General features: G+C 57.1%; 45 protein-coding genes and 1 pseudogene (1 of these 46 running past the window's edge). 27 read left to right on the forward strand and 19 right to left on the reverse strand.

Annotated features, from left to right (window positions below; genetic code table 11):
• From H7A76_RS26610 to H7A76_RS26650, 9 genes are all read left to right on the forward strand, one after another.
• On the forward strand, positions 1-474 hold a 474-nt coding region (locus H7A76_RS26610; protein WP_260498012.1), incomplete at its 5' end, for an enoyl-CoA hydratase-related protein.
• A gap of 1 nt (position 475) precedes the next feature.
• Positions 476-1,225, forward strand: coding sequence for a polyketide synthase (locus H7A76_RS26615; protein ID WP_185699835.1), 750 nt, complete (start codon positions 476-478; stop codon positions 1,223-1,225).
• A 46-nt stretch (positions 1,226-1,271) separates the two neighbouring features.
• Positions 1,272-1,526: an acyl carrier protein gene (locus H7A76_RS26620; protein ID WP_185699836.1), complete on the forward strand. Its 255-nt coding sequence runs from the start codon at positions 1,272-1,274 to the stop codon at positions 1,524-1,526.
• Positions 1,527-1,596: 70 nt separating this feature from the next.
• Positions 1,597-2,700, forward strand: a complete 1,104-nt coding sequence (fabD, locus tag H7A76_RS26625; protein ID WP_185699837.1) for an ACP S-malonyltransferase — start codon at positions 1,597-1,599, stop codon at positions 2,698-2,700.
• 62 nt (positions 2,701-2,762) lie between these two features.
• The gene (locus H7A76_RS26630) at positions 2,763-3,992 is read left to right on the forward strand and encodes a beta-ketoacyl synthase N-terminal-like domain-containing protein (RefSeq protein ID WP_185699838.1); all 1,230 of its coding nucleotides are present in this window, start codon (positions 2,763-2,765) and stop codon (positions 3,990-3,992) included.
• Positions 3,993-4,014: 22 nt separating this feature from the next.
• Complete coding sequence (locus tag H7A76_RS26635; protein WP_185701270.1) at positions 4,015-5,277, forward strand: hydroxymethylglutaryl-CoA synthase family protein; 1,263 nt, start codon at positions 4,015-4,017, stop codon at positions 5,275-5,277.
• 265 nt (positions 5,278-5,542) lie between these two features.
• A complete protein-coding gene (locus H7A76_RS26640) occupies positions 5,543-6,457 on the forward strand; it encodes an alpha/beta hydrolase (RefSeq protein WP_185701271.1) in 915 nt (304 codons plus the stop codon).
• A 381-nt stretch (positions 6,458-6,838) separates the two neighbouring features.
• Positions 6,839-12,079: a type I polyketide synthase gene (locus tag H7A76_RS26645; protein ID WP_185701272.1), complete on the forward strand. Its 5,241-nt coding sequence runs from the start codon at positions 6,839-6,841 to the stop codon at positions 12,077-12,079.
• A gap of 88 nt (positions 12,080-12,167) precedes the next feature.
• Complete coding sequence (locus tag H7A76_RS26650) at positions 12,168-13,022, forward strand: class I SAM-dependent methyltransferase (protein ID WP_185701273.1); 855 nt, start codon at positions 12,168-12,170, stop codon at positions 13,020-13,022.
• Positions 13,023-14,788: 1,766 nt separating this feature from the next.
• Here H7A76_RS26650 and H7A76_RS26655 read toward each other — a convergent pair.
• Positions 14,789-15,055: pseudogene (locus H7A76_RS26655) on the reverse strand (winged helix-turn-helix transcriptional regulator); the annotation flags it as partial.
• Positions 15,056-15,419: 364 nt separating this feature from the next.
• Between H7A76_RS26655 and H7A76_RS26660 the strand changes: the two are divergent.
• The 3 genes from H7A76_RS26660 to pqqA all read left to right on the forward strand — a co-directional run bounded on the left by H7A76_RS26660 (position 15,420) and on the right by pqqA (position 18,214).
• Positions 15,420-15,626 (forward strand): hypothetical protein, encoded by a 207-nt coding sequence (locus H7A76_RS26660; RefSeq protein ID WP_185701274.1) that lies wholly within the window; start codon positions 15,420-15,422, stop codon positions 15,624-15,626.
• Positions 15,627-16,010: 384 nt separating this feature from the next.
• On the forward strand, positions 16,011-18,068 hold the full coding sequence (locus H7A76_RS26665; protein WP_185701275.1) for a PQQ-binding-like beta-propeller repeat protein: 2,058 nt from the start codon (positions 16,011-16,013) through the stop codon (positions 18,066-18,068).
• 74 nt (positions 18,069-18,142) lie between these two features.
• Complete coding sequence (gene pqqA / locus H7A76_RS26670) at positions 18,143-18,214, forward strand: pyrroloquinoline quinone precursor peptide PqqA (RefSeq protein ID WP_185701332.1); 72 nt, start codon at positions 18,143-18,145, stop codon at positions 18,212-18,214.
• Positions 18,215-18,796: 582 nt separating this feature from the next.
• On the opposite strand, the gene prpR is transcribed toward pqqA, so the two are convergent.
• Entirely contained in the window at positions 18,797-20,752 is a 1,956-nt protein-coding gene (gene prpR, locus H7A76_RS26675; RefSeq protein ID WP_185701276.1) for a propionate catabolism operon regulatory protein PrpR, read from the reverse strand.
• Between the two features lie 198 nt (positions 20,753-20,950).
• Here prpR and H7A76_RS26680 point away from each other — a divergent pair, with 198 nt between their 5' ends.
• The 5 genes from H7A76_RS26680 (at position 20,951) to H7A76_RS26700 (ending at position 26,163) form a co-directional block, all read left to right on the forward strand.
• A complete protein-coding gene (locus tag H7A76_RS26680) occupies positions 20,951-22,009 on the forward strand; it encodes a phosphotransferase family protein (RefSeq protein ID WP_185701277.1) in 1,059 nt (352 codons plus the stop codon).
• Positions 22,006-22,362, forward strand: coding sequence for a DUF6285 domain-containing protein (locus tag H7A76_RS26685; RefSeq protein WP_185701278.1), 357 nt, complete (start codon positions 22,006-22,008; stop codon positions 22,360-22,362). Before H7A76_RS26680 ends, H7A76_RS26685 begins: the two co-directional genes overlap by 4 nt.
• 54 nt (positions 22,363-22,416) lie before the next feature.
• Positions 22,417-23,589, forward strand: a complete 1,173-nt coding sequence (locus H7A76_RS26690; RefSeq protein WP_185701279.1) for an acyl-CoA dehydrogenase family protein — start codon at positions 22,417-22,419, stop codon at positions 23,587-23,589.
• Complete coding sequence (locus tag H7A76_RS26695; RefSeq protein ID WP_185701280.1) at positions 23,589-24,356, forward strand: SDR family NAD(P)-dependent oxidoreductase; 768 nt, start codon at positions 23,589-23,591, stop codon at positions 24,354-24,356. The genes H7A76_RS26690 and H7A76_RS26695 overlap by 1 nt, the downstream gene beginning before the upstream one ends.
• Before the next feature lie 157 nt (positions 24,357-24,513).
• Positions 24,514-26,163 carry an AMP-binding protein gene (locus tag H7A76_RS26700; protein WP_221775387.1) on the forward strand — a complete coding sequence of 550 codons (1,650 nt, stop codon included), beginning with the start codon at positions 24,514-24,516 and terminating at the stop codon, positions 26,161-26,163.
• Between the two features lie 1,528 nt (positions 26,164-27,691).
• Here the strand turns inward: H7A76_RS26700 and H7A76_RS26705 are convergent.
• The 7 genes from H7A76_RS26705 to H7A76_RS26735 form a co-directional block, all read right to left on the reverse strand.
• Positions 27,692-28,945: a diaminobutyrate--2-oxoglutarate transaminase gene (locus H7A76_RS26705; protein ID WP_185701281.1), complete on the reverse strand. Its 1,254-nt coding sequence runs from the start codon at positions 28,943-28,945 to the stop codon at positions 27,692-27,694.
• A 45-nt stretch (positions 28,946-28,990) separates the two neighbouring features.
• The gene (locus H7A76_RS26710) at positions 28,991-30,415 is read right to left on the reverse strand and encodes a gamma-aminobutyraldehyde dehydrogenase (protein ID WP_185701282.1); all 1,425 of its coding nucleotides are present in this window, start codon (positions 30,413-30,415) and stop codon (positions 28,991-28,993) included.
• A 75-nt stretch (positions 30,416-30,490) separates the two neighbouring features.
• On the reverse strand, positions 30,491-31,822 hold the full coding sequence (locus tag H7A76_RS26715) for an APC family permease (RefSeq protein WP_185701283.1): 1,332 nt from the start codon (positions 31,820-31,822) through the stop codon (positions 30,491-30,493).
• An 11-nt stretch (positions 31,823-31,833) separates the two neighbouring features.
• Entirely contained in the window at positions 31,834-32,991 is a 1,158-nt protein-coding gene (locus tag H7A76_RS26720; protein ID WP_185701284.1) for an iron-containing alcohol dehydrogenase, read from the reverse strand.
• Positions 32,992-33,212: 221 nt separating this feature from the next.
• Positions 33,213-34,088 carry an alpha/beta fold hydrolase gene (locus H7A76_RS26725; protein WP_185701285.1) on the reverse strand — a complete coding sequence of 292 codons (876 nt, stop codon included), beginning with the start codon at positions 34,086-34,088 and terminating at the stop codon, positions 33,213-33,215.
• Positions 34,085-35,611, reverse strand: a complete 1,527-nt coding sequence (locus H7A76_RS26730) for an NAD(P)/FAD-dependent oxidoreductase (RefSeq protein ID WP_185701286.1) — start codon at positions 35,609-35,611, stop codon at positions 34,085-34,087. Before H7A76_RS26730 ends, H7A76_RS26725 begins: the two co-directional genes overlap by 4 nt.
• A 304-nt stretch (positions 35,612-35,915) precedes the next feature.
• Positions 35,916-36,497, reverse strand: a complete 582-nt coding sequence (locus H7A76_RS26735) for a TetR/AcrR family transcriptional regulator (protein WP_185701287.1) — start codon at positions 36,495-36,497, stop codon at positions 35,916-35,918.
• A 311-nt stretch (positions 36,498-36,808) separates the two neighbouring features.
• Here H7A76_RS26735 and H7A76_RS26740 point away from each other — a divergent pair, with 311 nt between their 5' ends.
• From H7A76_RS26740 to H7A76_RS26780, 9 genes are all read left to right on the forward strand, one after another.
• Positions 36,809-37,696, forward strand: a complete 888-nt coding sequence (locus tag H7A76_RS26740; RefSeq protein ID WP_185701288.1) for a phytanoyl-CoA dioxygenase family protein — start codon at positions 36,809-36,811, stop codon at positions 37,694-37,696.
• 63 nt (positions 37,697-37,759) lie between these two features.
• On the forward strand, positions 37,760-39,124 hold the full coding sequence (locus tag H7A76_RS26745) for an FAD-binding oxidoreductase (RefSeq protein ID WP_185701289.1): 1,365 nt from the start codon (positions 37,760-37,762) through the stop codon (positions 39,122-39,124).
• An 88-nt stretch (positions 39,125-39,212) separates the two neighbouring features.
• Positions 39,213-39,860 carry a hypothetical protein gene (locus H7A76_RS26750; RefSeq protein ID WP_185701334.1) on the forward strand — a complete coding sequence of 216 codons (648 nt, stop codon included), beginning with the start codon at positions 39,213-39,215 and terminating at the stop codon, positions 39,858-39,860.
• A 479-nt stretch (positions 39,861-40,339) separates the two neighbouring features.
• A complete protein-coding gene (locus H7A76_RS26755) occupies positions 40,340-41,761 on the forward strand; it encodes a DUF1329 domain-containing protein (RefSeq protein ID WP_185701290.1) in 1,422 nt (473 codons plus the stop codon).
• Between the two features lie 24 nt (positions 41,762-41,785).
• The gene (locus H7A76_RS26760; protein WP_312026272.1) at positions 41,786-43,432 is read left to right on the forward strand and encodes a DUF1302 domain-containing protein; all 1,647 of its coding nucleotides are present in this window, start codon (positions 41,786-41,788) and stop codon (positions 43,430-43,432) included.
• An 8-nt stretch (positions 43,433-43,440) separates the two neighbouring features.
• On the forward strand, positions 43,441-45,855 hold the full coding sequence (locus tag H7A76_RS26765; RefSeq protein WP_185701291.1) for an efflux RND transporter permease subunit: 2,415 nt from the start codon (positions 43,441-43,443) through the stop codon (positions 45,853-45,855).
• Positions 45,856-45,864: 9 nt separating this feature from the next.
• The gene (locus tag H7A76_RS26770; RefSeq protein ID WP_185701292.1) at positions 45,865-46,827 is read left to right on the forward strand and encodes a WD40/YVTN/BNR-like repeat-containing protein; all 963 of its coding nucleotides are present in this window, start codon (positions 45,865-45,867) and stop codon (positions 46,825-46,827) included.
• Between the two features lie 165 nt (positions 46,828-46,992).
• A complete protein-coding gene (locus tag H7A76_RS26775; protein WP_260498089.1) occupies positions 46,993-48,189 on the forward strand; it encodes a CdaR family transcriptional regulator in 1,197 nt (398 codons plus the stop codon).
• A gap of 571 nt (positions 48,190-48,760) precedes the next feature.
• Positions 48,761-49,006 (forward strand): hypothetical protein, encoded by a 246-nt coding sequence (locus H7A76_RS26780; protein ID WP_185701294.1) that lies wholly within the window; start codon positions 48,761-48,763, stop codon positions 49,004-49,006.
• 116 nt (positions 49,007-49,122) lie between these two features.
• Here the strand turns inward: H7A76_RS26780 and H7A76_RS26785 are convergent, their stop codons facing one another.
• Together H7A76_RS26785 and H7A76_RS26790 are read right to left on the reverse strand one after the other, a co-directional pair.
• Entirely contained in the window at positions 49,123-49,473 is a 351-nt protein-coding gene (locus tag H7A76_RS26785; protein ID WP_185701295.1) for a type II toxin-antitoxin system RelE/ParE family toxin, read from the reverse strand.
• A complete protein-coding gene (locus H7A76_RS26790) occupies positions 49,470-49,748 on the reverse strand; it encodes a type II toxin-antitoxin system ParD family antitoxin (RefSeq protein ID WP_185701296.1) in 279 nt (92 codons plus the stop codon). The genes H7A76_RS26785 and H7A76_RS26790 overlap by 4 nt, the downstream gene beginning before the upstream one ends.
• Before the next feature lie 114 nt (positions 49,749-49,862).
• Here H7A76_RS26790 and H7A76_RS26795 point away from each other — a divergent pair, with 114 nt between their 5' ends.
• On the forward strand, positions 49,863-50,213 hold the full coding sequence (locus tag H7A76_RS26795) for a hypothetical protein (protein WP_185701297.1): 351 nt from the start codon (positions 49,863-49,865) through the stop codon (positions 50,211-50,213).
• A 42-nt stretch (positions 50,214-50,255) separates the two neighbouring features.
• Here H7A76_RS26795 and H7A76_RS26800 read toward each other — a convergent pair whose 3' ends face one another.
• The 8 genes from H7A76_RS26800 to H7A76_RS26835 form a co-directional block, all read right to left on the reverse strand.
• Positions 50,256-51,785, reverse strand: a complete 1,530-nt coding sequence (locus H7A76_RS26800) for a conjugal transfer protein TraG N-terminal domain-containing protein (RefSeq protein ID WP_185701298.1) — start codon at positions 51,783-51,785, stop codon at positions 50,256-50,258.
• Positions 51,782-52,141, reverse strand: coding sequence for a hypothetical protein (locus H7A76_RS26805; RefSeq protein WP_185701299.1), 360 nt, complete (start codon positions 52,139-52,141; stop codon positions 51,782-51,784). Before H7A76_RS26805 ends, H7A76_RS26800 begins: the two co-directional genes overlap by 4 nt.
• Before the next feature lie 3 nt (positions 52,142-52,144).
• Entirely contained in the window at positions 52,145-53,506 is a 1,362-nt protein-coding gene (locus H7A76_RS26810) for an integrating conjugative element protein (protein ID WP_185701300.1), read from the reverse strand.
• A 20-nt stretch (positions 53,507-53,526) separates the two neighbouring features.
• The gene (locus H7A76_RS26815; RefSeq protein WP_185701301.1) at positions 53,527-54,465 is read right to left on the reverse strand and encodes a TIGR03756 family integrating conjugative element protein; all 939 of its coding nucleotides are present in this window, start codon (positions 54,463-54,465) and stop codon (positions 53,527-53,529) included.
• Complete coding sequence (locus H7A76_RS26820) at positions 54,462-54,869, reverse strand: TIGR03757 family integrating conjugative element protein (RefSeq protein WP_185701302.1); 408 nt, start codon at positions 54,867-54,869, stop codon at positions 54,462-54,464. The genes H7A76_RS26815 and H7A76_RS26820 overlap by 4 nt, the downstream gene beginning before the upstream one ends.
• Positions 54,870-55,024: 155 nt before the next feature.
• Entirely contained in the window at positions 55,025-56,053 is a 1,029-nt protein-coding gene (locus H7A76_RS26825) for an LLM class oxidoreductase (protein WP_185701303.1), read from the reverse strand.
• A gap of 11 nt (positions 56,054-56,064) precedes the next feature.
• Complete coding sequence (locus H7A76_RS26830) at positions 56,065-56,688, reverse strand: glutathione S-transferase family protein (protein ID WP_185701304.1); 624 nt, start codon at positions 56,686-56,688, stop codon at positions 56,065-56,067.
• On the reverse strand, positions 56,685-57,671 hold the 3' portion of the coding sequence (locus H7A76_RS26835) for an MFS transporter (RefSeq protein ID WP_185701305.1). The gene runs 411 nt beyond the window's last position; 987 of the gene's 1,398 nt are visible here — the last part of the coding sequence; the start codon falls outside the window, past its right edge; it ends in the stop codon at positions 56,685-56,687. Before H7A76_RS26835 ends, H7A76_RS26830 begins: the two co-directional genes overlap by 4 nt.

A 57,671-nucleotide genomic window follows, 5' to 3' on the forward strand; every position in this document is an offset into this window, starting at 1 on the left:
GTGCTGTCCTACGTGCGCGGCAAGGTCAATGCCGGCGGCGTCGGGTTCGTTGCCGCCAGCGATATCGTGATCGCCGACCAGAGCGCCTCGTTCAGCCTTTCGGAGTTGCTGTTCGGGCTGATGCCGGCCTGCGTATTGCCGTTCCTGGAGCGTCGCATCGGCCCGCAGCGCGCCCACTACATGACATTGATGACCAGCGCGATAGGTGTCGACCAGGCCCTGGCTTGGGGCCTGGTGGATGCCTGCGCGGCCGATGGCGACAACCTGCTGCGTAAGCACCTGTTGCGCTTGCGGCGCCTGTCCCGGCCCGGGGTGGCGCGCTACAAGCAATTTCGTGGCGCGCTGTGCGGCGCGCCACGACTCGATCGCGACGCCGCGCTGGCGGCCAACCGGCAGGTGTTCAGCGATCCGCAGAACCTTTCGAACATCGTGCGTTACGTCGAGACGGGCGCGTTCCCGTGGGAGCAGGTGTGATATGAACGACGATCTGGTACAGCTCGAGCAGGTAACGCCAGCGATCGTGCAGGTCACCATGACCGATCGCATCCACAAGAACGGATTCTCCACTGGCTTGGCCCAGGCACTGATCCGCACCTTCGAGACGGTGCGTAGCAATCCGGCGTGGAAGGTGGTGGTCCTGACTGGCTACGACACCTACTTCTGCACCGGCGGCACCCAGCAAATGCTGCTCGAGCTGGCAGACGGGCGCGGCCAGTTCACCGACTACCCGATCTACGAATTGCCCTTGAACTGCGAGATCCCGGTAGTGGCAGCCATGCAGGGGCATGCGATTGGTGGCGGGCTGGTGTTCGGCCTGTTCGCCGACCTGGCGGTGCTCAGCCGCGAGAGCGTGTATGCGGCGAACTTCATGCGCTATGGCTTCACCCCGGGGTTCGGCGCGACCCTGGTGCTGCAGGAGAAGCTCGGCCTGGCGCTGGCCCAGGAACTGCTGATGACTGCCGAGAACTATCGCGGTGACGAGCTGGCTGGCCGCGGCATCCCGTTCCCGGTGCTGCCGCGGGCGAACGTGCTGGCCCATGCCCATGAACTGGCGGCGCAATTGGCCGAGAAACCCCGGCATTCATTGGTGACCCTCAAGGCGCACCTGACCTCTGGCCTGCGTGCGCAGCTGCCCGCGGTCACGGCCCGCGAGGTGCAGATGCACGCGCAAACCTTCCATCACCCCGAGGTGCGAGAGCGTATCAAGGCACTGTTCGGCAACTGATTGGCCGTTACCCGGTGCGTTATTCCTTCAACAGCGAGGCACAAGCATGACCAGAGAACAGGTATTCGAATTGATTGTCCGTCACGTCCGGCAAGTGATTCCCACCCTTGCCAGCCATGCGTTCACCCGCGGCGACCGCTTGCGTGACCTGGGGGCGAACTCGGTGGATCGCGCGGAAATCGTGATGCTGGTGCTGGAGTCGCTGTCCCTGAGCATTCCTCGGGTAGAGCTGTTCGGCCCGGGCAATATCGGCGAACTGGCGGACCTGATCCACGCCCGGCTCGAGGCGCGGGCGGTGTAGCACGGATGGACCGGGCAGCGGGGCGCCAAGTCCGGCGCGCCGCCAGGGGCAATGCACAACGGAGGTGTCAATGAAGGTGTTCATCTTTCCCGGCCAGGGTTCGCAGCAGCGAGGTATGGGTGGCCCGCTGTTCGATGAGTTCCCCGAGCTGACCGAAGCGGCCAGCGACCTACTCGGTTATTCGATCAAGGCCCTGTGCCTCGATGACCCGGATGGCCTGCTGGACCAGACCCGCTACACCCAGCCGGCGATCTATGTGGTCAACGCCCTGGCCTATTTCCAGCGGCTGCGCGATGGGGCCCAGGCGGATGGTTTCGCCGGCCACAGCCTGGGTGAATTCAACGCCCTGCTGGCGGCGCAGTGCTTCGATTTCGCAGAGGGCCTGCGCCTGGTCCAGCGCCGCGCCGAGCTGATGAGCCAGGTCAGTGGCGGGGACGGGGGCATGGCCGCGATCATGAACCTGCGGCGCCACACGCTGGTGGAGCTTTTGCAGGCGCAACAGGCCGATGGTGTCGACCTGGCGATTCACAACGCCCCCTTGCAGAGCGTGATCGCCGGGCCCAAGGCCGAGCTGGCGCGCCTGGAAAGCGCGGTCGAGGCAGCGGGCGGCATGCTGTATCCGCTCAATACCAGTGGCGCCTTCCACTCGCGCTACATGCAACCGATCGCCGATGCCTTTCGCGCGTATCTCCAAGGCCTGGAGCTGGCGCCGCCGAACAAGCCGGTAATCGCCAACGTTTCGGCCCAGCCGTATAGCCAGGAAGCGATCGCCGACCACCTGGTCCAGCAACTGACCCATCCAGTGCAATGGTGCGAGAGCATCCAATACCTGCTGGCCCAGGGCGAGGTGCAATTCGAAGAGGTCGGCCATGGCGAGGTGTTGACCAAGCTGGTGGAGAAGATCCGCGCTGGCAGCCGCCCGCCTGTGCCTGGCGTTGCGGTTTCGCCGGGGGGCGCAGCGCCTGGGCCTCGCGAAGCGGTGCTGCACAGCGCCATCGAGCAGGTCGCCCAGTGGAATGCCCGGCATCCCGCCGGCACTCGGGTGCGCTCGCTACGGGTCGACGGCGAGCTGCTGACTCGCAGCACCGCCTTGGTGTTGCTGGGCCACCGGGCGGCGGTCTACCTGCAAGGCCACAACGGCTATTTCGCCCTCGACGAGATCCAGGCGTTGTAGCCATCCATGCAGCCATGGGCCGGCCCGTTGCCTTCGCCCGAATCGACAATCCTGGTGCCAACATGCTTGCCACTCGACCACTACCCGTTGCGATCACCGGTGTCGGTATCGTTTCCGCCATTGGCCAGGGCCGGGAGGCCTTCACCCGCGCACTGCTGGCCGGCGACGCCGCTTTCGACGTGCTGCAACGCCCCGGGCGCCAGGGGCAAAGCCGTTTTCTCGGCGCCGAACTCGGCCCCCTGCAACTGCCGCAGGAGCGTGCGCCACGGCTGTTCCGGCAGTTGTCGCTGACGGCCGAGGCGGCCCTGGTGGCCTTGCATGAAGCCTGGCAGGACGCCCGCCTGGAGGACGTGGACCCGCAGCGCATAGGCCTGGTCGTCGGCGGCTGCAACCTGCAGCAACGTGAACTGGCCCAGCTCCATGAGCGCTACACCGGGCGCGAGGCCTTCGTGCGGCCGGGCCATGGCGTCGAGTTCATGGACAGCGACCTGTGCGGGTTGTGTACCCAGCAGTTCGGCATCCAGGGCATGGCCTGCACCGTGGGCGGGGCCTCGGCCAGCGGCCAGGTCGCGGTGATCCAGGCGCTACAGGCGGTGCAGTCGGGGCAGGTGGATGTGGCGATCGCGCTGGGCGCCCTGATGGACCTGTCGCATTGGGAGTGCCAGGCGTTGCGTTCGTTGGGGGCCATGGGCTCCGAGCGCTATGCCGATGCACCGATGCAGGCGGCTCGGCCGTTCGACCGCGACCGAGACGGTTTCATCTATGGCGAGTGTTGTGGCGCGGTGGTGGTGGAGCGCATGGCCGGCCCCACGCGCAGCACCGTCCGGCCCTATGCGCAATTGTCCGGCTGGGGCTGGACCATGGATGCCAACCGCAATCCCGACCCATCGCGCGAGGGCGAGATGCGCGCCATCGCTCAGGCTTTGGGGCGCGCGGGCCTGGCCCCGGGGCAGATCGACTATGTGAACCCCCACGGGACCGGCTCGCCCCTGGGCGATGTGGTGGAGCTGGCTGCCCTGCGCGACAGCGGCCTGGGCCACGTGCGCCTCAACACCAGCAAGTCGCTGCTCGGCCATGGGCTCACCGCCGCCGGCACCGTGGAGGTAATCGCCACGCTGGTGCAGATGCGCGAAGGGCGCCTGCACCCGAGCCGTAACCTGGACACGCCGATCGATCCGTCCTTCGACTGGGTCCGTGATGTGGCCAGACCGCACCCGATAGAGCACGCCCTGACCCTGAGCATGGGTTTTGGCGGCATCAACACTGCGTTGTGCCTGACGCGCCATGAGTGATGAACAGCCAAGGAGAAAGCCAATGTTATCCGTAGGAATAGAAGCGATGAACGTGTTCGGCGGTCGGGCCTGCCTGGACGTTGCCGAACTGGCCGCGCACCGCCAGCTGGATACGGCGCGCTTCAATAATCTGCTGATGAAGGAAAAGACCGTCGCGCTGTTGGACGAGGACCCGGTGACCTATGCGGTGAACGCAGCACGCCCTCTGGTGGAGGCGTTGTCGGCCGAAGAGAAGGTCCGGATCGAGTTGCTGATCACCTGCTCGGAGTCGGGGATCGATTTCGGCAAGTCGCTGAGCACCTACGTCCATCACCACCTGGGACTGGACCGCAACTGCCGATTGTTCGAACTCAAGCAGGCCTGCTATTCGGGCACCGCAGGCTTGCAGATGGCGGTGAACTTCATCCTGGCCCAGGTCTCGCCGGGGGCCAAGGCGCTGGTGATCTCCACCGACCTGGCCCGGCACATGACCGCCGATGGCGGCAGCGCACTCACCGAGGACTGGTCGTTCGCCGAGCCCAGCACCGGTGCCGGCGCCGTGGCGATGCTGATCAGCGACCAGCCGCGGGTCTTCGACATCGACGTTGGCGCCAACGGCTACTACGGCTATGAAGTGATGGACACTTGCCGGCCAACCCCGGATACCGAGGCCGGCGACTCCGACCTGTCGCTGCTGTCCTATCTGGACTGCTGCGAGAACGCATTCCTCGAGTACCAGAAGCGCGTCGGCGACGTCGACTATGTCGGCTCGTTTCGCTACCTGGCGTTCCATACACCCTTCGGTGGGATGATCAAGGGTGCACATCGCACCATGATGCGCAAGCAGGCCCAAGCTACGCCGGCGGATATCGAGGCCGATTTCCAGCGCCGGGTGACGCCGGGGCTCAGCTATTGCCAGCGGGTCGGCAACATCATGGGCGGTACCGTGCTGCTATCGCTGGCCAGCACCATCGCCAATGGCCGCTTCGAATCGCCGGGGCGCATCGGTTGCTTCTCCTATGGCTCGGGCTGCTGTTCGGAGTTCTACAGCGGCGTAGTGCGCCATCAAGGTCAGGTGCAACTGCGGGCCCAGGAGATCGAACGCCAGCTCGATAACCGTTACCGGCTGTCGATGAGCGAGTACGAAGGGCTGTTGCAGAGCAACACGCAGGTACGCTTCGGCACCCGCAACGTACGGATCGACGACGCTTCCAGCGTACGTCCGCAGTTGCCGCGTGCGGATCGACCACAGCTGGTTCTGCGGGAAATCAAGGAATTCCACCGCGATTACGAATGGCTCCATTAAGAATTTGGCCTGTCTCAGAGTCGCATCAACGGAGGTAGTGAACTAGAGTAAATTCATATGCCTAACTGGGTAGCATTTTCCATGAGTTAACTCGAGACTTTGTAAAGGAAGTCTCTATAGCTTTATCTGCTAATGCTATGAGTAGTTGGTGTTAGCTTGTTTAGTTGGTGGGAAGTGTGTGGGTGGTAGGCTGTTAATAAGTGCTTGCTGTTTGTATAAGGTTTTGAGGTGCAGTTGTTTGATTATATTTTTTGAGGTTTAAGTTATGCGAAATGTTCGAATTCAAACCCTAGACGGGCATGGTATTACAATCGCTGCAGACATTTATTTTCCTGACGGATTCGATCAGAATAAGCAGTATCCGGCTATCGTCGTTTCTCATCCCGGAGGTGGGGTAAAGGAACAAGTCTCGGGCTTGTATGCCCGAAAATTAGCCGTAGAAGGCTTTCTCACGATTGCTTTCGATGCTTCCTTTCAGGGAGAGAGTAATGGCATACCGCGACAACTCGAAAATCCCTATATTCGTACTGAAGACGTTAGCAGTGTTGTCGACTATCTGACCACTCTTCCATATGTAGACTCTGCACATGTTGGTGCAATGGGAATCTGTGCGGGTGCGGGTTATACCGCTAACGCGGCGATTAATGACCATCGTATTAAAGCTATTGGTATGGTAAGTGCCGTCAATATTGGCCAAATGCTCCGTAATGGATGGGAAAATACGGTCAAGGATTGTGATGCTCTTCCCTTCATTGAACATGGTTCCCAAGCCCGCACTTGTGATGCTCAAGGTGGCGAACTAGCCTCTCTGCCTCTAGCGCCTTTACGCGAGGAAGACGCCCCCAATGAAGAGTTACGGGAGGCTTGGGAGTATTACCACACATCGCGTTGTGAGCACCCTAATGCGCCGGGATTTATGACTACTCGTAGTCTGCCGCAAATTATAAGTTATGACGCCTATCACAAGGCTGAGGTCTTTTTGACTCAGCCGATACAGATTGTGGCGGGTACCCAGGCTGGTAGCAAATGGATGAGTGAGGACTTACTCCTTCGTGCGGCCAGCAAGGTTAAGCAGATACACTTGATCGAAGGTGCCAATCATATGTCTCTGTATGATAATCAATCTTATGTTAATGAGGCGGTTTCGGTACTTGCGGAGTTCTTTAAAAGTCGCTTGTAAGACCGTCTTTTGAATCGCAGCTCAGTATTTTTGTGATTGTTGTTATGCTTGAATATTGAGATCTAATATCGCACAGAACTAATGTTGGCTAAAACTCTTTGATTTTCAGAGGGTGGTTTCGTGAGGTTTTTTTAGTTTGGTTTAGTCTTTAATTTATATGGCTTATGGTTTGATTCTAGTCTCTTGGGTGTTTAAGATTGGTATAAAAGAGCTTTTTGTAATTTTCCTTGATATTTATCTGAGGGCTGTTATTTTTTTGGATTCGGCATGATATTGTTTTTTATGTGGTTTTTCACAGGTAGATATCTAACTTTCAGAGATTCTGTTCTGTAAATGTCAGGGTTAAGGCCCTAAAGTAATTGCTAATTTCAGGAGTACGTCATGGACGACGAACAGCGCCTTGCACAAGGTATTGGTCAGCATGCGGGCTTGCAGCCCATCGCGATTGTCGGAATGAGCTGTCGTTTCGCACCGCAACTTTCCAGCCTGGAGAGTTATTGGGACTTTCTGGTTCAAGGCCGCTGCGCGGTCGGTGACTTGCCCGGCGAACGCTGGGCCGATTATGAGAACAGCAGTCCCGAAGTCGCGGCGGCGCTGAAGAAAGCCACGCGCCGTGGATGCTTCATGGAGCGGATCGATCACTTCGATCCGGGATTCTTCGGTATTTCCGCCCGCGAGGCGCAGTCCCTGGACCCGCAGCAGCGGATGATCCTGGAACTGGCCTGGGAGGCGCTCGAGCACGCCGGTATCCCGCCATCGACGATCAAGGGCAGCGAGGCCGGGGTATTCGCCGCCGCCAATTCGTTCGACTACGGGCACCGGATGCTGGCCGACCTGAGTCATATCGAGCCCTGGGTGGTCAACGGTGGGATGTTGTTCGGCATCGCCAACCGGGTGTCCTACATCCTCGACCTTCACGGCCCCAGCCTGGTGGTCGACACCGCCTGTGCCGGCTCGCTCACGGCGCTGCACCTGGCCTGCCAGAGCCTGCGCGATGGCAGTACCGGGCTGGCCCTGGTGGCGGCGGTGAACCTGATGACCTTCCCCGGCATGAGCCTGGCGCTGGATGCCTCGGGTGCCACGGCGGCCGATGGTCGCTGCAAATCCTTCGATAGCGCTGCCGACGGTTATGGCCGCGGCGAAGGGGCGGGGGTGCTGGTCCTCAAGCGCCTGGACGATGCACTGCGTGACCAGGACCGGATACTGGCCCTGGTCCGGGGTTCGGGGGTGTTCCAGGACGGCCACAGCGCCGGGATGATGGCGCCCAACGGCGAGGCCCAGGAGCTGATGCTGCGCCAAGTCTATCGCCAGGCCGATATTCCCTGTGCCTCGGTGCAGTACGTGGAGGCCCATGGCACCGGCACCCGCCTGGGGGACAAGGCCGAGCTGACGGCGATCTCCCGGGTGTTCGGCAGCACGCGCAGCGGCGGCGAGAGATGCCTGGTGGGCTCGGTCAAGCCCAATATCGGCCACCTGGAAGCGGGCGCCGGCATCGCCGGCTTGATCAAGGCCGTGCTGGCGCTGAACCACGGACAGCTGCCGCGCAGCTTGTACGAGAACCTGACCGACGAAGTCGACTGGAGTACCTCGGGCATCGAGGTGGTCTCCAGCCTCAGGCCATGGCCGGACACCGGTTCGCCCAGGCGGGCGGGAGTCTCGTGTTTCGGCGTGGGCGGCACCATCGCCCACGCGATCATCGAGGCTGCGCCGGTGACGCTCCAGGCACGGCCGAGTGCCCGGCCGCTTTCCGGTGCGCGGCTGTTCCCGCTGTCCGGCCAGGCGCCGCAGAACCTGCGCCACAGTGCCGCGCGCCTTGCACACTGGGTGCAACAGCACCCCGAGGCCGCGCTGGAAGATATTGCCCATACCCTCGGGCAACGACGCGCGCACTTGCCTGCCAGGGGCGCATTGTTGGCGAGCAATTCCACGGAGTTGCTCGAGGCCTTGGGCCAGATGGCGGCTGGCAGCGATAGCGAGCGCTGTTTCAGCGGCTCGATGCTGGACGGGCGAGGGCCGGTGTGGGTGTTCTCCGGACATGGTGCGCAGTGGCAGGGCATGGGTCGGGAGCTGCTGGCGAGCCAGCCGGTATTCGCCGCTGAACTGGACAGCCTGGCCGAGGTGTTCAGCGCCGAGCTGGGGTACACGCCTCGCGAGGCGCTGGAGCAGGGCGCGTTCGATTCGGTGGAGCGTATCCAGGCCACGACCTTCGCCTTGCAGCTGGCCTTGGCGGCGCTTTGGCGCAGCCTGGGGCTCGAACCCCGGGCGGTGATCGGCTATTCCACCGGTGAGATCGCTGCGGCGGTGGTCGCCGGCGCCCTGGACAAGCCATCGGCCGCGCGTTTTGCCTGCCGCCGGGCGGCGCTTTACCAGCGTTTGTCTGGCCAAGGAGCGATGCTCATGGTCAACCTGCCATTCGCCGAGGCCGCCAGGCGCCTGGAGGGGCGCGCACAGGTGGTCGCGGCAATCGCCGCCAGCCCCTCGTCCACGGTGATTTCCGGTACGGCCGGCGAGGTCGAGCGGCTCGCCGGTGAGTGGGCCGAGGAGGGGTTGGTGCCGCGGCGCGTGGCGAGCGATGTGGCGTTCCACAGTCCACACATCGACCAGCTCCTGGAGGACATCCGCCAAGCCGCTGGCGAACTGCGCTGCCTGACGCCGCGCCTGCCCCTGTACAACTCGACCCTGGACGATCCCCGGGCCCTGGTACCTCGGGATGCGGATTTCTGGTGCGCGAACTCACGTAACCCGGTGCTTTTCGAGCAAGCGGCGACGGCCGCCCTGGAGGACGGCTTCGAGCTGTACCTCGAGGTGTCGAGCAAGCCCATCGTCGCCCACGCCCTGAAGGAGACCGCCGATGCAGGTGGGCGCGAGCATGTACTGGTGTGCCCGAGCCTCAGGGAGGGGCGCCCGGAGTACCCGGAACTGCTCGCCAGCCTCGCTCGTCTGTATTGCCACGGCGCCGACTTGCAATGGCCGGCTCCGGGAGTCTTGCTCGATCTGCCGAGCATGGGCTGGAACCACCAGCGCTACTGGACCACGGCCTTGCCGGTGCGGGCCAACCTGGGCAAGGGCCACGATCCGCTGCGGCATTCGTTGCTGGGCAGCCACCAGCTGGTACGCAGTGCGCCGCCCTGTGACATCTGGCGCACGCGGCTGGATTTCGAACTGCGTCCCTATCCGGGCAGCCATCCGATCTGCGGCGTGGAGATCTTGCCGGCGGCGGTCTTGCTGAACAGCTTCATGCAGGCCGGGACGCGGGACGGGCAACTGCCGACCCTGCGTGACGTGGTGCTGCGCACGCCCGTGGCAGTGGAAGGTACGCGGGATATCCAGATTGTCAGGCAGGGCCAGCAGATCCGCCTGTGCAGCCGTCTGGACGATGAGGCGGCGCAATCCGAGCAGGAGCGCGAGCTGGGCTGGTTGACCCATACCACCGCCAGCCTGGACTGGAACACCGAGCTGCAAGGCCCGGCGCCCGAAGTGGCGGCCTGGCAGACTCACTGCCGCGAGTCGCTGGAGTGGCCGCAGCTCGAGCCGATGTACCGGCGCCGGGGTATCGCCGACTACGGCTTCCGGTGGCATATCGGTTCGTTGCGGCGCGGGCCGGGCCGGCTGATGGCGACGATCCGGGCGCAGCTCGGTCCGACCCAGGCCAACAGCTGGGCGGTGGTGCTGGATGCCGCGCTGACCAGCCTGCCGCTGTTGTTGCCGGATGACGATCTGTTGCGCATGCCGGCGGCTATTGCCTCGCTGTGCGCGAGGCCTACGCCGCCGGAGATTTTTACCCTGTGCGCCGAACGGGCGCCGCGCACTGGCGAGCGCCAGCCCATCGACCTGCTGGTGCTCGATGAGCGGGGAGAGCTGGCCGCGCGCATCGAAGGCCTGGTGTTCATGACGGTGGACCGCCAGGATGAACTGGCCCGCGGCAGCAGTGCGACGGTGTTCGTCGAAGACTGGGAGACCTGTCGCTTCGAGCCCCCCACCGAGCCGCTGCCGCAGTTGCTGCTCCTGGGACCGGACGACGACGCCGCGCAGCGTTTGTCCCTGGGGTTGCGTCGGGCCGGGATCGAGCATGCCCGGGTGCGAGACGGCGCCGAATTGCGCTTGAATGGGCAGCCGACGCTGGTGCTGGTGCTCGGTAGCGCACCGGCAGACGATGAGGCGTTGCCGGATGCGGTCGAGGCCAATGCCTGGAGACTGCTGCAAGCTACGCAGCAGGTCCAGCGCCTGGCCCTGGAGCAGCCATCCCTGCGCCTGGGTTGCGTGACCTTCGGAGTCAAGGCCATGGCCAACCGGATCGCCCTGGCCCAGTCGCCGCTGTGGGGCGTGGCGCGGATCGTCGCCGGCGAACAGCCAGGCCTCTGGGCAGGCTTGATCGACATCGACCCGGCAGCCTTGAACAGCGACAGCACCTTCGGCCTGCTACGAGGCGCCCTGGGGCACAAGAGCGAGGATGTGCTGGCCATCGGTACCCAGGCCTGCCAGGTCCTGCGCTTGCAGGAGGCAGTCGCGCCAGGACCCAAGGGCAAGCCGCAATGCGTTCCGCATGCCAGCTACGCCATCACCGGCGGCTTCGGCGCCCTGGGCCTGCAGGCCGCCCAGTACCTGGTGAACCAGGGGGCACGGCGCCTGGTGCTGATCGGCCGCCAAGGCTTGCCGGCACGCAGCGCCTGGCCCGCGCTGCAGGATCCGCAACAGCGCTTGGTGATCGACGGCATCCGTGCGCTGGAGCGCCAGGGCGTGACGGTGCTGCCCCTGGCGCTGGACATCGCCGATACGGCGAAGGTGGCCGAGGCGTTGTCCGAGTCGGCCCTGGGCCTGCCGGCGATACGCGGTGTGGTGCACGCCGCTGGCGTCTTCAAGGGCGGCATGATCGAGCATCTGCAGCGCGCCAGCCTGTCCCAGGTGCTGCGGGCCAAGGTCACCGGGACCCTGGCCCTGGAGCGGGCATTTCCTCCCGGGAGCCTGGACTTCCTGGTGCTGTTCTCCTCCAGCGGGCAGCTGGCGCGTCCCTCGGGGCAGGCCGGTTATGCCGCGGCGAATGCCTTCATGGATGGCTTCGCCAGGTATCGGGCCGCGCAGGACGGTCAACGGACCCTGAGCATCGCCTGGATGGCCTGGGAGCAGTTGGGGATGTCCAGCCATATCGACGCGACCCTGCGCGAGTGCGCGGCCAATGGCCTGGGGGCTCTGAGTATCCCCACGGCACTGGCGTCCTGGCAGTTGGCCCAGGACTGTGGTGCACCCTATGCGGCGGTATTTCGTGTGCAGCGCTCGGCGGACCTCGGCCAGCCACTGCCGGTGTTGAGCCGGCTGCTGTGCGACGCCGCGCCAGAGGCGGCGCAAGCGACGTCACTCGATCCCTGGCGCGCGGTGCCCGACGAGCAGCTTGGGCAGTGGCTGACGCAAGACATCCAGGCGTTGATCGCGGCTGAACTGCGTTGCGCCCCCGAGGACATCGACCCCCAGCGGTCGCTGGTGGAGAAGGGCATGGATTCGCTGCTCAGCGTGGCACTGCGGATTCGCCTGAAGCAGCGCTACCGGATCGACCTGCCGGCCACGCTCATCTGGAACCACCCGACCGTGGAGGCCATTGCCCGCTACGTGCGCCAGGCACTGGCCTAGCCCGTAAGGCAAGCCGGCCCGGCGCCTGCCAGGCCAGGCAGCGTTGCCGCGACCGGTAGATTTCTCATGCAACCGACAGGAAACCGCCATGCAGAATACAACGGCCAGCTGGACCGCGATCTACACCTCCATCGCCCGTGCCGCCCACCAGGTACTGGACCAGCACCCCAAGGTGGTCGACGATCCGGTGGTGGTCGGCCTGGTCGAGGGCTCCAGTGCGGCGCAGATCCAGGCCCGGGCCGACGACTTCCAAGGGCCGGTGCAGTGCCTGGCCCGGGCGTTGTTCGTCATGCGCAATCGCTTGGCCGAAGACGAACTGCATCGAGCGGTAGCGGCTGGGGTGGGGCAGTACCTGATGCTTGGGGCGGGCTTGGATACTTTCGCCTATCGCCAGCCCGACTGGGCCCAGGGCATACGCCTGATCGAGGTCGACCATCCGGCCTCCCAGGCATGCAAGCGCGGTTACCTGCACGCGGCGCGCATCGGCATTCCACGCAACCTCAGCTTCTGTGCCATGGATTTCGAGCGCGTGACCCTGCGCCAGGGCCTGGAAACCGTCGGCTTCGATCCCCAGGTGCCGACCTTCCTGTCCTGGCTCGGCGTCACCCAGTACCTGGAGCGGGTGGCGATCCAGCGCACCCTGGAAGATGTGCTGGCGCTCCCGGCCGGTAGTGGCCTGGTGATGAGTTTCATCATCAAGGATCCAGGGCTCGATGGCCTGGACCAGGAGGCGGTGCAGGTGTTTTCCAGCCTGGCGGCCGCTCGCGGCGAACCCTGGATCAGCCGCTTCGACCCCGGGCAGTTGCAGCACTGGCTGCTGGAACTGGGGTTTGCCGAGGCGCTACTGGTCGCACCGGCCGAGCTGGAGCAACGTTACTTCGCCGGGCGCACGGACCGCCTGCGGGCACCGGTCTTCGAACAACTGGTGATCGCGCGGGTATAAGTGTCCACGAGGGGGCAGCGGGTGCTCTTTAAAGGACAGCTACAGTGAGTGTTCAGCAGCGCAGCTGCGTTTGCCGGTAGGTGGAAGCCTGGCGGAGTTGCTTCTGAGGGTGGTCTAGCCGGATTTCGGCTGAGCCAGGAAAGAATTTGCATTGGGCGCTCCATGAGGTTTCATGGCGCGGGTTTTCCTCTACAGGCGGAAGGGCAGCAACTGAAAACCATTTTTAGGGGAGGAGGGGTTTTTGAGGCATTGTGCTACTACGTCGAGAATATTCCCGGGCTGCGATAATTCTGGTTTGTGAGTTTTGACTTCTAGTTACTTTAGTTAAGGTGCTAGGTATACTTGGTAGGAAGGCAGTAAAATTATAAAATTTTCCATTGCTTGTGGTAAGATGGTTGGTAGTCTTAGTGTTAATTAAAGGATTGAACCAATTCTTGTGGGTAATGTTTTGTTCGTTGTTCAACTCTAATTTTTAGAGGCGCTTAAGTTTGATGATTAAATGTCGAATATATGTTTCTGTGTGCAGTTTTCTTGACTCGGTTTTATGTAAGAAGCGAAAAAAGATCTGCAGGCATTCTGGTCGATCTAATTGCTATTATATCTTCTAGGTTTTTTACCATTCCAAATGATCACCCCTGCGGCAGACATTCTTGTTGGGGATTTATAAAGTGGCGAAAACTCCTTCCATAAAGACGTCAAGCCGCTCGCTTTGAGTGCGCAAGGCAAGTGTTTTTAATAGTTCCAATGTACTTCGAAAAGCTGGCTTGATTTTCTTGCATGAATTTTCCATGTTGCTCAAGCTGATCCTGCATGTATTTCACTCCATAGCGATATCTGTGCTGGCTTAAATGTTATTAGCTGAGAGTGTTTTATATTTTCATGTCGTTCCGTTTTAAAAATAGTCTTCAGTTTTTATATTGTTGATTGATATGTTTGCAATATTGCCGAAATGTGAGTTGTGTGAAGCATTACGTTTAGTTGTTGACGCTATTCTGTTAACCATCAAATAGAGCTCTACGCTCTCTGCTAAAGCTTGAGTGTGATGTTTATGACGACATTTACAGTGATACCCAGGCCGACCGTAAGCACCTAATGCATACCAATCTTTGTTTGGCTTGCCTCCGCTGTTCTGATGTGGGTCGCTAAACGTAGCCAGAAGCTTTGGGGATTATAGAGTCTTTGCACCGATCCATTGGTTCCCAGTGATCTCCCCCAAAAAGGGAATTATAGATGTAAAATTTTGTAATGAAACAAATTTGTCTCTGGTGAACCTCATTAGCTTCTCTAAGCTTAGCCTCCGTTGCTCTCTTTCACGTTGCAGAAGGCTTAGGAAATGCGCAAACGAGGTGAGGTTTACTGGGAGTGGTCTGTTCCGGAATTGCATTGCCGCAACTACGATGAGCGATTACCCTGTGGTAGCCAAATCAATATCCAGGTGCGTACCTCAAAGCTCAGGATCACCCAGCTCTTTCTAGGCATCTATGGAAAAAATGGCGAGATGCTGGTTGAGGAGAGTTAACTTGACTGCGGCGGTCAGAGTATGACCATAGCGATGGCTTGGGCGCTTCAGCGTGCTCGGGATTGGAGGGCAGAAATATATCGAGCTTCATCTACTTCCCAGCGGCATAGTCTGTCGAGAAAAAGCCTCTTGTGTAGAGCGATTCGCTGATTCAGCTCATATACTCGGCTAGCGCGGACGAGAGTAGGACCTGCGGTTAAAAAGTGACGTTTTCGCTCGGATAGGTAAAGGGATGGTCGAAGGCCTGTTAGGCAATGTCTATTGGAGGGGCTCTATGCTTCTTATCAAAAGCTTGATTATTCACTTCAATCACGGGTAGCTGTTCTTCAGCCCAGCTCTTGAATGCTAGGACGATCAGCAACAAAGATTGCCCAAGCACAGTTAACTCGTACTCCACACGTGCTGGGCGTTCGTCGTGTACCTGCCGCTGTACTATTCCATCACGCTCCATTGCACGCAGCGTTTGCGTGAGCATCTTCTGTGAAATCCCCTCTAGGTGACGACGTAAATCTCCGAACCGGCGCGGCGAGGATTATAGTGCCACCATTGCAGGCACAGTCCATTTCTGTCCTATCCGCAGGAGCACAGCACGTGAAGGACAGACTTGGAGAAAAGCATCTGGGGATAATACAATTTTTTAACCATATGGTTACCAGTATGTACCTAGTTGCTAAACCATACCGCTTTGACAGAATGGCCGCGTGAGTTTTCCCCAAGGAGAAAGTTATGAGGGTCGGTTTTCTGGGGGGATTTCGGCGACCAACTTGCGCAGCGGCTACCCTCATCTGGCCATGATGTCCTGGTCGGCCTACGCAATGAGGCAAGCACCCCGCTCACAGCAAGTTATCGGGTTGGAGCACTCGCGGAGGCTGCCGGTCATGATTCTCTTTGGAGTCCCTATCTATGCCTTGGTAAATAGAAAGGGGCGTATGGAGAATCCTGCGGCGTATATGGCTGGCGGTGCAATTTGGAATTCAAATCATGATCAATCTGTTCATTTAATCAAAAGTGGTTTTCCAATGATGGGGGCGATTGGTGGATCTATCGCTGGAGGAGCTTTTTGGCTCATGGCAATAAGGAAATAATTTTATTCTTGGTCAGGTTAAACTGAAGTTTCTTTACGATATCAGCCTGTCCAACGTCGGCAATTTCGACCTGCCATTACCGCCCGAATAGAGCTGAGCTTCGGCACCTGCGACGATCTCAGCGGCTACAAACTAGCGCAATCCTCTGAATCCGTCCTAGCCGACTCGCTGTACACCAATCAATAAAGAAGATCATATCTACTTGATTTATAAGCTATAAAAATTCTTGTAGCGTGCTAGCGGCATTGCTGATTAAATGTGTAACCAGAAATGGTCGCTTGACTAGGTCGCTTGATCGTAATGCTGAAGGCTATCAGGCCGAGGGGAAGGTTGGCGACTAAACAATCTCCCTGGCCTGGGTGCCTGTATTGGTAGAGGACTGATATGAGAATAATAATCGTCGCATCACTGGCGGCATCGCTCGTGGGGTGCGGGCTGAGCGAGCAGCCGGCTGAGAAACCCAATACAGACTGGGAGTTTCTTGGAAACTCCAGCGAGATGCAGCATTCCTCTTCGCTGAAGACCATTAACAGGGAAACCGTCGGTTCACTGGGTCTTGCTTGGTGGGTGGACCTCCCGGTCAGTGACGGTCTGGTGGGCAACCCCTTGGTCAAGGAGGGTATTGTGTTTCAAGGGGCGCCCAACGGCCAAGTCATTGCCAACGATGTAAAGACCGGTCAGTTGATTTGGAATTTCAAAGATGAGAATTCGCAGCAAGGCTCATCGTTTGCAGGCTACTGGGGGCGTCGATTCAATCGTGGAGTGGCACTTAGTGGCACCAATGTCATCATCGCCTCGGGTGACTGTCGCCTGATCGCAGTCGACCAGCGTACGGGCAAGAAGGTGTGGGAAGCGACGTCGTGCGACTCCGCCGATATGTACGCGATTACCGCAGCACCGCGGGTGGGCAATGGCTTGGTGTTCACCGGCAATGCCTGCCTCGATACTGGAATGACCAGGGGCTATGTTGATGCCTTCGACGCCAAGAGCGGCGCCCATCGCTGGCGTTTCTACACGGTGCCTGACGATCCTTCGAAACCGCAATCGGCGCTGTATGAGAATGCGGCCAAGACCTGGGGTAAAGACTGGTATTCGAAGACCCACGGCTGCGGCAGCGCCTGGGACGCCATGACCTATGACCCACAGTTAAATCTGCTCTACATCGGGGTGGGGGGGCCTGCACCGTTCGATCCGTCGAAGCGTGGCGAACATGCGGGCGATGAGCTGTTCACCAACTCTATTGTGGCCCTGGATGCCAGCACGGGCGAGTACAAATGGCATTTCAAGCAAACTCCCCAGGATGCTTGGAACTATGACTCCAGCGTCGGCATCATGATTGCCAATATAACCGTGAATGGGCAGTCGAAAAGAGCGGTACTGAGCGTGCCGAAGAGTGGCTTCGCCTACGCTTTGGACGCGCAGACCGGCAAGTTCATTTCCGGGGGGGCCTATATGCCGATGGAATGGGCTTCAGGATTGGACGCCAATGGTCGCCCGGTGATGAAGCGGGAAGGGCAGTATTGGCTCAATGACGCCAAGCAGTACATGCAGTTGCCCAATGGTCTGGGCGCTCATGGCTGGGAAGCACTGGCCTTCAATCCGGACGACGAGACGGTGTTCATTCCCGCTATGTCTCAGCCGACGCTGGTCAAGGATGATCCTGATTCCGCGCTCGGAGGCCAGTCTTTCGAACCTATTCAGCGCTCTGCCGATGGCCAGTACGAAACCTACGGTGAAACCGTTGCCTGGGATGTACGTCACAATAGTGTTAAGTGGCGGTCGCGCTTGCCGATGCCTACCAACGGTGGTCTGCTGCATACGGCCGGTGGCTTGGTGTTCCAAGGCACCGGCGACGGGCGCTTGCAGGTGCTGGACGCGGCGACGGGCAAAACACTGTGGAGCCATGAGATTGGTGGCGCGGTGCGGGCTGCACCTTCTACCGTCATGGTTGACGGCGAGCAGTACGTTCTGATCGCGACCGGTACCGGCACTGCGGCAGCGACTGGGTCGTTGAATGCAGATTCGGCTTCCGCGCCGAAGGCCAGGACCACACCTCGGCTACTGGCGTTCAAGTTGGGCGGCGTCAAGGACTACCCACCGTTCGCACAAGTACAAAAGGTGCCTGCGCCGCTCACGCCCCGGCAGCCAGAAGCACTGACAGCTCTTGGTCGTAAACTATTCGAGGGCAGTGGTTGCATCGAGTGCCATGGTTTACGCGGTAATGCTGCCGGCGGCCGAGTGCCCAACCTCATCTACGCGCCACCGCCGAGCTACGACTTCTTCGAAGCCGTTGTGCGCCAGGGCGTACTTTCCAAGGCTGGCGGCGGCATGCCAGCTTTTGCGGATTTTACCGATGATCAACTCAAGGCCGTTTTTGCCTACCTGATCAACCAGGCTTGGGACGCTCATGAGGGTAAGGAGCCGGTAGCCGGCACTCAATGAACGAGCACGAGGTTTACGCGGCGGGCAAGAACGTACGCTGCTTTTTATCCATTAAACAATCGAGAGAGCACACTATGTGGTCCAAACCCAGCTTTACCGTCTTGCGCCTTGGCTTTGAAGTGACGATGTATTTTGCCAATCGTTGAGTGCTAAGGCGTTCGGCGCTTGCGGTGGTTCTGCCAGGGATCGAGCGGAACAGGGGCCGTGTCCCAGCTTGCGTTTGTTGCCGAGTTCCACGTGGGGAATGCACGCTGCACTCCAAAGTGTAGGATTTTCTGTTTTCAGCGGACTCCCTATCCCCTTTTGGGCTTCTGCAGGTAGCGCAGATGTCGTGTGAGCTCCATTGCGTCATGCAAGCCCCCTGCACGACCTCGACGACCTGATCCTCATTGGAGCGGTAGAACACTGTGAGCCTGGGCCTTGCTACTTGGCCTTCAATATTATCTTCAGAAAAACACGTGCAGGCTTCGCATGCCTGGCGAGATCGACGCTGTCTAATCTCTCGGTCTCCTCTCCTATGTGCGGGAGACTCTGGTGCGCGGGAACCTCTGCTAACTTTCACGTATGTGTACCGTAGTATGTCAATGACGTCCGTCCGAGCCTACTTTGAAACCTGTACCTAGTTTGAGGTACTGCTTGATTGCATGAGGTGTTTCCTTAAATTTTGGATTTTTCTGAAGTTCATATTAAGGATTTTACTTGCATCCAGGTCTCTAGTTTTGGCGAATTCAGTGATGAGCCTTGAGGCGTCTCCATAGTGTGGTTCTACTAATTCCCAGGCTACGCGCCGCTTCATCAAGGTTCCCGGCGCAGCTTTCTATAATCTTCTGTATATGATGAAGTTGCGCGGTTTTCCCAATCGTGTGCAGATCAGATTCATTTTTTGTCCGTTTCTTTATAGTGGCCGTCAACGAACATCCTTCAAATAACTCGGGAAGTAATCGTGCAAGATACTGTTCATCTACGCCTTCATCTTTTAGTAGTTCGCTGGCTGAGAGCATTGCTCGTTCGACTACATTCTCAAGTTCGCGGACATTACCCGGCCAAGTGTGGCTTTTGAGGTATGGAAGCAGCGCCCTTATCACTTGCGCTGCACCTGTAGGTTGGCCTTGGATAAGGAGGCGCTGGCTGATTGCATGGCAGATCAACTCGATGTCTTCTGGTCGCTCGCGTAGCGGTGTGGTTTGCAATCGGAGAATGTTTAGACGGTAGTACAGATCAGTACGAAATGTTCCTTCATGCATGGCGGTGCGCAGATCTTGGTGGGTGGCAGCGATGATACGCACATCGATGGCAATCGGTTCAGTGCTACCCAGGCGAAGAACTTCCCGCTCCTGTAATACTCGCAGCAATCGTGTTTGTAGCGACACCGGCATATCGCCGATTTCGTCGAGGAACAGGGTGCCGCGGTGTGCAGCCTCAAACAGGCCCGCTTTGCCGCCTTTACGTGAACCACTGAACGCGCCTTCCTCGTAGCCGAAAAGTTCGCTCTCAAGCAAAGTTTCAGGAAACGCTGCGCAATTTATGGCAACGAATGGTCCTTGTCGACGTGGGCTTTCGTTATGTATGCCCTGGGCTAGCAACTCCTTACCGGTCCCGCTCTCACCAGTAATTAGTATGGTTGAGTTGCTGGCGGCGAAGCGTTCGGCCTGTTGCAACATTTCGCGATTAGCTTTGCTATTGCCGCCTAACTGTTCGAGTCGGTAGCGCGCGGTGAAGGCTCCTGGGCGGCGACTGGCGCGTATGCGCTGGTCGGCCCTTTGAACAGCGGTGATGTCTTCACAGGTTAGCACCAGGCCGGTGCGCTCTCCGTTCTCTAGGATCGGCAATAGGTTGCTGACCACTGTCTGCATGCCCAGGCGAATTACCTGATTGTCCTCGCCCATGCCGTTCAGCAAGGCTTGTTGCGGATTCAACTCGGGACAGAGAGTTTGCAGGGGGCGTCCTAGTGCCGAGCTGGTCGGCAGCCCTAGCAGTTGCGCCAGGGCTGGGTTTATCGACTGCACCACGCCACTGTTGTCGATTGCTGCGACCCCCGTAGGGATATGTTGTAACACGGCATCGAGATGTTGGCGCTTGGCTATTTCGAGGCGTTGACTATCGAGGATCCCCAGGGCTTCTTCAAGCGCCTTGCGCACGGTACCTTCGCTTAACGATAGCACTCCATGTAACCCGGCCTGTTCAGCCAACTCCACCACCGTCGACGAACCTATGATAGTTCGACAACCTTTCCTCGCGGCGCGATCGACGGCCTGGCGTGCTTGTTCTAGCGAGGTGTAGGCAGCCTGATGTATCCGCACGGTGAGTAGTGCTGTCAAGTTTTGTAAGTCATGGTTGATGTGGCTGTAGCTGAGCACTGCCACTTGCGTCCCAGACTCTCCGGCTTGGCCTAAGGCGCGCAGCAGGTCACCGCCACCGACACGCATCGCCAGCACCGGCCGGGTTAAGTGTTTGCGTAGGTAGGCGGCCGTGGCTCCGGCGCAGACGAATACATCGACAGCATCCCGTTGCTCAAGCTCAAGGGCGGTCTGCAGCACTTCGGACACTGAGGTGTCGAGCACTTCAATATGAGTGTCGGGGTAATCCGCCGTGATTCCGTTCACTACCTGGGCGAGCCGGCTGCGTCGCTGGGGGCGTAGCAGGTGGCTGATCAGCACGACGACCTGAGAGTTGGTGGGGGGCATGTCGGGTCCTTTTCAATCTTGCAATGTTTCTATAGTGAGTGAATAGCTTGCAGAAGTGAAACAAAGACCGCATCACAAACTATCGTCGAAAACACGGCAGGCCAGTCAGAGCGGGGTGTGCAGAACAATAGTCGACAGTTGGCCTAAGCTTTGCTCTAGCCCTCCTGGCAACTCACCAGCGAAGGGTCAAACACCCCCATGAGCAGTTCCTCCATTATCCCCCTGGCCGGTGACCACACCGAGGCCAGCAACCACGACCATAGATTGGTCGATTTCATTCGCGAGCACGCATCTGCGGAACGGGTATCTATTACCACTCGTAAGCGTTTAAGCGGTGGTGCGATCCAGGAAAACTGGCGGCTTGAGTTGCTGATTGAGGGGGGGCCTTGGGCGGGGCCTCGTAGCTGGGTACTTCGGAGCGATGCACTATCCGCACTACCGGCTAGTCTTGGACGCGAGCAGGAATTTGCTGTGCTCCAGGTGGTTTATCAGGCCGGGGTGAAGGTTCCGCGGCCCCTCTGGCTCTGTCGCGACACGCAAGTATATGGGCGCGTGTTTTTCTTGATGGAGTATGTGCCGGGTATAGCGTCCGGGCGTCAGCTCAGCACTCAAGCTGGTCTGCATGGCCAGGCCGGTTTAGCGATGCAATTGGGTGTTAACCTGGCGCGCCTGCATCAGGTGCGCCCTCCCTGTGCTGCGTTGGATTTTCTGCCGTTACCTCAGCTTTCACCTGCCCTGACAACTATCGGAGTCTATCGCCGATACCTGGATACCCTCAATCAAGCATACCCGGCACTGGAGTGGGGCTTGCGGTGGTGTGAACTGCACGAACCACGTGGCTATCCGCTTTGCTTACTGCACCGCGACTATCGCACTGGTAACTATTTAGCCAGCGAACAGGGGCTTGAGGCTGTACTCGACTGGGAGTTCAGCGGTTGGGGAGATCCTTGCGAGGACCTGGGTTGGTTTACTGCCCAGTGTTGGCGTTTCACTCGACCTGACTTGGAGGCAGGGGGCATCGGTCGGATAGACGACTTTCTTCGTGGCTATTCCAAGGTATCCGCTCTGTCCATCGAACCCAGACAACTGCACTACTGGCAGGTCATGGCCACCTTGCGCTGGGCGGTGATCGCCTTGCAGCAAGGCCAGCGCCACCTGTCCGGCGAAGAACCTTCCCTGGAGTTGGCGTTGACAGCGCGCCTGCTTCCGGAACTGGAGCTCGATATTCTGAACATGACAGGAGCAGAGGCGTCATGAGCCAACCCAATGCCGCGCAACTGCTCGACATCGCTCGCCAGACTTTGCTGGAGCAGATATTGCCCGCGTTATCCGGCGAGCTGCGCTACCCGGCGCTGATGATCGCCAACGCCATAGCCATCGCCGCTCGCGAAAATCGCCTGCAAGGCGAGATGGTCATTCAGGAGCACGCCCGTCTCGGTGCTTTACTCGGTGCGTCGCCAGCGACCCTGGCCGAAACGCTACAACAACTGGCCCAGGCCATCCGCGAGGGCCGCCATGACACGCCGCAGGCTCGCCGCATCTTGGTCGAGGCTTTGCGTGAGACGACGCTTGCCCGCCTGATGATTAGCAACCCTAAGGTCGTGCCATGAACGCGGGTAGCCACCGCCCAATTTCCAAGACTAAAAACGCATAGAAGGCCACCAATGAACTTCACCCTGTCGGACGACCTGCTGACCTTGCAGGCAAAAACGCGAGACTTTATCGCCAACCACGTGATTCCTTTCGAGAAAGACCCGCGCCAGGGGAGTCACGGTCCCAGCGATGACTTGCGCCGGGACCTGCTGGAGAAGGCCCGCGTGAGCGGGCTTCTAACCCCCCATGCAAGCCCTGAGATGGGCGGCATGGGCCTCAGCCATGTAGCCAAGGCGATCGTCTTCGAAGAGGCGGGCTATTCGCCTTTGGGGCCGGTGGCAATGAATATCCACGCACCCGACGAAGGCAATATCCACTTGATGGACGCAGTCGCCACCGAGGCCCAAAAGGACCGATGGCTGCGCCCGCTGGTCCAGGGCCGGGCGCGCTCATGTTTCGCGATGACCGAACCTGCGCCAGGCTCGGGATCGGATCCGTCGATGTTGCGTACCACTGCTACCCGCGATGGTGACGACTACCTGATCAGCGGCCGCAAGTGGTTGATCACTGGCGCCGACGGTGCCGATTTCGCGATCATCATGGCACGCATGGAAGACGGTACGGCGACTATGTTCCTGACGGACATGCGGCGGGACGGTATCGTCTACGAACGGCAGTTGGACTCTCTGGACAGTTGCTTCACCGGTGGCCATGGGCAACTGCGTTTCGACAACCTGCGAATCCCCGCCTGCGATGTGCTGGGTGAGATTGGCAAGGGCTTCCGCTACGCCCAGGTGCGTCTGGCGCCGGCACGACTCACCCATTGCATGCGCTGGCTCGGCGCCGCGCGTCGTGCCCATGACATCGCCTGCGACTATGCGCGCACTCGCGATGCCTTCGGAAAATCGCTGGGCGAGCATCAGGGGGTTGGTTTCATGCTTGCCGATAATCAAATGGACCTACATGTAGTGCGGTTGGCGGTATGGCATTGCGCCTGGGTGCTCGATCAGGGGCTGCGCGGCAATGTCGAATCAAGCATGACCAAGGTGATCAGCTCCGAGGCCCTATGGCGGGTGGTCGATCGTTCCATGCAGGTGCTGGGTGGGCGGGGTGTGACTGGGGATACGGTGGTGGAGCGGATCTTCCGCGACATCCGCCCTTTCCGTATTTACGACGGTCCAAGCGAAGTGCACCGCATGAGTTTGGCGAAGAAACTCCTCGACCAAAACCAGGGAACACGCTGATGCAGCCGTATCTTGCCCAATTATTTGCCCTCGACGGCCGCCGTGCGCTGGTGACCGGTGCTTCCAGCGGTCTGGGCTGGCATTTTGCCCAGACCCTGGCGGCTGCGGGTGCAGAGGTGATAGTGACCGCTCGGCGCGACGCGCCTTTACAGGCGCTAGTCGCAAGCATCGAGGCAAGTGGCGGTCAGGCGCGAGCCTTCGCTCTCGATGTGACCAACCGCGACGATGTTTGCCGCGTGCTCGATAAGGTTGGCCCGCTGGATGTGCTGGTAAACAACGCCGGGGTGAGCGATAGCCAACCGGTGCTCGACTGCGAGGACGGCAGTTGGGACCGCGTGATCAATACCAATCTAAAGGGCGCCTGGACGATGGCCCAGGAAAGTGCTCGGCGCATGGTTGCAGCGAGGCAGGGCGGTAGTCTGATCAATGTCACTTCGATCTTAGCTAGTCGGGTGGCCGGTGCCGTCTGCCCTTATCTTGCAGCCAAGGCGGGGCTGGCGCATTTGACCCGGGCCATGGCCTTGGAGCTGTCACGCCATGATATTCGTGTGAATTCTTTGGCACCTGGGTATGTGGTGACCGATCTGAACGAGGCGTTTTTGGCTAGTGATGCGGGGCAGAGGTTGCGCGCGCGCATTCCGGCCCGGCGTTTCAGTCAGCCAGCAGATCTTGATGGTGCCCTGCTATTGCTCGCCAGTGATGCCGGTCGGGGTATGAATGGAAGCGAGATCGTGGTCGATAGTGGCCATTTGTGTAGCAGCTTATAGGCAATTTCTCCGGCCTTTGAAGCTCGTCGTCAGGCTCCAGTCCTTTCACGACAGCGCACTTTGTAAACCGGGTGATCGTTTGTTCAGCCCGTAAAGAGAACAATAAACAGGAGGTAGGTATGTGCGTGCAATCTTTGGGAACAAGGGGGAGCTGATAATGACCCTAAGTTTCGAACACGAATTGGCCCCCAATGCGGCAAACTATGTTCCGCTGTCGCCGCTATCGTTCCTTAAGCGCGCCGCACATGTGTATCCGCAACGCGACGCGGTGGTATACGGCGAGCGGCGTTACAGCTACCAGCAACTGCATCAGCGTAGTCGCGCGTTGGCCAGCGCCCTGGAGCGGGTCGGCGTACAGCCGGGCGAACAAGTGGCAATCCTAGCACCTAATGTTCCAGAGATGCTTGAGGCGCACTATGGCGTGCCTGGTGCCGGAGCTGTGTTGGTGTGTATTAATGTTCGACTGGAGGCGCGTAGCATTGCCTTTATACTGCGCCATTGCGCGGCCAAGGTGTTGCTATGCGATCGTGAATTCGGCGCGGTTGTCGGTCAGGCTCTCACGATGCTTGAAACGCCGCCACTTCTGGTCGGCATCAACGATACGCAGGCCGAATGCGCCGATCTAGCACATGATTTGGACTACGAAAGCTTTTTGGCTCAGGGCGACGCTAACCGTCCATTGAGTGCGCCACACAACGAATGGCAGTCGATCGCTATCAACTATACCTCTGGTACCACTGGTGACCCCAAGGGCGTTGTGTTGCATCATCGTGGTGCCTACCTCAATGCCTGCGCCGGGGCGCTGATGTTCCAGTTCGGGCCGCGCAGCGTCTATCTTTGGACCCTACCGATGTTCCACTGCAACGGATGGAGTCATACTTGGGCGGTAACTCTGTCCGGGGGGACTCATGTGTGTTTGCGTAAAGTCCAGCCCGAGGCAATCCATGCCGCCATTGCCGCGAATGCCGTGACCCACATGAGCGCCGCGCCCGTGGTGATGTCTATGCTTATCCATGCAGAGTCAGGGGACGCTCCCCCCCAGCCGGTCTCGGTGATCACCGGAGGCGCTGCGCCGCCTAGTGCAGTGATTGCCGCCATGGAGGCGCGTGGTTTCAGCATCACCCATGCCTACGGCATGACCGAAAGTTATGGTCCCAGTACCCTGTGTCTGTGGCAGCCTGGCGTCGACCAGTTGCCGTTGGAGACCCGGGCCCGCTTCATGAGCCGTCAGGGGGTAGCCCACCCTATGCTCGAGGAAGCTACGGTGCTGGACGTCGATACTGGTCGGCCGGTGCCTGCCGACGCAAGCAGCCTGGGCGAGCTGGTGCTACGGGGCAACACGGTAATGAAAGGTTATCTACACAACCCAGAGGCTACCCGCAGCGCGTTAGGCGATGGCTGGCTGCACACCGGCGACCTGGCTGTACTGCATCCCGATGGATATGTAGAGATCAAGGACCGGGCCAAAGACATCATTATTTCCGGCGGTGAGAATATAAGCTCGCTGGAAATTGAGGAGGTGCTTTATCAGCATCCCGAGGTAGTTGAAGCTGCTGTGGTGGCGCGACCTGATTTGCGGTGGGGCGAGACACCACATGCATTCGTCACTCTGTGTGCTGATTCCCAGGGCGGCATTACGGGTGACGACCTGATCCGCTGGTGTCGTGAGCGTCTGGCGCACTTTAAGGCGCCTCGGCATGTTTCATTGGTGGTACTGCCCAAGACCGCAACCGGCAAGATCCAAAAGTTCGTTTTGCGCAAGTGGGCTCGGCAGCAGGCGTTTGAATCTGCCGATCGCGTAGACTGATTGTGTTTCAGTGCCGCAGCATCAATTGCGATGCTGCGATCCACCAAAATAGCAGTGCCTGGTTATCCTCTTGTCGGACGCCGTTCTGCTTCATATACGTCTAAGTACAGGTGGTTCATATACCTGGCAGTGAAATGAAGTTCTGATCCGGATCTTCAAAGATCACGTCCTATATCACGGGTATCGCAATAACTGGATTCGATGAATTTGCTCTGGCACAAGGACTGGAACCACGTGAACTTTTGGGAGGTCTGCCGGCGCAATTGATGCGAATCTTCCTTACATGAAGCAAACGGGCGACTGGGATGACTGCGCAGTTGATGCAGAGTCTACCCGAGCACGTTTGGAGTTCGTGTGCCTAGCTCTTCATAAAATTACTTTAGAACCGTTGTATACCCGCGCTTACTGGATGTTGCGCTGAGTTCCTCCAACTTGGAGTTTGCCAGTCCACTGCTAGATACACGACTTGACGTGAAGGCGGCAGGAATCCCCCCCTTGGCTCGACAGTTTCAGGAGGAGTTGACGGATGTCACCCCTTAGGAGTTGCCATCGCTCGTCCAAAAGCTGATACGCAACCGAATGTCCCAATAGGGACGTCACGGTCGAGCAGATTGCCATGGGACTGAATTTCAGCCTACGTAGTCGGCGGCCCTATCTACTAATACTAGGAGCTCCAGGACAAGGCTCGCGAAGCAACGGCAACACCGCTTGATTCGTGTTGTACCCAGCTTGGAGCATTCTCTAGGGCGTTCGATAGATGGTTTAGCGTCAGTTCGCAACGGTGGAAATGTTCATGGCGGATAGCTGCGCTTGATCCTAAAACAAGGCGTTCAGCGTCGCCGCAGCCATGCGGATGCGAGCGCATTTTTCTGAGCCTTTCATTGCCGACTTCAGATGAACCCTTTGAATTAGCAGAAGGCTCAAAGTATCAAGCGTCAGCCGCGCTTACTGTGTTGAAGGCGCCGAATATAGGTTGCATAGCCGGTGTCTAGGAGCTAATGAAACTGAGCCTCGGTCTAATAACTTCGGAATATATTGGCTATGCCGGCAATGGGGTGTCCTGGGTGTGTTACTGCCCGATTGGCTGTAGAAGACCGAGGTACGTTCACCGCCGCTAAGATTAGGGCGATGGTGACGCTTGTTATAAGGAAGAGAAAAATACGCATGGGACCCTCCAATTTATTTTTGTAATTACATAGAGTCTGGTCTGTGGCGCTCTTATAAATTTTGATGAAGCGCGCACTTAAATTGTTCTATGTGTGACTGCTTGAATAGTTGCGTCTTTTTTATCGGTAGGGCATAACTTTCGATGCCCTCCGGCTGGCAGGTGATGAATTCTTCAGCTGCCAGTTTTCGGGTGTTGGGCCGGTTTGGCGTTCGGATGGGTGAGTAATGCCAAACCGTTCCTAACGAGTACAGCGATACCGCTCGTGGCCCAAATTCCTTTCGCAAGCTCTGGTCGCCTTCAGGCTGAACCGGTAACCACCCGCTCTGTACCGGCCACGAGGCACATAACAGAGCTCTACAACTACTGTCTGAGCGCTGCCGCTACGGATTCGCCGAACGCTTTCAGACCCTGTTCTAGCTGATCGGTCGGAGTATTCACCGGTGGCATCAACTTGATGATCTCGCCGTTCGGACCGCAGCGATCGACCAGCACGCCCGCCTGCAGCACACGCTGCTGGGCATCTTTGGCGAGCGCCACGTTACCGCGGCCAAAATCGATGCCGGCGATCATTCCGCGACAGCGCGCGGAGGCAACCCCTGGAATCTCGGCGAAGTCGACAGTTGCGCGTTCCATGGCTGAACAGTTGGTGGCGAGAAGCGTAAGAAATTGTTCGTCGCGCCAGTAGCCGAGCGCGATTTGCGCGGTCAGGAACGCCAACTGGTTGCCTCGGAATGTGCCGATATGATCACCCGGTTCCCAGACATCCAACCCGGCACCGATCAATACGATCGCCATCGGTAGGCCATACCCGCCAATGGATTTGGCGCAGGTAATCAGATCCGGTACCACCCCAGAGCGCTCGAAACCGAAGAAGTCTCCGGTGCGACCGCAGCCGGCCTGGATTTCGTCGCAAATGAGCAGTACTCCATGTGTGCGAGTCCACTGACGTAAGCGCTGTAACCACTGGTTGGAGGCGGGGTAGACGCCTGCCTGGATCTGCACCGATTCGACGATCACCGCTGCTGGCAACTCCGATCCGCTGCCCTGATCGTTAGCTAGGCGCTCCAGGAAGCCAATGCTGTCGAACTCACCGTAGGGGCTGTCTTCGTAGGGTACGAACACCACGTCGGTGGACAGGCCAGGACTGCGGCGAGTTCGGTTGCCGGTAACGGCCAGCGCACCGGCCGTCATTCCGTGGTATGCACCATAGAACGACACGACCTTGGTACGCCCTGTAGCCTTGCGCGCCAGCTTCAATGCCGCCTCAACGGCATCGGCCCCGGTTGGGCCGGTGAACTGGACCTTATAGTCCCATCCGCGTGGCTTGAACAGATCCTGCTCGAGCGACTCCAGGAAGTGGCGCTTGGTGGTGGTATGTAGATCCAACGCATGGGTCACGCCGTTGGCTGATAGATATGCGATCAATGCGTCGCGCATGCGCGGTTCGTTATGGCCATAGTTTAGAGCGCCGGCGCCAGCGAAGAAGTCAAGGTACTCGCGGCCATCCTCGCCGCGGATCTTGCTGCCTTGGGCAGTGTTAAACACTAAAGGTAGGTCGCGGCAATACATCCGCACGTTGGACTCGAGTCTCTCAAACGTCTCGATGTTGTTCATGCATAACCTCTTGAAATAATCGGAGTACAAGTTTGTTGTGAGCGCTCAGTGCTTGAACATCACGTGGCGCACCACGGTGTAGTCTTCCAGGCCGTACATGGACAGGTCTTTGCCGTATCCAGACAGCTTCACACCGCCGTGGGGCATCTCACTCACCAACATGAAGTGTGTATTGACCCAAGTGCAGCCGTATTGCAGCCGCGCGGCTAGGCGATGGGCGCGCCCCACATCGGCTGTCCACACCGAAGAGGCCAGGCCGTAGTCAGACCCATTGGCCAACTCCAGCGCTTGGGCTTCATCCTCAAATGACGAAACCGTCACCACCGGGCCGAAGATTTCCCGGCAGACCACCTCGTCGTCCTGTTTGGCGCCGGCCAGGACTGTCGGCTCGAAGAAGAATCCGTCACCTGCGGCGCGCTTGCCACCAGTGACGACCTCAATGTGGGAAACTTCCCTGGCACGCTTCACGAAACCCTCGACACGCGCTAGATGCTCTTCGGTGATCAGCGGTCCCATTTCGGTCAAAGGGTCATCCTGCAGTCCGAGTTTGATACTGGCTACTGTTTCACCCAGCTTGCGTACGAATTCTGCGTAGACCGACTTCTGCACATATAGACGGCACGCGGCGGTACAGTCCTGTCCCGCGTTATAGAAGCCAAAAGCGCGGATACCTTCGACGGCAGCATCGATATCTGCATCGTCGAAAATCAGTACGGGTGCCTTGCCCCCCAATTCCATATGCATGCGTTTCACGCTGTCTGCAGTGCTTTCGATGATCCGGCTGCCGGTGTGCACGGAGCCGGTTAACGACACCATTCGGACCTTGGCGTGGTTGGTCAGCGGCTCACCCACTGAGGCCCCCCGCCCATGGACGATATTGACCACGCCGGCAGGGAAGATCTCGGCAAGCAGCTCACCCAGTTTCAAGGTCGTCATCGGGGTGTGTTCCGAGGGTTTGAGGACCACGGTGTTGCCGCCGGCGAGGGCTGGGCCGAGCTTCCACGCTGCCATCAGCAAGGGGTAGTTCCACGGAGCAATGGAGGCGACTACACCTACCGCATCGCGGCGAATCATTGAGGTATGTCCCGGGAGGTACTCGCCAGCTGCTGAGCCTTGTAGGCAGCGCACGGCACCGGCGAAGAAGCGGAATACGTCCGACACGGCTGGAAGTTCGTCTTGCAGAACGGCGGTGTAAGGCTTGCCGCAGTTATCCGACTCCAGTCGCGCGAACACCGATGCCTGAGCATCGATACTGTCGGCGAGCTTGAGAAGCAGTGCCGCGCGATCCTTAGGTGGTGTTTGCGACCAGGCGTCAAAGGCTGCAGAAGCGCTTTGCACCGCCGTATCGACTTGAGCGCGACTGGCTTCGGTGGTTTGCACCAGCACGTTGCCTAATGATGGGTTGTACACAGCCAGGTTCTCGCCTTCGCCGGTCACGAGGGCACCATTGATAAGCAGCTTTGTTTGCATGTCGATTCTCGTCATTTAACGGCACGGCCAAAGGCCTGCCTTGTGATTGTTTTCAGAGCATTCGATTGGAAGGCGCTATACCAGCGCCTCAGATACTGGACTGCGGAAGAAGCAGGTCCGGCAGGCTAGATACAAGATCCCCAGGCCGAGCCAGCAGCTGCCCATGATCAGGGCTTGTTTATCCAAGCTGATCAGCATCCATCCGGCAGTGACCAGGCCGATTAGCGGAAACAGCACACCGCTCAACAATCCGGCCTCGTCCTTGACACGTACATCAAAGGTGAGTCGTAACGCGCAAAGGTTGACGGCGGTGAAGGCGAGAAATGCCCCGAAATTGACCAGAGACGTCGCGGTGGAGATCGTCATGCCAAAACCAACTGTGCCAAAAAGACCGCAAAGTAGGATGTTGAATGCGGGAGTTTTGAAGCGAGGATGCAGGACGCCGAACAACTTGCGTGGCAGTTGGTTGTCCCGGCCTAAGGCGTACAACAGCCGACCCACGCTAGCTTGGAACGACATCCCTGCTGCGAAGTGAGCAACAATTATCCCCGCCAGAACCACGGCGAAGAACAGATCACCGCCAATCATGCGGGCAATTTCGAAGGCGGCTCCGTCCACGAGTTCAAAAGTTGGGGAGGGGTGTGCCAGGTACATGAGGTACGAAGAGCCAACGTAGACCAAGCCGCCGAGCAACGCGACTAGCAGAATCGCGCGCGGTAGTGTTCGGCCAGGATCACGGGTTTCCTCACTCAGCGTAGACAGCGCGTCAAAGCCCAGGAACGAGTAGGCAGCAATGGCGGCACCGGCCATGCTTGTGGTGAATGGCACGTCCTCGTTGAAAAACGGCTTGGACGACAACAGTCCGCCAGGGCCGTTGGCCGCCATGATGTAATGCGCACACAGACTAAGGAACACGGCGATGATCGCGATTTGCGCGACCATCAATAGGACGTTGAAGCGGTTGGCGACCTGGATGCCGAGTACATTTAGCAGCGAGGTGGTTACGATAAAACCGGTGATCCATAACCAGTGGGGGACCTCTGGAAAGGCCATGTTGAGATAGCTGGCGCCCAGGAGCCAGATCAGCATAGGAATGAAGAAGTAATCCAGCAGGGCCGCCCAGCCCACCATAAAGCCGAGATTCGCGCTCAGCAGCTTGCGGGTGTAGGTGTAGGCCGAACCGGCCGCCGGAAACACCTTTACCAGTCGCCCGTAGCTCAACGCCGTGAACACCACTCCGATCGCCGCGATTAGGTAGGCCATCGCCGTGGTATTGCCGCTGGCCTGCGTAATAACGCCATAAGTGCCGAAAACGATTAGCGGGGCCAGAAATGCAAGACCAAACAGCAGGGCGGATAAAGGTCCCAGAGTGCGCCTCAAAGAGGCGCGGGAAGTTGACTTATTCATGACCGGCCCTCTTACGCGGCGAAGTGGTAAGCGGTGGTGATAATGGCGTGGTAGGCCTCTATTGACATTGCCTTGGCATTACTAGCGTCCGAGAAATTCTGCTTGGATTTTTCGGCAATGATCATGAAGTCTTCTTCGCGAACCCCCTTGACCTCGGAGAATCTGGGGATACCCAGGTCCTTAGTCATCTGGAACAAGTGACCGACAGCGGCTTGCGCGGCGTCGGCCGGTGCAAGCGAATGATCGATGCCTAGCGCATAAGCTACTTGAGCATGGCGAACGATATCTGCGTCGCGGTTGTGGTCAAACACGAAGGGCAGGAAGATCGCATTACCAACGCCATGAGGCGTGTCATACAGCCCCCCAATTGCTTCAGAGATACAGTGCACGCTCGCAACATCCGCATTACCGAATGCCATGCCGGCGATTAAGCTGGCCACCAGCATCTGCTCTCGAGCTACGAAGTTTTCCGGATCTAACACGGCTGGCTTGAGAAACTGACCGATCAGGCGAATGGCATGCAATGCCAGGCCGTCGCTGATTGGATTAGACACGCGACAGGTGTAGGCTTCGATGGCATGGGTCAGTGCATCCATCCCGGTCGCGGCGGCGATCGAGGACGGCAAAGTGTCGGTGATTTGGGAGTCCAGCAGAGTAAGTACTGGCCCGACACGATAGTCCAATACGCTCATTTTGAAATGGCGAGCGGTGTCAGTGATCACGGAAAAGCAAGTCACCTCGCTGCCGGTACCTGCAGTAGTCGGAATGGCGACAATAGGCGGGATAGCATGTTTAAGCGTGAATGAACCTTCGTAGTCCTCGATACGGCCATTGTGGGTGAGCAGCAGGCTGATGGCCTTGGCAGCATCCATCGCACTTCCGCCGCCTACAGCCAGTAGGCCGTCGATGCCCTTGTGCCGATAGCTCTGAGCGATCTGGTTGATGTCTTCGCTACGCGGGTTAGCCATGATATTCGACACTTCCTCAAAGAGGATGCCTGCCTTGTCGAGACTGGAGTAGATACTGTCAAGTAGGCCCGCCCCTTTGACTCCTGGATCGGTCACGATGAGGATGTGCGCCAGTCCAAGTCCCTGTAGATATTCACCAGTGCGCTTACGCAGGCCTGGCTCCATCACGACTTTGCTCGGGAGTAAGAACTTGAATTCCATACGTACCTCTTGCTCAATTATTGTCATTGTTGAAAGGGCAGTGGAGGAGCACCCACGTCAGATCGAGGTTGATCGCTCAAACGTGTGATGTGTGGCCTGGCGTTTCGCACAAGCCGGTATGTTGTTATTTTGAGTTTTGAATAAATGTGCCGTGCAAAACCTCTTGTGAGTTAAAAAGAGGGGCGGCCAAGTAGCACGCCCCTAAAAAAAAGGTGAAGCTGTTAACGCATGTGTCCTATGAGCAGAGATAGCAATGTGTCGTAAAGACAAGCCGGAAAGTCATGACCCATCCCGGGTAGTAGAACCAGGCTCGACCCACGGATTGCTGCGGCTGTGGCGATTCCGCCGCTGGTTGCTACCATGAGATCTTTTTCTCCATGAACAACTAATGTCCGGCAGCGAATGTTCTGCAGCTCTTGGGTGCGATCGCCCGAGTTGATGATTGCACCTACCTGTCTAGCTATGCCGAGATTGCTTGCCTCACCGTCACCTCGTTCCCATGCCTCCATGGCGTACTCACGTAGTGCAGGCTCATCCCATTGGAGTGTTGAGCCAACGAGACGCATGAGGTCGACGTAATTCCGAACGCTTTCCTGCTGAGTGCGTGGCGGCCGGCGCAGAAGCTGCAAAATGGCTTTGAACGCTGGCTGGCCTACGCGAAGCGAACCTGTCGTGGAGAAGATTGAGGTGAGGGTGCGAACGCGCTCCGGGTAGCGCGCTGCAAGGGTTTGGGCAATCATGCCCCCCATCGACATACCCACGACATGCGCCGTTTCCAGGTTTAAGGCATCCATTAGCTCGATCAAGTCTCTGGCCATGTCACCAAGGTCATAGCCCAGTGTCTTCTTGCGAAGAAATTGTTGGATGGCCGTGGGAGGCGTGACCTCAGTGAAGAAAGACTTCCCCGAATCACGATTGTCTACCGCTATGACCCGTAATCCTTGATCAACCAGCTCGGCGATGAGCGGTTGAGGCCAATAGGTCAGTTGTAGTCCCAAACCGACGACCAGTAAGACCGCAGGGGCATCTGTGCGACCGTAATTTCGATAGCAGAGTTTGCCTTTTCCAGCGAGCTCACAGAAAAGGTCGGAGCTCATCGACGTTTACCTTTCGCCTGCAGTGTGAGGTCGGCTTGCACTGGAGCGTTCTGGACGGCGGTGAACTTGAGGCATTTTTCTGCCACCTTGCCGCGGCGCAGTAGTTTGACATCGCGGAAATAGTCCATCGACATCACCCAGGGCTCGCGCGGCCCTTGGCGCGGCATGCTGTCCAACGAGCGCTTCACATAACCAGCACCAAAATCCAGGAGAGGGCGAGTTTCGATCCCTACCGGTGCCTCGGGTTCGCAAACGTTGTAACCCTCTCGCTCCATGAATCCCAGCAAGCGACAGAAGTGGTCGCACAGCAGGCACACTTTCAAAGTCCAGGAGGAGTTGGTATAGCCCACCGCGAACGCGAAGTTTGGCACTCCTGATAGCATCATGCCTTTGTAGGCTAGGGTCTCGCTGAAAACAACCGGTTTGCCGTCTTTGTGCAGAGTGACACCACCGAATAGTTGTACATTCAACCCAGTGGCGGTGACGATAATATCGGCGTCCAATGTCTTGCCCGATTTAAGCAGTACACCGGTCTCAGTGAAACGCTCAATATGATCGGTAACGATATCGGCTTTGCCCGCACTAATGGCTTTAAAAAGATCGCCTTCGGGAACTGAACACAGACGCTGGTCCCAAGGGTTGTAGGGGGGATTAAAATGCACGTCGACCGGATAGTCTTTCGGCAATTCCTTGCGGGTCAGCCACAGAAGGAGTTTTTTTGAAAGTTTCGGGAAGCGCTGACAGAAACCCCAGAAAGCCAGGGTGATCTTGGCGTTCTTATAACGGGTCAGGGAGTAGGCGGTTTGCTCTGGCAGAATTTTCCGCAGGAATGCTGCAACCCCATCATTGGCAGGCTGGTTGATGATGTATGAGGGCGTGCGTTGAAGCATCGTGATACTGGCTACTTTGTCCGCCATCGCTGGAATGAGTGTGACAGCCGTTGCGCCACTGCCGATCACTACGACGCGCTTGCCCGCGTAGTCCAGCTGCTCTGGCCAGTGTTGCGGATGAATGATTAATCCTTTGAACTGTTCGGAACCCTCGAAGCGAGGGCTGAATCCTTCGTCATAACGATAGTAACCGCCTGCGCTGAACAGCCAGCGGCATTCAATGATACGGACTTGCTTCGTGCGGCCATCTTCAACATGCACGGCCCAGAGGCCTTTGGCTGTCTGCCAGTTCGCAGTGATTACTTTCTGCCGGTACTGAATGAAGGGCTCCAGCTGATGCTCATCGATGGCTTCGCGTAGGTATTCGAGGATGTCCGCAGCGTCCGCCAATGATTTTGCTTTGGTCCAAGGCTTGAAGTCGAAACCGAAGGTGTACAAATCCGAATCGGAACGGATGCCCGGATAACGAAATAGGTCCCAGGTGCCACCCATGCGTTCACGGGACTCAAGAATTGCAAATGCTTTCTTGGGCTGATTGCGCCGAAGGTAGGCTGCGGCGCCTATGCCAGACACACCAGCTCCTATGATCAAAATGTCGAGTGGCTCAACCGGAAGAGCAGTATGTGAGGACATGTCGCCTCCTAATTGTTGTGTTTTTAGAGACTGATCTGATGACTTGATCGAGCGAACAGCGTAGGGCGAGCTAATGAATGGGGCAAGGTGCAAAATGCACCGCTTTTCGATCGTTTTGGGATGTTTAGTGCATCGGTTTTGCTGCAGGCAGGACTACGATCGCCGCCCCATGTTGGGGTAGCTAAAAAGGTCGTATTTAGATGAGTAAGGGTTTATATGTGGCGAAGCTAGAGCGCTTCGTAGGATGTTAACTATGCTTTGGATCGCCGTAGCACACCTCTGCACGGCGTAGTCCAAAGTTGATTCAATAGCTTGCCACCAGTGACTTGACTGCCCGGCAGGCTGTCTCGGTCTCGGCCTCCAAACGTGCACGGTCACCATGGGTAAACCAAGAGAGCATCAACCCGTCAAATAGATTGATGAGTAATCGGCTAATGGTTGTCAGGGCGGTCTGGTCGAAAGCCGATTGTGTAACCCTATCGATTGCGTGTTGGGTTGCTTCCAGCGAAACGGTATAAATCTTGGCCGCCATTGCTGGTTTATTGCGCAAGATCCAGCAAAAGAGCTCGAACTGTGTGGTCGCCATCTCAGGATGGTCAGTAAACCAAGTGACCAGCTGACGCAACATATCCCCAGTTGACTCCGCTGCAGTGGCGCCTTCAAGCACATGCTGCAACGATTGTTGTGGCAAATTTATCAAGGACTCGTAGACCGCATATAGCAAATCGTCTTTGGTGTGAAAGACATAGTGCAACGTGGCGAGGGGAGAGTCTGCCGCCGCTGCAATGCGCCTTGTTGTGGCGTTCGTTACGCCATGCTCTGCGATCACCTTCACGGCGGCTTCGATAAAGTCCTGTCTGCGCTCTTCAGCGCCTATTCGAGCCATTCAGCGTTCTCCCTTAATCAGCAATGCCATCAGCCATACGACTTGGTGGTGGCGAATGCTATCGCAAGGTCGTGCATCAAGCCATGAATCGATATCTCACCTTACAGGTGAATCGCAGGGAAAAATAAATATTTAGTCACTCGACTTGATCGTGCGACCATGATCGGTAATTATGAATTTGACCCATGCGTGATGCAGCCGACGCTAGCGCAGATGGTAAAGGACATCTTTGGTTGCCTCTGCTGTGCTCTGGCGGATTGCTGAGCCTCACGGGATAAAACAATTACCGTACCAGACTAGGTATAAATCAGATGGATACGCGAAAACTCTCGACGCTTAGCGGTGATGCCTCGGTCGATCAGGTGGTGGAGGTCATTCGGCGTGACGGTGGAGTCATTATTTCCGACTTCATCTCGTCTCAAACTCTAATGTCCCTCACCAAGGACCTGGATACCTATCTAAATGCCACGCCTTGCGGTGTAGACCCCTATTTTGCGGGCACGCAGACCCGTCGGGTGGCTCGGATCATCGGGCGCAGCGACACGGCTGTTGAGGTAGCGTTGAACCCGCTGTTCATTGATACGGCCAGAGCAATTCTGCAAACGCCGACCCATGTTTGGGTGGGCAGTGACCGCATCGAGATGGCGCCTGACATTCAACTCAGCATTACTCAAGCCATTCAGATCGGTCCGGGTCAAGGGCTCCAGCCTCTTCATCGCGACGACGCTACTTCGCTCTGGCGACACCCCCAGTACGAGCGCGAGGCGCGGGTGCAAGTAATGGTCGCTATTTCAGATTTCACCGAAGAGAACGGTGCGACTCGTGTTATTCCCGGCAGTCATAAATGGGATGACGAGCGGATGCCGACCCAGGAAGAAACCGTCCCAGCGGAAATGAAAGCAGGCTCTGCGCTGCTCTGGCTGGGCTCGGTGTATCACGGCGGCGGGGCCAATCAATCGGCCCTCCCCCGTACCGGCCTGACCATGGCTTACGATCTCGCCTTCCTGCGCCTTGAAGAAAATCACTTCCTTTCCATTCCCATTGAGCGCGTTCGCCAACTACCGGCGGAAATGCAGCGCCTGTTGGGTTGGGGGGCGAGTACCACATTGCTGGGCTGGGTTGAAATCGATGGCCAGATGCGGGATCCGCAGGAGCTTCTCGGCATGCCGGAATTCTCTGAACCGGGAAAAGGCTTCTGACAATTCCTTGTCGCTGTGAATGTCTTTTGGTGCGAGCAATGATGGGTAACCGGGATCACGCGAATGAATACTTTGAGTAATGCTCACAATGCTTCGACACCTTTGAAGTTTCGCAGCCTGGGAGGATGGGTGGAGCAGCCCGATAACCTTCAGCCAACGCTGGAAGGTCATGCGCAAGCCGATGTGATTATCATCGGGGCCGGTTTTGCCGGGCTATCCGCCGCTCTGGAGCTGAGGGCGCTCGGTGCAGATGTCATCGTGCTGGAGCAAGAGTTTGCGGGCTTCGGTGCCAGTGGGCGCAATGCGGGTTACCTGCTTGGCAGCATGGGTATCGATTTCGCCGTCTTTGTGAATAGGGTGGGGGTGGAGCAGGCAACGCAGTTCGTCAGGTTTTACGACGAGGCTGTGACCTATGTGGAAGGTCGATTCGAGCAATTGGGTATCCAGTGTGACTACACCCCTTCGGGCGTGCTCCGGGCCGCTGTTCATGCCAGCCAGGAAAAACGCCTGCATAAGGATATGGCGCTAGGTGAAAAGCTGGGGTCTTCTACCCGCTTCGTGGACAGTGCCGAGATGCGTGCGCGAGGTATCCCTCCTGCTTTTTTGTTCGCTCTCGAGCAGCGAGGCGGCACCTTGAATCCCGGCAAGTATGTAGGTGGCTTGCGCCGTGCGGCCATCGACGCGGGCGTGAAACTCTACGAACACACGCCGTTGCTGTCCTTCAGCGAAGGGGCATCCATCTCCTGCAAGACTGCGCACGGCAGTGTGAGCGCCCCGGTGATGCTGCTGGCAACCAACGCTTATACCCCTCAATTAGGGGTGTTGCGCAACAAGATCGCGGCGATCCGCGTATCGGCCATCGAAACCAAGCGGCTATCAGAGCAGCAACTTGCCGCCCTGGGGTGGAAAGCTAGGGAAGGGATCATTACACCGCACTACATAATGGAAAGCCACCGCCTGACGGCACATGGGACTCTCGTGCTGACCGTCAAGGAGCTGGGTTATGCCTACGGTTCGAAGGTGCCCAACATTCCCGACCAGCGCGCCTACTCGGCGTTGGCCCAGGTACTGCGCGAGCGCTATCCCGCATTGCAGGGGCTTGAAGTACAGCACTGCTGGAGCGGCTATGTCAGTGGTGCCTACGACTTCCTGCCCGTTATCGGTGCAATGGGCGCGAAACAGAACATTTTCTACACCGCGGGGTGCTCGGGTCACGGGCTGGCCGGCCAGTCGTTCATGGGGTCGCTTCTGGCCGCCCAAATCAATGGAAAAACGCCTGAATTGCTGACGGCTCTGCAGCATAAGACGCCCTCCATGCTGCCTGAACCATTGCAATGGTGCGCCATACAGTCCGCTTTTGCGGCGGCCAAGTTGCTGGACGCACGGACGGATAGAAAAGTGCGAAGAGACAATGCCAAGAACGTTTGATTGCAATTAACTACCGCGGCCCTGCATAAGGGCTAAAAATAATAAATCGACCCTGTTGACAGAGGGTGTTGCCGTGGAATTTATAGATCTGTTTGCGTTGATGTCCTGTGTGCTGCTGGTGATATGTGGATTGAGTTACGGTATGGCGTTCGTCAAACGTAAGAATTATCTGCTTGGTGTGGAGTTTTTGATTGTAGGTATTTCCGCGACGAACTTTACTACTTTCATCGCTACCGGCTGGGAAGTTAACTACAATATCGCCATGTTTCTTGATGCTTTTTCTCGCGGTGTGGGAGTGCCGATTATCGGGACCCTTGGACTGATGGCTGTAACGCACAATTACAAACCGTCGCCGGCGAAGGACTTCATCCTATTTTTAGCGGCCTTTACGGCTGCGGCCATCTACTTCTTATCGATTACATTTAAACCGCTGCTTCCTTATTTCTATGTGTTGATGTGGTCGTTATATACGTTGTACCTGCTTTATTTCATGTGGCGACTAGCGCGTGCAGGCGAGGTGCTAAACGCGCTGGCCACCCTGGTTGGTGCGGTAGCGGGGCTGACGATAGCGCTGCGTTATGATTTCTTCCCGATTCCGGGCGATGAAACCAAGATGATCTTCATGACGTGTGCCTTCCTCACCTGGTCCTACACAATGGTGCAATTGTTTTATGCCTATCATGCGCTTCAGCGTTCCGCAACAGTCTCCGCTCACGGCTTAGTCGATTCCCGTTGATGGAGTTTGGAAACTAATACCACTGTAGAAAAACCGTATTTTTGTGGGGCTAAAGTTCTGAACTGGTGCTTTTACTCCACAGGGTGGGCCAAAGGCCTGCTTTTTTACCGCCTCTTAGAGGCGGTTTTTTTTGGGGTGAATCATTCGCGCTTATGAGTACCAATCAGGAAAATTAATAACTCTGGTGGATCCAAAGTAAGTTTTAGAGTTCGGGGTAAACGTGCGTCCTGAACGAGCATGATTTGGTAACACATGTTTCTTTCCTTCCCAAAGTAGTGCGTCGTTCGGTGCGCAGTAATCCCTAACTATTGTTAACTAGCTGATTTTATTGATGTATTGCTAAAGGAACCATTCTGGCATATGGCTTGCGTATTGATCGCGTGACATGATCGATTGATCATGTCACGCGATCATAAGCTATCGGCACTGATTTCCACCTGGAATATTGAGTGGCCGCCCACGCCTTTGAGGATCCCTTAATGAAAGAAGCAACTGCACGGTGTGGGGGTGAAGTAGCCGCCCGCCTTACGTTCAGCCAACTGATGGTTATCCTTGCGGCCTCGACCGCAATTTGCTCGGTACAGGCCGCGCCTCAGGGGGCCGAGGCATTAGGTTCGAAGCTGACGCCGTTGGGCGCAGAAGCCTCCGCCAATTCGAGCGGAGATATTCCTGCCTGGACAGCTCCGGGACCGCAGGGGGCAGGCTGGAGCTACGGCCAGGTGCGGGGAGATTATTGGAAGTTCAAGGGGGATAAACCCCTCTATACCATCGACTCCAGCAACGTGTCGCAGTATGCAAGCAAGCTTGCCCCCGCTCAGTTGGAACTGTTCAAGAAGATTCCAGGTTATCGGATGGAGGTGTATCCAACCCGTCGATCTTGCGGTGTACCAGACTTTGTGGCTAACAACACTCGGCAAAATGTGGGCTTCGCCAAGCTCGATGCTGCGGGACTGGCCCTTGAGGAAGCCCATTTGCCGGGAGCGCCATTTCCCATGCCCACCATTGGCGCAGAGGTAATGTGGAACATGAAGATGCGCTATCGCGGCGTTGGTGTTGAAATTCCCAAAAGTATTTCGGGCATCTCGCCGCGTAAGGGCGGGGAGTGGTTACGCCAATCTACGGATACCTTTTTCCTCACTCCATGGGGTAAGAAAGGGAGCGCGTTGTTCTCGTCCGTTGGACGCCTGGAAAATGCCACTTTCTTCAACTATTTAGAACCCGCTGCATTGGCCGGCCAGTCAGCGGTGCAGACGGCCGTGGCCGGGGAGCAGGCGACGACTTTTTATTATTTCCCCGGTCAGCGTCGCGTGCGACGTATGCCCTCGTATTCCTATGACGCACCTCAGATAGGACTAGACAATCAATACACCGTCGATGAGGGCAACGTTTTCTTCGGCACCATGGACCGCTTCGATTGGAAGCTGATCGGCAAGCAGGAGCTTCTGGTGCCCTACAACGCCTTCGGCGCCTATGACACTACCGCGAAGGTTGAAACGTTCGCCGGGACCGATTCGATTGCACCGCAGTCGCGTCGCTATGAACTGCATCGCGTATGGGTTGTTGAGGCGAATGTCCGTCAAGGCATGCGCCATCAAGCTCCAAAACGCATGTTCTACATCGACGAAGACAGCTGGAATCCGCTGCTGGCAGTTGACTATGACAAGCAGGGGCAAATTTGGAAGGTACGCGAAGGGTTCTCGATTCCCGTGTACGAGACCGGCACTTGCGATGTGCAGGCGCAAGTTCAGTACAACCTGGTCGATGGCCGCTATCTGTTCGACATGACCACCATCGGCGCCGGTAAAAACGATATCCGTTGGCTCACCGAAGACACTGGAAATCCACGCCTGAAACGCGATTTTTTCACCTCCGATAATTTGCGAGCCATCAGCGAGCGTTAAAACGACGTCAGATCGAGAGCCAGCATGAAAAGAATAATTACGAAAGCTTCAGGCCTTGTCATCGCGTGCGCAACCCCACTGGCAATGGGGTTCACCTTCGAAACTGAAACCCTTCACGGTTCGTTCGACTCCACCATTTCCGCCGGCATGGGCGTGCGCACGGAGTCGCGCGGCTGCAATCTGATCAACCAGGGGCCGACCGGACACAATGTCCCCTCCGGCTGCCTGGCGCAGAGTTCTGGTGTGGCCGATCAGGGCGATCTGAACTACGACCGCGGCGATATGTTTACTAACTACCTCAAGGGAACTCACGAGCTGTTGCTGAAGTTTCCCGAGGACGTAACCTTCATGGCGCGTGGAACCTGGATCCGAGACTTCGCAGCCACCGATACCACTGGCACGCAATCATTCAACACTCCTGAAAGTGTCGGTAGTAACGGGCTCAGTGATGCTGCTCGCGACGATCTTGCTTTCAAGGCTCGCTTGCTGGATCTATGGGTGAGTAAAGGCTTTGATCTGGGCGAACAGCGTGTCCGAGCACGCCTGGGTAATCAGGTCATCAACTGGGGCGAAAGTCTGTTCGTGGCTGGGGGCATCAACAATACCAACGCGTACGATTATCAAGCCCTGGCCCGTCCTGGGGTACAGCTCAAGGAGGCTGTGCTGCCGGCACCGATGATCAGTGTCGCCTCCGGCCTGGGCTCGGGAGTCAACATCGAGGCCTACTATCAGTTCCGCTGGAACAAGAGCGAACTGCCGCCGGTTGGCAGCTATTGGTCCACTAACAACGCCCTCGGCGAGGGCAGGGGGGATTACGGGTTTTCAGAGAAAAAAGCGCGGGACAGTGGCCAATGGGGCATTTCGTTGCGCTGGCAACCGGAGGACAGTGATGTCAACTATGGCTTCTATGTGATGCGCTACCACGACAAATTGCCGTCGCTGCGTGTGGATATTCTGGACCCGAACACCTTTTCGGCAGCACCAACCTGGCGTTATCAGGAAGATCGGATGATGTATGGCGTCAGCGCTAACATGCCCATAGGCGACTGGGCCATAGGTACCGAGTTGTCCTATCGGCCGAAAGACTCGGTCATGCTTAATCCGGTCATCGATCTGTGTGCTAGCAATGGCGGCAAATGCTGGAAGGATGAGAAGAAATTTCAGTGGCACCTGACCGGCCTGTATAGCTTCACGCCTTCCAACTCGCCGATGCTGCTCGATTTCACCGGGGCTAGCACGGGTAGCTTGCTGAGTGAACTGGTGGTGATCAAGTACCCGGGGTTGCATGATCAGGTTAACGGCGAGCCGCTCGCAGCGGGGCTCAACACCTGGCAACTGGATCCTGCGTCGGCGCCGAAGTCTCGTGGCGACAAGACTTCGGCGGGGATCAATTTGGACTTCAGCCTGACCTATGATGGCACGTTGCTGCCGGGCTGGCAGGTCACCCCTGGGGTGTTTTACGCACGCTCGCTGGGAGGGCGCACGCCGAACCTCTCAGCCACCTTTACCGAAGATGCCAGCAGCATGAACCTTTATCTGAACTTCGTGCGCAACCCGGCTAGTTGGCAGGTCTCTCTTAACTACGCAAAGTTCATGGGCGGCGATACGCCTTACGATCAGTTGTATCGTGACCGCGATTATGTCGGTATCGCGATCTCTCGTACCTTGTGAGGCCTATCGTGAACAGTTCTGTAAAACTGACTGATGCTCAGGCGCGTGGCGTTTTGCCACGCGTCGAGCGGGTATTGTTCGGGCATCGTTGGCTGGTGCTTGGCGGCTTGGCTGTATTCACTCTGATCATGGCGTGGTACGCGGTGCAGCTGCGCATGGATGCCGGCTTCGAAAAGCAACTGCCGGTCGGCCATGAATACATCGAGACATTCGAGGCGTACCGCAATGACCTGATGGGGGCCAACCGCTTGACCATCGTGGTCAAGGCGCGCAAAGGCGATATCTGGAGCGCATCTGGCCTGAAGCGGCTGTATGACGTGACCCAGGCGATCAGTTTCCTGCCGGGAATCTCTCGCAGCAGCGTGCGTTCGTTATGGACGCCCAATGCCTTTGTCAACGAGATCACCGAAGAAGGCTTTCGTGCCGATCCGCTGGTGCCTGGCACTGTTTCTCCCGAGCACTTGAACGATCAGGTCATTGCCATGATTGCCAATTCCACCGCGCAGGGAGGCTTCATTGGCACCTTGGTTTCCCGCGATCAAACCAGCGCGATGATCACTGCGGAGCTCAATGAGTACGAGGCTGACGGGACGCATCTGGATTATGTCGCGTTCAACCAGCGGCTGGAAAAAGACATTCGCCAGCCGTTCGAGGATGGCGAGTTCGAGATCCAGATAATCGGCTTCGCCAAGCAGATCGGCGACATCGCTGATGGCGCATCGGCCGTGCTGGAGTTCTGCTTACTGGCGCTGCTGCTGACCGCCGCTGCGGTGTATTGGTATTGCCATTCGGTGCGCTTTACCTTGTTGGCGCTGGTCTGCTCGCTGGCCTCACTGATCTGGCAGTTCGGCAGCCTACGTTTGCTGGGCTATGGGCTCGACCCCCTGGCCGTCCTGGTGCCGTTCCTGGTGTTCGCCATCGGGGTTTCCCATGGTGTACAGCAAATCAACTTCATCGTTCGCGAGATTGCGATCGGCAAGAGCGCCGAAGCAGCGGCGCGCTCAAGCTTCACGGGCTTGCTGATCCCCGGGACGTTGGCGCTGGTGACGGCCTTGGTGTCATTCGTGACACTGCTGCTGATACCGATTCCGATGGTGCGGGAGCTGGCCATCACCGCCTCGCTTGGCGTGGCCTATAAGATCATCACCAATCTGCTGATGCTGCCCTTGCTGGCGTCCATGCTGCGGGTCGACGACAAGTACGCGACGACCCAGGAGGTTTCCCGACAGCGCCGTACTCTTTGGCTGCGTGGCTTGTCGCGGCTTGCTGAATGGCGCAACGCCCAGTGGGTGCTTGGCTTGGCTCTGGTTATCTTTCTGGTGGCGATCTGGCAAAGCCATGACCGTGTCGTCGGTTCTTTACAGGCGGGGGCCCCGGAGTTGCGCGAGGACTCGCGTTTCAACCGCGATGCCGTTTCCATCGCCAATAACTATGACATCGGCCTGGACTGGCTCAGCGTCGTGTTCGAAGCTAAGCCGGAGGACGCTGGCGAAGGCGTGCCGGCGGCGTGCGAGGATGTTGCGGCCGGACAGTACCAGGACCGTTTTGTCTGGGCCATGCAGGGTGTGCCTGGCGTGCTCTCGGTGGCGTCGTTCTCGACCAATCTGCGTCAGTTCAACGAGGGGTACAACGAAGGCAACCCCAAGATGGCCGTGGTCCCCATCGACCCGATGAATTACGCCGCGCTGGCCACCGAGGTGGCACGCACGCCCGGACTGGTGCGGACTGATTGCAGCATGTCCGCCGTGCACCTGTACCTGGCCGACCACAAGGCCACGACAATCAACAGGGTGGTGCAAGCTGTCAAGGCGTTCCGCAGCGAGTATCCGCTGTCGGGTCTGTCGATCCGCCTGGCTTCGGGGAACGCCGGGGTTCTCGCGGCCATCAACGAGGAGGTGGAGAAGAGCGAAACGCCCATGCTGCTGTATGTCTATGCCGCGATTGCATTGCTGGTGTTCGTCGTCTATCGCGACCTGCGAGCGGTACTCGTGTGTTGTCTGCCACTGACCATCGGTACGTTCATTGGCTACTGGTTCATGAAGGAACTGCAGATCGGCCTGACCATCGCCACCTTGCCGGTGATGGTGCTGGCCGTTGGGATCGGCGTCGACTATGCCTTTTACATCTACAACCGCCTGCAATTGCACTTGGCGCATGGGCAGTCGATCACCAAGGCGGTCGAGTTCGCATTGCTTGAGGTGGGCGTCGCTACGATCTTCACTGCGATCACCCTCGCCGTGGGTGTTGCTACTTGGGCGTTCTCAGGCCTGAAGTTTCAAGCGGACATGGGCAAGCTTTTGGCCTTCATGTTTATTGTCAATATGGTTATGGCCATGACGGTGTTACCTGCCTTTGCTGTTTGGCTGGAACGAGTGTTCCCTCGTAAACGCCCTGTGCGTTTGATTGGCGCAATGCTTCACTGAGGAAAAAAGATGCGATTCAGGAGTTCATTCATCTTAGCCGTGCTCGCCGTAACACTACCCGTAGTGTTTGTCCGGGCCGAGCCATTGCAAGCAGTGCCTTCGGCGCCGGCGAGTAATGCCACGCAAGCCACCATGCTGGATGCAGTTTGGGCTGGTGAGCGTGTGGTTGCGGTCGGCGATCATGGCGTCGTGTTGTTATCCGACGATCAGGGCAAGCATTTTCGTCAAGCGAGTGCGGTACCGGTGTCGTCACAGCTGACGGGCGTGTCGTTTGTGGACGCCAAGCGCGGTTGGGCGGTAGGGCATTGGGGCGCGATCCTCTCTACCATTGATGGTGGTGAAACATGGCAGATCCAGCGCTTGTCCAGCACTGAAGATCGGCCATTGTTTGCCGTTCACTTCTTCAACGCCCAGCAGGGTGTTGCCGTAGGGCTGTGGTCCTTGATACTGCTTACAAATGATGGCGGCCAGACTTGGACAGAGCAGACCTTGCAGGCACCCTCCGGCGCCAAGAAGGCCGACCTCAATTTGATGGGGCTGTTTGCCGACAGCCGCGGCACGCTATACGCCACGGCCGAGCATGGGCAGTTATTGCTCTCCGAGGATCGCGGAGGAAACTGGCGTTATTTGGATACGGGCTACGAAGGTACCCTTTGGTGTGGGGCTGTTTTGGCCGATGGGAGTCTGTTGCTAGGTGGTCAGCGTGGAACGCTGTTGCACGGTTCGGCGACAGTAAAGGGGCTTAGCAGGATTCCAACGCAGAGCAAAGGCTCTATTACCTCTATAGCTGTAGCAGGATCCCGAGTCATGGCGGTTGGCCTGGACGGATTGGTGCTCCAGAGCGGTGATGGCGGACACAGCTTTCAGGAAAAGCAATCAGTTGATGGCCTCTCGTTAACTGCCGCGCTGTTCAACGTTGAAGGGGGGGCCGTGCTGTTTTCCCGTCGGGGTGTGTTGGCTGATCAGTATTGACAGGGGATTTGTGTTTCCGCCAGCCAACTAGGCATTCTAAGGCCTTGGTTACACAACTATCAGTGATGCGACTAGTTCGCTTTCCATAACCTTCTCGAGTGATTTGCACCACCCATGAGTACGCCGTCCTCCTGGCCACGCCCCTCAGAACCCGTCCGTGAGCTCATGCGCAAAGGCGCAGAGCTCGCGCAGACGCTACCGCGAGAATGGATCGATCGTCTGAATCAGTCACTTTTCTCTTTAACTGAAGATGCGAAGCTGCTGGATGATCCAGTCATCCTTGCGGCATTAAGGCGTGCTAACCGATCAGAGCTGCTACATTGGGCTAACGCAAACCTGCAGCGTCCTGGAGAACCTGTGGAGCCCTATGTGTCGGCTGATATGGTTGACACGGCCAGAGAGCTTGCCCGCAGAGGAGGAGCTGAACTGCTTATGAATCTCGCAAGGGCGACGCAAAATGCAGCCTGGGATTTGTGGATGAAAATGGCATTCAGTTTGACGCAGGATCCAGTGGTACTTGAGGAGTTCCTGGAGATATCACTTCGCTCCATCTCGGAATTTATCAATAGCAACATACGCGTGATGATGCAGATCATCTTGGAAGAGAAGAACACCCAAGCCCACGACGATCCAATCGATAAGCGCAGCCTGGTGGATCGTTTACTCGATGGTAGAGATGTGGAAATGGAACAGTTCGGACGGCGCTTGGGTTATAGCCTCTTTCAGAAACACCGCGGTTGCCTCGTCTGGAGTGAAATACCGGACGCAGACATCCGCTTATTGGAGGAGATGGCTCGAGCCTTAGCTCATTTAACTGGTACAACAGCGCCTCTGATAGTGTTCGCAGGCCCCGCGACTCTATGGGTTTGGTGCGTTGCGGCGAAGCCTCTAGATTTGAATTTACTACAGGGGCTGGCTAGGCAATTTCCAAATGTCCGCGCAGCGATCGGCTCTCCGGGGGCAGGTATGAATGGCTTTCGCCAATCACACTTTGAAGCCCTTGCCACTCAGAAATTGATTGGACGTTTAACCGGGGCTCCTGCCGTTGCTACGATTGATCAAGTGAGGATGGTGTCTCTTATGACTCAAGACGTCCGCGCGGCCAGACAGTTTGTTTTGAACACTCTGGGGCGTTTGTCGACGGCCCCCATGGTTCTTCAGCATTCTTTACATGCTTTCTTAGTCAACGGTTGCAACATCACTCTCACCGCAGAGGTATTGGGCACGCACCGTAATACATTGTTGAGGCGGCTGGAGCGTGCCCAGGACTTGCTCCCTGTCCAGTTTTCCGATCATCGTATTCATATTGCCGCAGCACTTGAACTCGCGATTTGGAGCTCTCCGGTGGACAGCGGTGAGTAATCTATTGGGGGAAAGTTGTTCGCTTTCCTTTGTTTTGTCCATTTTTTAATTGGCCCTTTCGGGTAAGGCTTTTACCCTTCTGATCCATTCCGTTCGCCCTTCAACACCATTTGCCCGTGGGCCATTTCCCTGTAGGTTTATTCGGAGGAGTCTTAATGAAGGCGATAAGATGCAGGTGTTACTGTAAATAATCGAAAAATGAGTTTTCAAATTGGTGTGGTGGATCAGCTTTACAATTAACTCAAATCTCAGCAGCATCTCTATTGTATATATGGAGAAAACGGTCGTAATTTTATCACTCATTGGCCTAATAGAATAGACGTTGTCTAGTTCGATTAACGTAATTCTAGTTGCGGCGACGAACGGTGATGTGTAATCCTTGCTCGGCGCCGCATATCGGCGCCGGGTGTGAGAACCCGAATTGATACCAGCGGGTCGCGTTATGGCGATCCGTAGGGCAGGCGTTCGCGTCTGGCCGGTCTGGTATCAGCCGGTTTCTCACCCCTACGGGTCGCCGCCATCCAATCTCTGATGACGGCACAGCAGAGCCATTCAGGGAGGAGGAAGCGGTATGGAGCATTTCGATAGTCAGACCAAGCCAAGTATTTACGCTGAAACGGCTTATGAGTTGATTCTCAGGGGCGTTAACCGCTTTCAGTCTGAAGCAGATAGGCGGTTATTGTTGGATTCTCTACTGTGCCAATGCGCTGTGTTTGCCCGCATAATAGCGGGCGAAGAGGCATTTCAGGATTTACTGGAACGGCTGAAAAACTTTAATTTCGATGCTGAGCTTCAAGCGGATACTCATATGCATTGATTCTTGCTTATCAATCGTTGGGTGACTGCCCATAATGGCAATGATCGCTCATATCAATAACAGATCATGCATAGCTCTACCGCCCAATCAGGCTTAATTCTTCCGAGCGAGTTTATTTATTTCAGATGTCGTGTGAGCTCCATTGCGTCATGCAAGACTCTCACGACCTCAACGACCTGATCCTCATTGCGTCGATAGAATACGATGTGTCTGGGCCTTACTACTCGGCCTTCAGTATTATCCAATCTGCAGAAGAACAGGTGCAGGCTTCGCAGGCCTGGCGAGATCTCCTCGCGAGTGACGCTGCCTAACCTCTCAGGCTCCTCTCCAATGGGTCGAAAAGTGTTCTGCAGGAGACTCTGGTACCGACGGCGGGCACCCTCGCCAAACCTCACTTCTGTGTACCGTAGGATGTCGATGACGTCAGTTCGGGCCTGCTTTGAAATGTGTACCTGGAGCTGGCTCATTCTTTTTCGCTTGCCAGCTGGCCCAGGTTCTCGAAGTAAGCCTCCAGATCCTCAACAGCTACAGCATCAAACTGCCCAGACTCAAGCTGCATGATGCCGATCGATGTCGCGTTGCGTAGGGCTTCGAGCCTGGCGGACTCCGATGCTTCATGCTCGAGCAGCATTCGAAGGCCGGCACGCACGACCTCGCTGAAGTTCTGGTAGCGGCCATCCCTTACCAACTGGTCAATTGACTGTTCCATGGGGTTGGGGACTATTACGTTGTGTGTGGCCATGAGGGTGTCCTATGTGATGTGTGGCATGGCATTTTACGCCATGTCTCTTGCTAAAACATCAAAGGTGTCGTATACCTCAAAATATGGTGTTCTTACGGACTCGGGACATAGATCATGACAGCATCAGCCACTACAACCTTTGCTCATTGCCTCGGTAGCGCACTGGGGACTGCGGCACGATTCTGTCTGCATGATCGCAACCCAATGGTCCGCTGGATCAAGCGAGCAATCGTTCTTGTCGTCTTGGGCGCTGTCCTGGTGAACTCATTCAGTTGGATCCTTTCTGCTCTTTTGATGATGATCCCTCTGGGTTTCGGTCTTTTCGCTTTTTCGAAGGCTGGCACCAATAAAGTGGATCTTTTTGTCAAAGACAAAGGAGCTCCCTACGGTCGTGATGGCGTTATGGGGGCTCCTCTCAATATGTGGGGAGAGCGGCGCGATGGTTTCGATCGAGATCAGCATTAAGGAGCTCGCTACATTCAGTGATACAAGCTCCTGCCGCGTTTATCATTGACTGCTTGCTGAAGTTACAGCGCTTTTAGCTATACCTCCTCCTTGACTCCCTGCCTGACCAACTGCATCTGTTCCTCTGGTTAGCCCATTCAGAGCCGAACCCGCCTGTACTCCGGCCCACCCAAGAGTAGCTATCCAGAACATCGGCAAGATGATGAACATGGCCCCCATGACGAAGTTAAGGATTGCATCCTGAGTGGTTGTGTTGAGCCCCATCACCGGGTCAAACGAAAGATGCGGTGAGCCTGAGCCGTAAAGTACGTCAATGATGGTGCTGTCTACCCAACGCGCCAGTTGGAACCAAAAGTCGACAAAGATCAGTGCGAAGAACACTACTGACATGGTCATCGCAACATTCAGCTGGTAGGCACCAATGATCAGTACCAGGGGCAGGCAGATCACCATTGCCATCTTGAGGAAGGCCATCACCATCGGCAGTGCCTGACGAACGATATCCATCCCCGGAAAGTACGCCAGTGAGCCCACTCCAACTCCGAGTGTTCCGCCGGCGCGAGCTAGCCCGTTCCACATTGTCCCGCCGATCTGGCCACCATAGTCGGAGTACACTTCTCCATTGACCTGGCTGGACGGTGAGACGACCTGTCGAATCATTGAGTCCGTGACTTCGTCCTTAGACAGCCATTTCGCCCAGCCAAGAAACTTGTTCATCAGGGTGGGATCGACCTGCGCCTGCAGGCGATCTCGTAGACCAATGCTGCCGTCCGACCACCATTGCTTGCATGTCGGATAACCTCCACCTCCGGTGACCTGGGGCAGCCCATCGTCTCGTTTAGCGTCGTATGGCCATGCTGTGCGAGGAGTCTTGGAGTAGTCCGTGTCGTAATAGCCAGATGTGTTCAGCAGGAAGCGTGAACCGATCCAGTTGAGGTCCTGCAGGGTTTTTGGGTCCTTTGTGATAGACCCGAGTTCCGGCTGACGCATGAAGAGGCGCGCCCGGGAAGGGCCGAAGCAGTCGTGTGTGAAGTCAGCCACCTCTTGAGCAAGCAAGGGGTTATCAATCCGGATTGCGTCGACGTCCATCCGCATCTGCCTAAGGTCGGTACCGCAGGGGATCGCCGCTACCGCTCCGCTATTCAGGCCCTTGCTCAGCGAGTGCATCACAGCCCACCAGATCGGGATTCTTGCGCTCTTGCCGGTCAGCGAACTGAATGTGGTATTCCATCCGGTATCCCCTGGGGCCGGTAGCAGGACCTGGCATTGCTTAGCCCTGGTCTGGTCGAACTGGAGGGTATCGAAGCCCACGCTCATCACTGGGATCGCGCACAGAGAAACAACCACGTAGCCGATGTACAGCTGGGTCTCAATCCTAGCCAGCGACAAGACCCCCTTGTTGCCTTCATCTGCACCTTCCTGGCGGACCTTGATCCATTCCCTCACGACGATGATCAAGAAGGGGAGAGCGAACAGGCCGGTGTCAGAGATCATGTCCCAGATTCCGTTGTTGATCAGCCAGCCGACCAGTGTCAGGTAGAACTCCAGGTAGTCGTTCGTGTAGAGGGTCATAGAATTTCATCCCAGGGGATCGGCGCCTTACTGATCTCAAGCACCAAGAACAACATCAGAACGAGCCCTTCGACACGTATGAGGCGCTTTTGGGCTTGTGCAGATGGTGAGGGTAGCTGTCGCTTCAAACGCAGCCAGGCGACGACGATGAGGCTGTAGAGGAGCAGCCTCCACAGCAGCATCGTGAGGTAGTTATTGCTTCGCCATGTCGACCAGGTCTCCATGGCACCTAGATTGTTGAGTGCAATCAGGCTGATCACAACGCACACAATCATTAAAAACACACACAGGGCCAGGCCACCCGCCAGGCGCCTAATTACCGTGGGTTTCTTCTCGAGGTCCTCTGGCAGGCTCATGAGTTACTCCCTGCCTGCAGGTTTCTGCAGCTGTTGCAGGCGATCGCTTTCGGGAGCAGCTTGGTAGATCGTCCGAGAGTTCTCAGCGCGAGTCTTGCCGCGCTCAATGATCGCCATCGGTGAGTTGTTCGCCAGGTCGCGCCGAAGATCCAGCTCCATTTTGAGATTGTCGATTTCCTTCTGCAGAACCTCGGATTGGGTGGTTGTCTGTTCCACGGCCAGATTGTTCGCGGCGACGTTCGATTCTCGAGATCCTGTAATCAGCATGCGATTCAACATCAGCGCTTTGCCCAGGATGTCCGAGAGTGCCACCTCGGATGCCAAACGCTGTGCCAGCACTGCTTGATCGCGCTCATCCCGCAGTGCGTTGATCACACCGCGGGTAATTGGCAGAGAGTCGCTACTGGCCTCTCTCAGTTTTTCTGAAGTGATGTGCGTACCAGGTTTCAGCAGATCCTGGATGGCTTTCAGTTTTTTATCGTAGGTTTCCTGGATCAGTGGCGTGAGCCCCACGCCGGGCGTCGAGGCACTGGAGCAGCCTTCGCAGGTTTTGATTTCTTGCTCGCCCAGGACCCGGTTCGCAAACTGCGCGGCTTCGGTAGGAGACTCCCAGTAACCGCACACCAGGCCGTTCGAGCAATTCGATTGTTGAACGCGGGAGGTCTCAGTAGCTGAGCGGCCGTTGAGCAGGTTGTAGCCGGCTTTGACGACGTCGCTTACAACCTTGATGGGTTTTTGTCCTGAGCCGCCTGCTTGCTCACCCCCTACCCACGTGACCCCGGAGTTACCTGGGCCGTTTTCGACTTTGTCCACGACGGCAACAGCGTCATTCCCCGAGGATAAGGCCTGTCCCATTTTTTGTCCTTCTGCGACCTTCCCCCAGCCGGCCTGGCCACCGGCGATGTCGGCCATGCGCTCGGCCATTGCCCTGCAGGTCCCCTTCGATCGATCGTAATCGAGGCGCGCCTGCAGGATGCCGTTAGTCAGCAGGTTGTACAGTGCGGGGTTTGCTCTTTGCAGAATCAATGCCGGCAGCGACATCACCGCGCCTGTTGCGCTCTGGATGACGTTGCTCATGATGTTTTGAAAGCCCTGCGTGGCGCCGTTTAGTTGGTTCTCCAGGGTATGGCTCAAGTCCATGTTCCCGCAGATCAGGTTGTTCTGCCATCCGGCTCCGACGGTGATGCTTTCCATCTGCCCGGCGCTACCCATGCTCACAGCACTGCCCCCGCCGATGCTGTAAAGCACGTCGTCACCAATCACACTGCCCTGAGACTCAACCTTGATTGGATCTGGGTCAGCCGCAAAAGCCACGGTACCGCTCAAGCTGATGGCTAATCCGATAGCCTGGGTCATCTTCTTCATTCTTCACGTCCGTCGCTGAGTTATTGAAAGTCGGTGCTGCCGAGGAAAATCTGCCCGCGCCGTTGGCAGCACGAGTAGGGGCGCCAGAGAGACCAGGCATAAGCGCCATTGGCCGCTTCCATATCTGTGCCTATTCCCCAACCGCTGGTAGGAAATGTTGCGCAGGTAAGGCTCAAGGACGGCGTGAGCTGCTGCCACTTTCCGGTCGAGTAGTCGTCCTCGAGGAGTTCGCCGGCAGGCCAGTAGCCAGGCATTGGGAAGGTCCGCATTGGCACGTAGACGTGTGGTTGGCCCACACGGGTTGTGATATCGCCGGCGCGTTGAGCGATCACGGCAGCGGCTTTGAAGTCGTCGGATTGGTGAATGAATCCGCTGCGCGGGTAGATGCTCCCCCACATGTTCGCGGACAGGAGGCCACCAACCTCCCTCAGACCAGGTATCAAGGCCTCTGGATAAACGACTTCGGGGAGCCCGTGGCGCCATGCAAGGGTATCGAGGGTACTGAGCATGTACGGAACGAAGGGGAGGGTGGCCCCTGGGCATGCGTAGCCCGAAGCGGCTGCAAACTTGCTGAAAACAGCCCCACCTGGGTGCCCGATTACGTCAGCGTTTTTGAACTTCGAGATGTTGTTTTCGGCGTTGTGGTTCGTTGTTCCGTTGTTCCCGGCTTGCGCTGTGGGATTCGGCATACCCATCGGGCTGACTTCCACCCATGGGTTTTCGCCGGTATTGGCGTAGGCCGACACAACGGCGTCGGGCACGTAGTGACGGACCTTGACCGAGGTCTTGACCTTGCAACCGAAGGGCGTACACAGCAGCCAGTAGCAGATCCCTACAACACGATAATCCAGGCAGGTCGGGGAGGCAGTAGACGCCACGATTGCCGCGGTGTTGATCGCGGCCGATGCTGAAAATGATGTGAGCGCAGTCAGCGCAAATGCCAACGTGCGAGACCTCATTGCTGCCTCCTCGAGCGATCGATAGCTTTCAAGGCAACTGCAACGTCAGGTTGGCCGTAGACAACGTACTTTCGGTCGACTACTACAGCTGGGATCTTCTCAATGCCGGCACTCCAGGCATCAGTCAGCCCCTGCTGCGCCTTGGCCAACTCCCCGATTAGGCGGATGCCCTCTGCGCTCTTCATCATTCGTTGAGCAGCGATTGTGGCCTGCTGGGGATTGGGGGGAAGGTTACGTGATAGCTGGTTTTCCAGGCGCTCTTGGTCATCCAGCAAAATGACGCGAACCTGAACGCCTGCAGGAATCACTAGTGGATGCACGGAGTCGGTAACTGCCCAGGCTTCAGCGTGAGCGTTTCCGAATGCAAGTGAACCGCAGATGATGAGGAGTATGGTTTTGAACATACGGGCTGTACCTGGTCATTAATAGATAGGTACAGCCTGGGTCGACTCAAAACTGAGTGCAGTAGAAAATAGATAACCAAGACGTTGGGATTTCTTGGCGTCGGTTACGGCCATCAAGTCGTGCCGATCAGTGTTACTCCTCTTGAACTTGAACTCTACCAACCTAGCGCGATAGGCGGGGGGCTCTGATGTGATGGAAAGAATGGTAAGACATCTTCGGCTACCTCCTGAATCACTTCAGCGGCAGGTCGCTGTGAAAATTGAATGCCGAGCGCCGCATGATTCACTCCTGCAGCTTGCCACTCTTCCAATAGTGCTATCAGGCCATTACGTCCTGTGCGGAGTACATATCCACCTTGCTGAGGAACGCGTGGGTGGTTAGGGTCCTCCACAAGATCAAGCCATTCATTTGTCATGTGTGGTTTAAAGCCACCGTCAGGAATTAGGTTGCGCCATGCTTTGATTTTCTCCTCTAGTCGCTTTGGTCCTTCTGGGATATGTGTGGCCTCAGGATAGGTCAGCCAACCATCAGCGTAGTCGGCAACCCAACCCAGTGTTTGCCTCGATGCACCGGTCACAATTAGCGGGATTGAGCCTGTAGCGGGCTTAGGGAGAAGTTCAGCTTCATTGAATCGACCGAGTGGCGAGTCAATTGATAATCTGCCTGCTCTCATTAGTTGGCGAAAATAAACCACAGTTTCGGCGAAGCGTTCGCCACGTCGCTCATGTTCCAAACCATAGGCAGGAAACTCAATCGGACGGTCTCCCGACGCTATACCTAGTACCAAGCGGCCGCCTGATAGTTGGTCGATTGTGGCTGATGCTTTAGCTAGGTCGATTGGGTGGCGCAGGGAGAAAATGGCGCTTCCTGTAGCTAATGCTACTTTCTTGGTTCTAGCGGCGAGGTACGAGAGATAAGTGAAGGGATCGAAAACCTGTCCTGCGTCACCAAACAGGGGGTCGAACAGCGGAACATCTCGTACCCAGACAGCTGCAAAATCATGGCGATCAATACGTTCTACTAGTTCAGTCTGTCCGACCAATACGCTCATTTCGCCTGAATAAAAATGCAACGGTAAGAAAATTCCAATGGTCAGACATTCGGGGGCGAACATCCGCCGGTAACCGGGGTGTGAATGGAACGCTGAGAACGGCGCGCCCTTAGATATTGAAGGGGTCATCATTTGTGTTTTCCTTATGCACCTGTTGCCGGTTCTGGGAGTGTTATGCCCTTACGCACGGCAGGTCTCCGGGCAATGCGGGTAAACCAGGCGTTCATATGCTGGTACTGACTGAAGTCGAAGTCGATGATGCGAGCGATATGCATCCAGCCAAAATGGGAAATGTCGGCTATGGAGTAATCATTGCCAGCTATGTAGGGATGCAGGGCTAGATGTCTATCAAGCACACCGAGCACGCTGTCTGTCAGGCATCGATAGCGCTCGATGGCGGTCGGTATTTTCTCTTCGGAGAAAATCTCGAAATGTACCCGCTGCCCGATAATTGGGCCGACGCTGGACGAGTTCAATTGCAACCATTTGATGGTTTCCCAGCGTGCCTTAGGTTCTTGCGGTAAAAGCCGCCCAGACTTTTCGGCGAGGTACAGCAGGATGGCCGCCGACTCGAATAGCGTGACACCAGTATCATCATCGTTGATGACTGGAATCCGGCCATGCGGGTTGAGTGCTAAGAATTCCGGTTGTAAGTTTTCCCCTGCACTGATTCGAACATGATGAAGACGATAAGGTAGTTTGAGTTCTTCTAAAGCAATTGTGATCTTGAAGCCATTGGGAGAACTATCAGTGTAGAGGTTGATCATCGCGCAACTCCTAGGCGAGTTGCATAGCTTGGAAGGATGAATGCTGCACAGATCAGACCGGCTAGTACCATGCCCGCGGAAACTAAAATGGCGTAGCTAAAGCCTTGAGTTGCGCTGCCTCCGTTGGCGAGAACGGCAATGCTGACAGCAACTCCAACCGCAAGACCGACTGCTGAGCCTACTTCCTGAGTCGTCGTGAGCATCCCGCCTGCCAACCCATGATCAGAGGGAGCAACACCTTCGATACCTGCGACAGTCCAGGCTGGAAAGGCGGCTCCGTAACCAATACCTGCGAGCAATGTGCCAGGCAAGATGGATGTGCTCCATGTGGCATCAGTTGAAAGCGATGTACCCAGTAATGCGAGACCAGCGATAAACAGGCCCATTCCCCCGAGGATGACAGGCTTGGTATTCATTCGTGCAATCAAGGCCGGGCCAATCCAGGCGCTTGAAAGTGTGAATGCGGTTGCCATGGGAAGCAGTCCCAGCCCAGTCTTCGTTGCGCTGAAGCCCAGGACCTCCTGCATGTAAAGAGCGACTACTACGAAGGTAGGGCCCAAGGCGGTATTCGCGAGTAAAGAAACAATATTTGCTCCGCCCGTCGAGCGCTTCCAGAAGATAGGCAGCGGCATTAAAGGGGACGCAACTTTTCTTTCAACCTGCACAAAGGCGATCAGAAGGCCTAGAGCCAATAGAATTAGGCCGAATGTTTTGGGGGAGGACAAACCGACGTGCTCGCTATTAGCAAAAGCAAAGACCAATGTTGCTGCACCACTAGCAACTAAAACGGCGCCCCATATATCCAACCCTCCAGAGACCGTCTGAGGATCTGGCTTACCAATCGGTAGGACACTCGAACAGGCGATGACCAGAACTCCGACAGGCACATTGATCCACAGCACCCAGCGCCACCCCAGGGCGTCTGTTATCACGCCTCCCATGATCAGACCTGCGACGAACCCACTTGCGGCTACCGCAGTCCA

Source organism: Pseudomonas sp. MSSRFD41 (genome assembly GCF_014230245.1).
Classification (GTDB): Bacteria; Pseudomonadota; Gammaproteobacteria; order Pseudomonadales; family Pseudomonadaceae; genus Aquipseudomonas; species Aquipseudomonas piscis.

Coding starts and splice junctions, on each gene's coding strand:
- H7A76_RS26615 (WP_185699835.1), top strand. CDS start 476: ATGAACGACGATCTGGTACAGCTCGAGCAGGTAACGCCAGCGATCGTG.
- H7A76_RS26620 (WP_185699836.1), top strand. CDS start 1,272: ATGACCAGAGAACAGGTATTCGAATTGATTGTCCGTCACGTCCGGCAA.
- fabD (WP_185699837.1), top strand. CDS start 1,597: ATGAAGGTGTTCATCTTTCCCGGCCAGGGTTCGCAGCAGCGAGGTATG.
- H7A76_RS26630 (WP_185699838.1), top strand. CDS start 2,763: ATGCTTGCCACTCGACCACTACCCGTTGCGATCACCGGTGTCGGTATC.
- H7A76_RS26635 (WP_185701270.1), top strand. CDS start 4,015: ATGTTATCCGTAGGAATAGAAGCGATGAACGTGTTCGGCGGTCGGGCC.
- H7A76_RS26640 (WP_185701271.1), top strand. CDS start 5,543: ATGCGAAATGTTCGAATTCAAACCCTAGACGGGCATGGTATTACAATC.
- H7A76_RS26645 (WP_185701272.1), top strand. CDS start 6,839: ATGGACGACGAACAGCGCCTTGCACAAGGTATTGGTCAGCATGCGGGC.
- H7A76_RS26650 (WP_185701273.1), top strand. CDS start 12,168: ATGCAGAATACAACGGCCAGCTGGACCGCGATCTACACCTCCATCGCC.
- H7A76_RS26660 (WP_185701274.1), top strand. CDS start 15,420: ATGATTCTCTTTGGAGTCCCTATCTATGCCTTGGTAAATAGAAAGGGG.
- H7A76_RS26665 (WP_185701275.1), top strand. CDS start 16,011: ATGAGAATAATAATCGTCGCATCACTGGCGGCATCGCTCGTGGGGTGC.
- prpR (WP_185701276.1), bottom strand. CDS start 20,752: ATGCCCCCCACCAACTCTCAGGTCGTCGTGCTGATCAGCCACCTGCTA.
- H7A76_RS26680 (WP_185701277.1), top strand. CDS start 20,951: ATGAGCAGTTCCTCCATTATCCCCCTGGCCGGTGACCACACCGAGGCC.
- H7A76_RS26685 (WP_185701278.1), top strand. CDS start 22,006: ATGAGCCAACCCAATGCCGCGCAACTGCTCGACATCGCTCGCCAGACT.
- H7A76_RS26690 (WP_185701279.1), top strand. CDS start 22,417: ATGAACTTCACCCTGTCGGACGACCTGCTGACCTTGCAGGCAAAAACG.
- H7A76_RS26695 (WP_185701280.1), top strand. CDS start 23,589: ATGCAGCCGTATCTTGCCCAATTATTTGCCCTCGACGGCCGCCGTGCG.
- H7A76_RS26700 (WP_221775387.1), top strand. CDS start 24,514: ATGACCCTAAGTTTCGAACACGAATTGGCCCCCAATGCGGCAAACTAT.
- H7A76_RS26705 (WP_185701281.1), bottom strand. CDS start 28,945: ATGAACAACATCGAGACGTTTGAGAGACTCGAGTCCAACGTGCGGATG.
- H7A76_RS26710 (WP_185701282.1), bottom strand. CDS start 30,415: ATGCAAACAAAGCTGCTTATCAATGGTGCCCTCGTGACCGGCGAAGGC.
- H7A76_RS26715 (WP_185701283.1), bottom strand. CDS start 31,822: ATGAATAAGTCAACTTCCCGCGCCTCTTTGAGGCGCACTCTGGGACCT.
- H7A76_RS26720 (WP_185701284.1), bottom strand. CDS start 32,991: ATGGAATTCAAGTTCTTACTCCCGAGCAAAGTCGTGATGGAGCCAGGC.
- H7A76_RS26725 (WP_185701285.1), bottom strand. CDS start 34,088: ATGAGCTCCGACCTTTTCTGTGAGCTCGCTGGAAAAGGCAAACTCTGC.
- H7A76_RS26730 (WP_185701286.1), bottom strand. CDS start 35,611: ATGTCCTCACATACTGCTCTTCCGGTTGAGCCACTCGACATTTTGATC.
- H7A76_RS26735 (WP_185701287.1), bottom strand. CDS start 36,497: ATGGCTCGAATAGGCGCTGAAGAGCGCAGACAGGACTTTATCGAAGCC.
- H7A76_RS26740 (WP_185701288.1), top strand. CDS start 36,809: ATGGATACGCGAAAACTCTCGACGCTTAGCGGTGATGCCTCGGTCGAT.
- H7A76_RS26745 (WP_185701289.1), top strand. CDS start 37,760: ATGAATACTTTGAGTAATGCTCACAATGCTTCGACACCTTTGAAGTTT.
- H7A76_RS26755 (WP_185701290.1), top strand. CDS start 40,340: ATGAAAGAAGCAACTGCACGGTGTGGGGGTGAAGTAGCCGCCCGCCTT.
- H7A76_RS26760 (WP_312026272.1), top strand. CDS start 41,786: ATGAAAAGAATAATTACGAAAGCTTCAGGCCTTGTCATCGCGTGCGCA.
- H7A76_RS26770 (WP_185701292.1), top strand. CDS start 45,865: ATGCGATTCAGGAGTTCATTCATCTTAGCCGTGCTCGCCGTAACACTA.
- H7A76_RS26775 (WP_260498089.1), top strand. CDS start 46,993: ATGCGCAAAGGCGCAGAGCTCGCGCAGACGCTACCGCGAGAATGGATC.
- H7A76_RS26780 (WP_185701294.1), top strand. CDS start 48,761: ATGGAGCATTTCGATAGTCAGACCAAGCCAAGTATTTACGCTGAAACG.
- H7A76_RS26785 (WP_185701295.1), bottom strand. CDS start 49,473: ATGAGCCAGCTCCAGGTACACATTTCAAAGCAGGCCCGAACTGACGTC.
- H7A76_RS26790 (WP_185701296.1), bottom strand. CDS start 49,748: ATGGCCACACACAACGTAATAGTCCCCAACCCCATGGAACAGTCAATT.
- H7A76_RS26795 (WP_185701297.1), top strand. CDS start 49,863: ATGACAGCATCAGCCACTACAACCTTTGCTCATTGCCTCGGTAGCGCA.
- H7A76_RS26800 (WP_185701298.1), bottom strand. CDS start 51,785: ATGACCCTCTACACGAACGACTACCTGGAGTTCTACCTGACACTGGTC.
- H7A76_RS26805 (WP_185701299.1), bottom strand. CDS start 52,141: ATGAGCCTGCCAGAGGACCTCGAGAAGAAACCCACGGTAATTAGGCGC.
- H7A76_RS26810 (WP_185701300.1), bottom strand. CDS start 53,506: ATGAAGAAGATGACCCAGGCTATCGGATTAGCCATCAGCTTGAGCGGT.
- H7A76_RS26815 (WP_185701301.1), bottom strand. CDS start 54,465: ATGAGGTCTCGCACGTTGGCATTTGCGCTGACTGCGCTCACATCATTT.
- H7A76_RS26820 (WP_185701302.1), bottom strand. CDS start 54,869: ATGTTCAAAACCATACTCCTCATCATCTGCGGTTCACTTGCATTCGGA.
- H7A76_RS26825 (WP_185701303.1), bottom strand. CDS start 56,053: ATGATGACCCCTTCAATATCTAAGGGCGCGCCGTTCTCAGCGTTCCAT.
- H7A76_RS26830 (WP_185701304.1), bottom strand. CDS start 56,688: ATGATCAACCTCTACACTGATAGTTCTCCCAATGGCTTCAAGATCACA.